The 53,087-nt window shown below is 70.2% G+C and carries 62 protein-coding genes, 2 tRNA genes and 1 riboswitch (2 of these 65 only partly in view); of the genes, 36 read left to right on the forward strand and 28 right to left on the reverse strand.

Annotation, left to right across the window (positions count from 1 at the left end):
* On the reverse strand, positions 1 to 82 hold the 5' portion of the coding sequence (locus EV141_RS02195; RefSeq protein WP_130484333.1) for a PadR family transcriptional regulator. Its footprint begins 278 nt before the window's first position; only the first 82 of its 360 coding nucleotides appear in the window; its start codon is at positions 80 to 82; the stop codon falls past the left edge of the window.
* A gap of 68 nt (positions 83 to 150) precedes the next feature.
* Between EV141_RS02195 and EV141_RS02200 the strand changes: the two genes are divergently transcribed.
* Complete coding sequence (locus tag EV141_RS02200) at positions 151 to 933, forward strand: glycoside hydrolase family 16 protein (protein WP_130484334.1); 783 nt, start codon at positions 151 to 153, stop codon at positions 931 to 933.
* Here EV141_RS02200 and EV141_RS02205 read toward each other — a convergent pair.
* From EV141_RS02205 to EV141_RS02215, 3 genes are read right to left on the reverse strand one after another with little or no spacing between them, the layout of a single operon-like run.
* Entirely contained in the window at positions 930 to 1,424 is a 495-nt protein-coding gene (locus EV141_RS02205) for an acyl-CoA thioesterase (RefSeq protein WP_130484335.1), read from the reverse strand. The genes EV141_RS02200 and EV141_RS02205 overlap by 4 nt on opposite strands.
* A 15-nt stretch (positions 1,425 to 1,439) precedes the next feature.
* Positions 1,440 to 3,122, reverse strand: coding sequence for an energy-dependent translational throttle protein EttA (ettA, locus tag EV141_RS02210; protein WP_130484336.1), 1,683 nt, complete (start codon positions 3,120 to 3,122; stop codon positions 1,440 to 1,442).
* Between the two features lie 5 nt (positions 3,123 to 3,127).
* Entirely contained in the window at positions 3,128 to 3,619 is a 492-nt protein-coding gene (locus EV141_RS02215; RefSeq protein WP_130484337.1) for a DUF6993 domain-containing protein, read from the reverse strand.
* Positions 3,620 to 3,948: 329 nt separating this feature from the next.
* Between EV141_RS02215 and EV141_RS02220 the strand changes: the two genes are divergently transcribed.
* From EV141_RS02220 to EV141_RS02235, 4 genes are all read left to right on the forward strand, one after another.
* Complete coding sequence (locus EV141_RS02220; protein WP_130484338.1) at positions 3,949 to 5,352, forward strand: hypothetical protein; 1,404 nt, start codon at positions 3,949 to 3,951, stop codon at positions 5,350 to 5,352.
* 65 nt (positions 5,353 to 5,417) lie between these two features.
* On the forward strand, positions 5,418 to 5,807 hold the full coding sequence (locus EV141_RS02225) for a response regulator (RefSeq protein WP_130484339.1): 390 nt from the start codon (positions 5,418 to 5,420) through the stop codon (positions 5,805 to 5,807).
* Positions 5,804 to 8,092 carry a PAS domain-containing hybrid sensor histidine kinase/response regulator gene (locus tag EV141_RS02230; RefSeq protein ID WP_130484340.1) on the forward strand — a complete coding sequence of 763 codons (2,289 nt, stop codon included), beginning with the start codon at positions 5,804 to 5,806 and terminating at the stop codon, positions 8,090 to 8,092. The genes EV141_RS02225 and EV141_RS02230 overlap by 4 nt, the downstream gene beginning before the upstream one ends.
* Positions 8,089 to 8,745, forward strand: coding sequence for a response regulator (locus EV141_RS02235; RefSeq protein ID WP_130484341.1), 657 nt, complete (start codon positions 8,089 to 8,091; stop codon positions 8,743 to 8,745). The genes EV141_RS02230 and EV141_RS02235 overlap by 4 nt, the downstream gene beginning before the upstream one ends.
* Before the next feature lie 73 nt (positions 8,746 to 8,818).
* Here the strand turns inward: EV141_RS02235 and ssb are convergent, their stop codons facing one another.
* From ssb to msrA, 3 genes are all read right to left on the reverse strand, one after another.
* Positions 8,819 to 9,322, reverse strand: a complete 504-nt coding sequence (gene ssb / locus EV141_RS02240) for a single-stranded DNA-binding protein (RefSeq protein WP_130484342.1) — start codon at positions 9,320 to 9,322, stop codon at positions 8,819 to 8,821.
* A 178-nt stretch (positions 9,323 to 9,500) separates the two neighbouring features.
* Positions 9,501 to 9,716, reverse strand: a complete 216-nt coding sequence (locus tag EV141_RS02245) for a methyltransferase (RefSeq protein WP_130484343.1) — start codon at positions 9,714 to 9,716, stop codon at positions 9,501 to 9,503.
* Between the two features lie 96 nt (positions 9,717 to 9,812).
* Positions 9,813 to 10,340, reverse strand: coding sequence for a peptide-methionine (S)-S-oxide reductase MsrA (gene msrA / locus EV141_RS02250; RefSeq protein ID WP_130484344.1), 528 nt, complete (start codon positions 10,338 to 10,340; stop codon positions 9,813 to 9,815).
* A 36-nt stretch (positions 10,341 to 10,376) separates the two neighbouring features.
* On the opposite strand from msrA, the gene EV141_RS02255 reads away from it, so the two are divergent.
* The 3 genes from EV141_RS02255 to EV141_RS12295 are packed head-to-tail and all read left to right on the forward strand — an operon-like array spanning position 10,377 to position 13,282.
* Positions 10,377 to 11,384: an aldo/keto reductase gene (locus EV141_RS02255; protein WP_130484345.1), complete on the forward strand. Its 1,008-nt coding sequence runs from the start codon at positions 10,377 to 10,379 to the stop codon at positions 11,382 to 11,384.
* Positions 11,385 to 12,362, forward strand: coding sequence for an EamA family transporter (locus EV141_RS02260; RefSeq protein ID WP_130484346.1), 978 nt, complete (start codon positions 11,385 to 11,387; stop codon positions 12,360 to 12,362). It begins immediately after the preceding gene.
* 26 nt (positions 12,363 to 12,388) lie between these two features.
* Positions 12,389 to 13,282, forward strand: a complete 894-nt coding sequence (locus tag EV141_RS12295) for a hypothetical protein (protein WP_130484347.1) — start codon at positions 12,389 to 12,391, stop codon at positions 13,280 to 13,282.
* A 41-nt stretch (positions 13,283 to 13,323) separates the two neighbouring features.
* On the opposite strand, the gene EV141_RS02270 is transcribed toward EV141_RS12295, so the two are convergent.
* A complete protein-coding gene (locus EV141_RS02270; protein ID WP_198675486.1) occupies positions 13,324 to 14,745 on the reverse strand; it encodes a pyridoxal phosphate-dependent decarboxylase family protein in 1,422 nt (473 codons plus the stop codon).
* Between the two features lie 114 nt (positions 14,746 to 14,859).
* A tRNA-Arg gene (locus tag EV141_RS02275) sits at positions 14,860 to 14,932 on the reverse strand.
* 77 nt (positions 14,933 to 15,009) lie between these two features.
* On the opposite strand from EV141_RS02275, the gene EV141_RS02280 reads away from it, so the two are divergent.
* Positions 15,010 to 15,678: a potassium channel family protein gene (locus EV141_RS02280; protein ID WP_130484348.1), complete on the forward strand. Its 669-nt coding sequence runs from the start codon at positions 15,010 to 15,012 to the stop codon at positions 15,676 to 15,678.
* On the opposite strand, the gene EV141_RS02285 is transcribed toward EV141_RS02280, so the two are convergent.
* Entirely contained in the window at positions 15,637 to 15,900 is a 264-nt protein-coding gene (locus EV141_RS02285; RefSeq protein ID WP_130484349.1) for a glutaredoxin family protein, read from the reverse strand. The two genes, EV141_RS02280 and EV141_RS02285, sit on opposite strands and share 42 nt — an antisense overlap.
* Positions 15,901 to 16,014: 114 nt before the next feature.
* Here EV141_RS02285 and EV141_RS02290 point away from each other — a divergent pair, with 114 nt between their 5' ends.
* From EV141_RS02290 to EV141_RS02320, 7 genes are all read left to right on the forward strand, one after another.
* Complete coding sequence (locus tag EV141_RS02290; RefSeq protein ID WP_130484350.1) at positions 16,015 to 16,698, forward strand: GDSL-type esterase/lipase family protein; 684 nt, start codon at positions 16,015 to 16,017, stop codon at positions 16,696 to 16,698.
* Positions 16,695 to 17,336: an oligoribonuclease gene (gene orn, locus EV141_RS02295; protein ID WP_130484351.1), complete on the forward strand. Its 642-nt coding sequence runs from the start codon at positions 16,695 to 16,697 to the stop codon at positions 17,334 to 17,336. The genes EV141_RS02290 and orn overlap by 4 nt, the downstream gene beginning before the upstream one ends.
* A 41-nt stretch (positions 17,337 to 17,377) precedes the next feature.
* Positions 17,378 to 17,453: transfer RNA gene (locus EV141_RS02300), tRNA-His, on the forward strand.
* 78 nt (positions 17,454 to 17,531) lie between these two features.
* Positions 17,532 to 17,825: an ATP-dependent Clp protease adapter ClpS gene (clpS, locus tag EV141_RS02305; RefSeq protein ID WP_130484352.1), complete on the forward strand. Its 294-nt coding sequence runs from the start codon at positions 17,532 to 17,534 to the stop codon at positions 17,823 to 17,825.
* Positions 17,822 to 18,316, forward strand: a complete 495-nt coding sequence (locus EV141_RS02310) for a DUF2017 family protein (protein WP_130484353.1) — start codon at positions 17,822 to 17,824, stop codon at positions 18,314 to 18,316. Before clpS ends, EV141_RS02310 begins: the two co-directional genes overlap by 4 nt.
* A 121-nt stretch (positions 18,317 to 18,437) precedes the next feature.
* Positions 18,438 to 18,722 carry a metallopeptidase family protein gene (locus tag EV141_RS02315; RefSeq protein ID WP_241969036.1) on the forward strand — a complete coding sequence of 95 codons (285 nt, stop codon included), beginning with the start codon at positions 18,438 to 18,440 and terminating at the stop codon, positions 18,720 to 18,722.
* Between the two features lie 15 nt (positions 18,723 to 18,737).
* On the forward strand, positions 18,738 to 19,949 hold the full coding sequence (locus tag EV141_RS02320; protein ID WP_130484355.1) for a D-alanyl-D-alanine carboxypeptidase family protein: 1,212 nt from the start codon (positions 18,738 to 18,740) through the stop codon (positions 19,947 to 19,949).
* Here EV141_RS02320 and EV141_RS02325 read toward each other — a convergent pair.
* From EV141_RS02325 to EV141_RS02335, 3 genes are read right to left on the reverse strand one after another with little or no spacing between them, the layout of a single operon-like run.
* Positions 19,921 to 20,430, reverse strand: a complete 510-nt coding sequence (locus tag EV141_RS02325; protein ID WP_130484356.1) for an AAA family ATPase — start codon at positions 20,428 to 20,430, stop codon at positions 19,921 to 19,923. The two genes, EV141_RS02320 and EV141_RS02325, sit on opposite strands and share 29 nt — an antisense overlap.
* Positions 20,423 to 22,765: an ATP-binding cassette domain-containing protein gene (locus tag EV141_RS02330; RefSeq protein WP_130484357.1), complete on the reverse strand. Its 2,343-nt coding sequence runs from the start codon at positions 22,763 to 22,765 to the stop codon at positions 20,423 to 20,425. The genes EV141_RS02325 and EV141_RS02330 overlap by 8 nt, the downstream gene beginning before the upstream one ends.
* Positions 22,762 to 23,448, reverse strand: coding sequence for an ECF transporter S component (locus tag EV141_RS02335; RefSeq protein WP_130484358.1), 687 nt, complete (start codon positions 23,446 to 23,448; stop codon positions 22,762 to 22,764). The genes EV141_RS02330 and EV141_RS02335 overlap by 4 nt, the downstream gene beginning before the upstream one ends.
* A 57-nt stretch (positions 23,449 to 23,505) precedes the next feature.
* Positions 23,506 to 23,612, reverse strand: a riboswitch (TPP riboswitch).
* A gap of 46 nt (positions 23,613 to 23,658) precedes the next feature.
* Here EV141_RS02335 and EV141_RS02340 point away from each other — a divergent pair.
* Entirely contained in the window at positions 23,659 to 25,119 is a 1,461-nt protein-coding gene (locus EV141_RS02340) for a GAF domain-containing sensor histidine kinase (RefSeq protein ID WP_130484359.1), read from the forward strand.
* Positions 25,116 to 25,778 (forward strand): LuxR C-terminal-related transcriptional regulator, encoded by a 663-nt coding sequence (locus tag EV141_RS02345; protein WP_277871055.1) that lies wholly within the window; start codon positions 25,116 to 25,118, stop codon positions 25,776 to 25,778. Before EV141_RS02340 ends, EV141_RS02345 begins: the two co-directional genes overlap by 4 nt.
* A gap of 28 nt (positions 25,779 to 25,806) precedes the next feature.
* Here EV141_RS02345 and EV141_RS02350 read toward each other — a convergent pair whose 3' ends face one another.
* Entirely contained in the window at positions 25,807 to 26,679 is an 873-nt protein-coding gene (locus EV141_RS02350; protein WP_130484360.1) for a glycosyltransferase family 2 protein, read from the reverse strand.
* Entirely contained in the window at positions 26,676 to 27,197 is a 522-nt protein-coding gene (locus EV141_RS02355) for a GNAT family N-acetyltransferase (protein WP_157985482.1), read from the reverse strand. The genes EV141_RS02350 and EV141_RS02355 overlap by 4 nt, the downstream gene beginning before the upstream one ends.
* A gap of 87 nt (positions 27,198 to 27,284) precedes the next feature.
* On the opposite strand from EV141_RS02355, the gene EV141_RS02360 reads away from it, so the two are divergent.
* On the forward strand, positions 27,285 to 28,739 hold the full coding sequence (locus tag EV141_RS02360) for a dihydrolipoyl dehydrogenase family protein (protein WP_130484362.1): 1,455 nt from the start codon (positions 27,285 to 27,287) through the stop codon (positions 28,737 to 28,739).
* A gap of 16 nt (positions 28,740 to 28,755) precedes the next feature.
* Here EV141_RS02360 and EV141_RS02365 read toward each other — a convergent pair whose 3' ends face one another.
* Positions 28,756 to 29,412: a CDP-alcohol phosphatidyltransferase family protein gene (locus EV141_RS02365; RefSeq protein ID WP_241968951.1), complete on the reverse strand. Its 657-nt coding sequence runs from the start codon at positions 29,410 to 29,412 to the stop codon at positions 28,756 to 28,758.
* Complete coding sequence (locus EV141_RS02370) at positions 29,382 to 30,071, reverse strand: TVP38/TMEM64 family protein (protein WP_157985483.1); 690 nt, start codon at positions 30,069 to 30,071, stop codon at positions 29,382 to 29,384. Before EV141_RS02370 ends, EV141_RS02365 begins: the two co-directional genes overlap by 31 nt.
* Positions 30,072 to 30,114: 43 nt before the next feature.
* On the opposite strand from EV141_RS02370, the gene EV141_RS02375 reads away from it, so the two are divergent.
* From EV141_RS02375 to EV141_RS02390, 4 genes are read left to right on the forward strand one after another with little or no spacing between them, the layout of a single operon-like run.
* Positions 30,115 to 31,356: an ABC transporter substrate-binding protein gene (locus EV141_RS02375; protein ID WP_198675487.1), complete on the forward strand. Its 1,242-nt coding sequence runs from the start codon at positions 30,115 to 30,117 to the stop codon at positions 31,354 to 31,356.
* A gap of 16 nt (positions 31,357 to 31,372) precedes the next feature.
* The gene (locus EV141_RS02380) at positions 31,373 to 32,266 is read left to right on the forward strand and encodes an ABC transporter permease (RefSeq protein WP_130484365.1); all 894 of its coding nucleotides are present in this window, start codon (positions 31,373 to 31,375) and stop codon (positions 32,264 to 32,266) included.
* A gap of 13 nt (positions 32,267 to 32,279) precedes the next feature.
* Positions 32,280 to 33,179, forward strand: coding sequence for an ABC transporter permease (locus EV141_RS02385; protein ID WP_241969038.1), 900 nt, complete (start codon positions 32,280 to 32,282; stop codon positions 33,177 to 33,179).
* Entirely contained in the window at positions 33,176 to 34,222 is a 1,047-nt protein-coding gene (locus tag EV141_RS02390) for an ABC transporter ATP-binding protein (RefSeq protein WP_130484366.1), read from the forward strand. Before EV141_RS02385 ends, EV141_RS02390 begins: the two co-directional genes overlap by 4 nt.
* A gap of 74 nt (positions 34,223 to 34,296) precedes the next feature.
* Here the strand turns inward: EV141_RS02390 and EV141_RS02395 are convergent, their stop codons facing one another.
* The 5 genes from EV141_RS02395 to EV141_RS02415 form a co-directional block, all read right to left on the reverse strand.
* Entirely contained in the window at positions 34,297 to 35,763 is a 1,467-nt protein-coding gene (locus EV141_RS02395) for a radical SAM domain-containing protein (RefSeq protein WP_185740157.1), read from the reverse strand.
* Positions 35,764 to 35,924: 161 nt separating this feature from the next.
* On the reverse strand, positions 35,925 to 36,605 hold the full coding sequence (locus EV141_RS02400) for a M23 family metallopeptidase (RefSeq protein WP_130484367.1): 681 nt from the start codon (positions 36,603 to 36,605) through the stop codon (positions 35,925 to 35,927).
* A gap of 256 nt (positions 36,606 to 36,861) precedes the next feature.
* Complete coding sequence (locus tag EV141_RS02405) at positions 36,862 to 37,947, reverse strand: VIT1/CCC1 transporter family protein (protein WP_130484368.1); 1,086 nt, start codon at positions 37,945 to 37,947, stop codon at positions 36,862 to 36,864.
* A 58-nt stretch (positions 37,948 to 38,005) separates the two neighbouring features.
* Entirely contained in the window at positions 38,006 to 38,500 is a 495-nt protein-coding gene (locus EV141_RS02410) for a DUF427 domain-containing protein (RefSeq protein ID WP_130484369.1), read from the reverse strand.
* A gap of 2 nt (positions 38,501 to 38,502) precedes the next feature.
* Entirely contained in the window at positions 38,503 to 39,081 is a 579-nt protein-coding gene (locus EV141_RS02415) for a hypothetical protein (RefSeq protein ID WP_241968953.1), read from the reverse strand.
* A 255-nt stretch (positions 39,082 to 39,336) separates the two neighbouring features.
* Between EV141_RS02415 and EV141_RS02420 the strand changes: the two genes are divergently transcribed.
* On the forward strand, positions 39,337 to 39,540 hold the full coding sequence (locus EV141_RS02420; RefSeq protein ID WP_130484370.1) for a cold-shock protein: 204 nt from the start codon (positions 39,337 to 39,339) through the stop codon (positions 39,538 to 39,540).
* A 145-nt stretch (positions 39,541 to 39,685) separates the two neighbouring features.
* On the opposite strand, the gene EV141_RS02425 is transcribed toward EV141_RS02420, so the two are convergent.
* Entirely contained in the window at positions 39,686 to 40,528 is an 843-nt protein-coding gene (locus tag EV141_RS02425) for a DUF3097 family protein (protein WP_185740158.1), read from the reverse strand.
* A 72-nt stretch (positions 40,529 to 40,600) separates the two neighbouring features.
* Between EV141_RS02425 and EV141_RS02430 the strand changes: the two genes are divergently transcribed.
* The 4 genes from EV141_RS02430 to EV141_RS02445 all read left to right on the forward strand — a co-directional run bounded on the left by EV141_RS02430 (position 40,601) and on the right by EV141_RS02445 (position 43,542).
* Positions 40,601 to 41,419 carry a hypothetical protein gene (locus EV141_RS02430; RefSeq protein ID WP_130484371.1) on the forward strand — a complete coding sequence of 273 codons (819 nt, stop codon included), beginning with the start codon at positions 40,601 to 40,603 and terminating at the stop codon, positions 41,417 to 41,419.
* A gap of 70 nt (positions 41,420 to 41,489) precedes the next feature.
* Positions 41,490 to 41,846, forward strand: a complete 357-nt coding sequence (locus EV141_RS02435) for a GntR family transcriptional regulator (protein ID WP_130484372.1) — start codon at positions 41,490 to 41,492, stop codon at positions 41,844 to 41,846.
* A complete protein-coding gene (locus EV141_RS02440; RefSeq protein WP_130484373.1) occupies positions 41,843 to 42,769 on the forward strand; it encodes an ABC transporter ATP-binding protein in 927 nt (308 codons plus the stop codon). Before EV141_RS02435 ends, EV141_RS02440 begins: the two co-directional genes overlap by 4 nt.
* Entirely contained in the window at positions 42,766 to 43,542 is a 777-nt protein-coding gene (locus EV141_RS02445) for an ABC transporter permease (RefSeq protein WP_130484374.1), read from the forward strand. The genes EV141_RS02440 and EV141_RS02445 overlap by 4 nt, the downstream gene beginning before the upstream one ends.
* Positions 43,543 to 43,545: 3 nt before the next feature.
* Here the strand turns inward: EV141_RS02445 and EV141_RS02450 are convergent, their stop codons facing one another.
* The gene (locus EV141_RS02450; protein ID WP_241968955.1) at positions 43,546 to 45,069 is read right to left on the reverse strand and encodes a DUF7059 domain-containing protein; all 1,524 of its coding nucleotides are present in this window, start codon (positions 45,067 to 45,069) and stop codon (positions 43,546 to 43,548) included.
* A gap of 161 nt (positions 45,070 to 45,230) precedes the next feature.
* Between EV141_RS02450 and EV141_RS02455 the strand changes: the two genes are divergently transcribed.
* Positions 45,231 to 45,797: a YceI family protein gene (locus EV141_RS02455; protein ID WP_130484376.1), complete on the forward strand. Its 567-nt coding sequence runs from the start codon at positions 45,231 to 45,233 to the stop codon at positions 45,795 to 45,797.
* 76 nt (positions 45,798 to 45,873) lie between these two features.
* Here the strand turns inward: EV141_RS02455 and EV141_RS02460 are convergent, their stop codons facing one another.
* The gene (locus EV141_RS02460) at positions 45,874 to 46,491 is read right to left on the reverse strand and encodes a hypothetical protein (protein ID WP_130484377.1); all 618 of its coding nucleotides are present in this window, start codon (positions 46,489 to 46,491) and stop codon (positions 45,874 to 45,876) included.
* Entirely contained in the window at positions 46,488 to 46,667 is a 180-nt protein-coding gene (locus EV141_RS02465; protein WP_130484378.1) for a hypothetical protein, read from the reverse strand. The genes EV141_RS02460 and EV141_RS02465 overlap by 4 nt, the downstream gene beginning before the upstream one ends.
* 54 nt (positions 46,668 to 46,721) lie before the next feature.
* Between EV141_RS02465 and EV141_RS02470 the strand changes: the two genes are divergently transcribed.
* From EV141_RS02470 to EV141_RS02475, 3 genes are read left to right on the forward strand one after another with little or no spacing between them, the layout of a single operon-like run.
* A complete protein-coding gene (locus EV141_RS02470) occupies positions 46,722 to 47,096 on the forward strand; it encodes an Asp23/Gls24 family envelope stress response protein (RefSeq protein WP_130484379.1) in 375 nt (124 codons plus the stop codon).
* Positions 47,093 to 47,434 carry a hypothetical protein gene (locus EV141_RS12230; RefSeq protein ID WP_157985484.1) on the forward strand — a complete coding sequence of 114 codons (342 nt, stop codon included), beginning with the start codon at positions 47,093 to 47,095 and terminating at the stop codon, positions 47,432 to 47,434. Before EV141_RS02470 ends, EV141_RS12230 begins: the two co-directional genes overlap by 4 nt.
* A gap of 10 nt (positions 47,435 to 47,444) precedes the next feature.
* Positions 47,445 to 47,939 (forward strand): FBP domain-containing protein, encoded by a 495-nt coding sequence (locus tag EV141_RS02475; RefSeq protein ID WP_157985485.1) that lies wholly within the window; start codon positions 47,445 to 47,447, stop codon positions 47,937 to 47,939.
* Between the two features lie 33 nt (positions 47,940 to 47,972).
* On the opposite strand, the gene EV141_RS02480 is transcribed toward EV141_RS02475, so the two are convergent.
* On the reverse strand, positions 47,973 to 48,158 hold the full coding sequence (locus EV141_RS02480; RefSeq protein WP_130484381.1) for a hypothetical protein: 186 nt from the start codon (positions 48,156 to 48,158) through the stop codon (positions 47,973 to 47,975).
* 128 nt (positions 48,159 to 48,286) lie between these two features.
* On the opposite strand from EV141_RS02480, the gene EV141_RS02485 reads away from it, so the two are divergent.
* Together EV141_RS02485 and EV141_RS02490 are read left to right on the forward strand one after the other, a co-directional pair.
* Positions 48,287 to 48,940: a hypothetical protein gene (locus EV141_RS02485; protein WP_130484382.1), complete on the forward strand. Its 654-nt coding sequence runs from the start codon at positions 48,287 to 48,289 to the stop codon at positions 48,938 to 48,940.
* Positions 48,941 to 49,019: 79 nt separating this feature from the next.
* Positions 49,020 to 49,700 carry a DUF1294 domain-containing protein gene (locus EV141_RS02490; RefSeq protein ID WP_130484383.1) on the forward strand — a complete coding sequence of 227 codons (681 nt, stop codon included), beginning with the start codon at positions 49,020 to 49,022 and terminating at the stop codon, positions 49,698 to 49,700.
* On the opposite strand, the gene EV141_RS02495 is transcribed toward EV141_RS02490, so the two are convergent.
* Positions 49,697 to 50,728, reverse strand: coding sequence for an aldo/keto reductase (locus tag EV141_RS02495; protein WP_130484384.1), 1,032 nt, complete (start codon positions 50,726 to 50,728; stop codon positions 49,697 to 49,699). The two genes, EV141_RS02490 and EV141_RS02495, sit on opposite strands and share 4 nt — an antisense overlap.
* An 81-nt stretch (positions 50,729 to 50,809) precedes the next feature.
* On the opposite strand from EV141_RS02495, the gene EV141_RS02500 reads away from it, so the two are divergent.
* Together EV141_RS02500 and EV141_RS02505 are read left to right on the forward strand one after the other, a co-directional pair.
* The gene (locus tag EV141_RS02500; RefSeq protein WP_241968958.1) at positions 50,810 to 52,201 is read left to right on the forward strand and encodes an MFS transporter; all 1,392 of its coding nucleotides are present in this window, start codon (positions 50,810 to 50,812) and stop codon (positions 52,199 to 52,201) included.
* Positions 52,202 to 52,313: 112 nt separating this feature from the next.
* Positions 52,314 to 53,087, forward strand: partial view of an NYN domain-containing protein gene (locus EV141_RS02505; RefSeq protein ID WP_130484385.1) — the 5' portion only. Its footprint extends 132 nt past the window's final position; only the first 774 of its 906 coding nucleotides appear in the window; it begins with the start codon at positions 52,314 to 52,316; its stop codon lies beyond the right edge, outside the window.

The following is a 53,087-nucleotide window of genomic DNA, read 5'->3' on the forward strand; positions in this document are numbered from 1 at the left end:
CGATGACGACCGATCCTCGGCGCACCTCCTGCCGGTGCGTCGCGGTCGCCTCGCTCACCGCTCGCAGGTCGTCGTCACCCATAATCCACACAGTACTGTGCGTCACACAGTATGGCAACAGTCGCCTGCGCGGCACTTACCCTCACCTGTGTGACAACGGCCGGCCAACGCCCCGACGTCGACGAGCGCTTCGTCGGCCCGACACTCGACCCCACCCGCTGGGTCGACCACTATCTCCCCCACTGGTCAACACCCGACCGCACGCAGGCTCGCTACGAGCTCGGGCGGCGCGGGCTCACCCTGCGCATCGACCCCGACCAGCCGGCGTTTTCGCCCGAGTACGACGGCGAGCTGCGCGTGTCGAACCTGCAGTCGGGCACCCGCTCAGGCCCCGTCGGCAGCGCCGACGGCCAGCACCGCTTCCGCGACGGGCTTCTCGTGCGCACTGCGCAGCCCACGCGCCCGCTCTGGCTCCTCGGCCCCGGCACGCTCGAGGCGCGCATCGAGCCCTGTGAGCACCGGAACGCGCTCACCGCGCTCTGGCTCATCGGCTTCGAGGACACTCCCGACCGCAGCGGCGAGCTGTGCGTCGTCGAGCTGTTTGGCGACCGCCTCGCGGGCGCGAGCGCGGCGATCGGGACGGGCGTGCATCCGTTCGGCGACCCGACGCTCGCCGACGACCACCGCATGGTGCCGCTCGCGCTCGACCTGCGCGCGCCCCTCGACTACCGCGCCGAGTGGGGCGCCTGGGGGTGGCGGGTGAGCGTCGACGGATCCGTCGTCGCGTCGGGCGAGCGCGCCCCGGCCTACCCGCTGCAGATCATGCTGAACCTGTATCTGCTGCCCGGCGCCGACGGGCGCGTCGCAATGCCGAGCGACGCACCGCTCACGGCGCGCGTCGAGTACCTGCGCTACTGGGCGGCCGACGCCTAATTGCGGAAGGCGACGGGAGCATCCGTGTACTGCTCCCAGACTTCGCGCACGGCGGACGGGATGCGCGTGGGCGCGCCGGTCGCCGCGTCAACGAGCACCAGCGTGGTCGCCGCCACCGCGTACGGCAGGCGATCGGCGGAAACCCCGTCGCCATCGACCGACGCCTCGGATTTCTCGCGCGGCGGCAGCACCTCGTAGTGCACCTCAAGGCTCGCGCCGCCCATGCGGCCAATCCAGAGCGACACCTCGAGCGGGTCGCGCAGGTGCGGAATCTCGCGCCGATACTCGACCCGCTGCGCCGCAATCACCGTGTGCTGCGGGGCGTTCGGGCCCGACTCGAGCACGGCGGTCGGATGCTCGGCACCCGGCCCCGCCCAGAACGCGCTGATGCGCGCCTCTTCGAGCAGGGTCAGCAGGGCGGCGTTGTTGACGTGCCCGTACGCATCCAGATCGCTCCAGCGCACGGGCACGTCGACGCTCACGCGCGACATACGATTGCCCGCCCGCTAGTCGCGCGTCAGCTTGCGGTAGGTGACGCGGTGCGGCTTCGCGGCGTCGGGGCCGAGTCGCTCGACCTTGTTCGCCTCATACGCCTCGAAGTTGCCCTCGAACCAGTACCAGTTCGCCGGGTCGTCGGCCGTGCCCTCGTACGCGAGGATGTGCGTCGCGATGCGGTCGAGGAACCACCGGTCGTGCGTGATCACCACGGCGCACCCGGGAAACTCGAGCAGCGCGTTTTCCAGCGACTGCAGGGTTTCGACGTCGAGGTCGTTCGTCGGCTCGTCGAGCAGCAGCAGGTTGCCGCCCTCTTTCAGCGTGAGGGCGAGGTTCAGGCGGTTGCGCTCACCGCCCGACAGCACGCCGGCCTTCTTCTGCTGGTCGGGGCCCTTGAAGCCGAACTTCGAGACGTATGCCCGCGACGGAATCTCGGTCTTTCCCACGGTGATGATGTCGAGACCGTCCGAGACGACCTCCCACAGCGTCTTGTTGGGGTCGATGTTCGATCGGCTCTGGTCGACGTAGCTGATCTTGACCGTCTCGCCGATCTTGAGATCTCCACCGTCGAGCTCTTCGAGGCCAACGATCGTCTTGAACAGCGTGGTCTTACCGACACCGTTCGGGCCGATGACGCCGACGATGCCGTTCGGCGGCAGGCTGAAGCTCAGGCCGTCGATGAGCGTGCGGTCACCGAACGACTTGTTCAGCTTCTTCGCCTCGATCACGATCGAGCCGAGGCGCGGGCCGGCCGGAATCTGGATCTCCTCGAAGTCCAATTTCCGCGTTTTTTCGGCCTCGGCCGCCATCTCCTCGTAGCGGGCGAGGCGCGCCTTCGACTTGGCCTGGCGACCCTTCGCGTTCGAGCGCACCCAGTCGAGCTCTTCGGCGAGGCGCTTGGCGAGCTTCGCGTCCTTCTTGCCCTGCACGTTCAGGCGCTCGGCCTTCTTCTCGAGGTACGTCGAGTAGTTGCCCTCGTAGGGGTAGAGACGACCGCGGTCGACCTCGGCGATCCACTCAGCGACGTGATCAAGGAAGTACCGGTCGTGCGTGATCGCGATGACGGCGCCGGGGTACTTCTGCAGGTGCTGCTCGAGCCACAGCACGCTCTCGGCGTCGAGGTGGTTCGTGGGCTCATCGAGCAGCAGCAGGTCGGGCTTCTCGAGCAGCAGCTTGCAGAGCGCGACGCGGCGCTTTTCACCGCCCGACAGGTTCGTGATCGGGGCGTCCCCCGGGGGGCAGCGCAGCGCATCCATCGCCTGCTCGAGCTGAGAGTCGAGGTCCCAGCCGTTCGCGGCGTCAATCGCCTCCTGCAGCACCCCCATCTCGGCGAGCAGGGTGTCGAAGTCAGCGTCGGGGTCGGCCATGGCCGCCGAAATCTCGTTGAAGCGGGCGATCTTGTCCGACAGTTCGCGCACGCCGTCTTGCACGTTTTCGAGGACGGTCTTCGACTCGTCGAGCTCAGGCTCCTGCATGAGGATGCCGACGGAGTAGCCCTCCGACAGGCGGGCCTCGCCGTTCGACGGGGTGTCGAGCCCCGCCATGATCTTCAGAATGGTCGACTTACCGGCGCCATTCGGGCCCACCATGCCGATCTTGGCCCCGGGGTAGAACGACATCGTGACGTCATCGAGGATCAGCTTTTCGCCCACCGTTTTGCGGGCGCGCACCATGGTGTAAATGAATTCGGCCATGGGGTTCAGCCTATCGAGACGTCAGCCCCCACGAGGCACCGGCCGGTGCCGAGCACGGGCGCGGTTTGGGTCACGGCCTCGGCTCCGCGCAGCTCGCCCAGGATGCACGCATCACCCACCAAAATCGCGAAACTGATGACGTCGGTGGCGTTCCCGAGCGGCGTGCGATCGGCCGTCACCTCGATCGCGTCAGCCGCGAAGCCGGCGTCGATCAGCGCCTGCGCGAGCTCGCTCGACCGCAGCCGGGCATCCTGCTCGGCGGCGCGCTGAGCGACGACGAATTGAGCGTACGGCGCGTTGTCGTCGGCAGTGCCGTCCTGCACCAGCACAGGGTCGGGCACGGGAGCCGCAGTTGGCTCGGCACTCACGGTCGGCTGCGGCGCAGCGTCGGTGGCCGTCGCGGACGGCGACGGCGCCACGGAATCGGGGCCCGTGCATCCGGCAATCGCGATCAGCGCCGCAAAAGCGAGGGCGCCGCAGGCGGCAGAGCGGGGCATGGCGTCCTTCCGGAAGGGCGGGCTGGACGAGTCTACGGCCCACATTCGGTTAACGAACGCCTCCGAGTGACACCGCTTGCACCCCGTCTGCACCCGGAGCATGATCATCACCAGGAACAGCGGACAGGCGATCGGGGGGTTGCCGGGGGGCCGCGAACCGTAACAGTCGGCTTCGTCCGTTCGGGTCGGACGTGGGTGACTGAGACAAGTCGGCCGTTCCTGGTCTCTTCGGGTGAGACCAGGAACGGCCGCTTCTCGTTACCCTGCCGAGAGCGCGCTAGCGTGAGCCTTCGGCGCCGCCCCCACCGCTCCGCGGAAGGACACACCCGATGTCGTCACTCAGCACTCGTGCAGCCCTCAGCAGCACGTGGGCGACGCACTGGCTGCTGTGGCTCGCCTTCTTCCCGCTCACCACGATGCTCGTGGTCTACCGCGAGATTCCGCTCGGGCCGCCGACCGTGGTGTGGAGCCTGGGCTCGGCCGTTGTGCAGCACCTCGCCGTCGGCGTGATCGTCATCGGTGGCGGCCTGCTGCTGCGGCGCAACCGCTACGTCTTGCCCCTGTGGATCATCACCACGCTCTGGATGCTCACCGCCCTCGTGCGCGCCGCTGTCGGCTTCGCCATCTCCGACAGCTTCTACGCCTCGACCTCGTCCTTCGTGATCGATTCCGTCGTGTGGATCGCCCTCAGCGTGTTCTGGGTACCCGTCACGGTGTTCGCCATCGCTCAGTTTGAGCAGCGCCGCATGCTCATCACGGCCCGGGACATCGCGGCCGACGACCTCGAACGCGAACGCGCAGCAGCCAGCGAAAGCACGCAGCAGCTTCAGGCTCGCCTGCTAGCGACGGTCACCGCGCAACTCTCGCCCGTGCTGCGTGACCTGGAGGAGAGCCTCAACACCGCGCGACGTCGCCTCGGCGGCGGCGCGGCCGCAGAAATCGGGATGCGCATCTCGCGACTGCACGACGAGACGGCCGATCTCGTGAGCGGCGTCGATGACGATGAGGGAGTCACCGACTCCCCCGAGCCCGCGACGCGGGCCACCTTCCGCCGCGCATTCGCGATCACGGCGGCACCGCCGGCGCGCAGCGCCACCTTCGTTGGCCTCGCAGCCCTCGTCGCCGTCGTACCCGACACCGCCCGCGTGCTCGGCATCGACGCCGCCTTATCGGCGGGGCTCGCGATCATTGTCGCCGGCACACTTCTCGCAATCGTGCCGTCTACCCTCTCGCGCCTCACAATCCCCGGCATGACCTACCTCAAGGCCATGATCATCGGGCAGAGCTTCGCCATTGCCGCGGCGACGGGGGTGCTGCTCGCCCTGGGGTCGGCGACGCTCGCGTCGACGAGCGGCTGGGGCCTCATCGTCATCACTGCGGTCGCCATCATCGCGGCCCACACGACGTACACGGCAGCCTTTATCGTTGCCGACGCGAACCGCATCGACGACGCCGCCCTCTCGCGGCTGGTCGCCGAGGCGAGCGAGCTCGCCGCACGGCGTGCCGAGCGCTCGCGGGCTGCCCGCGAGCAGATGGCCCAACTCATGCACGGGCCCATTCAGGGTCGGCTCGCGGCGTGCGTCATGGCGCTCAATTTTCACGCCGACATCGCGGGCAGCGACCCGGCACGCGCGGATGCCATGCTCAGCTCGGTGATGGACCACCTGCACGCCGTCGCGGTCGATCTCCAGCGCCTCGGAGAGCAGGCCGACATCGCCACAGATTCCCCCTGATCGGGGGGTCGCCGCAGGCCCCCCTGGGCAGTGCGCCGGGCGCTCGCGAGTCCTACACTGAGCGCATGGCTGCGCCCGAACGGCCCGCGACGATCGTCCTCGCCGACGACGACGATCTCGTGCGAGCCGTGCTGCGCATGGCACTGGCGTCTCCCTCGACGTCCATTCGCGAGGCGGCCGACTCTGCAGCCCTCGTGTCCGCTCTCGGCGAGGGCACCGTCGAACTCGTCATTCTCGACATCTCGATCCCGGGGCCGGGGCTTGCCGCCAACATCGCCGCGATCCACTCGCAGCAAGCGAATGCGCGCATCCTCGTGCTCAGCGGCGACGCGTCGGTGCCCGGCGAGTTCGTCGCCAGCATCGACGACTTCGCCCGCAAACCCATCGACCTGGCCGAGCTGCGCGACCGCGTCGGCCAGCTGCTGACGCACGCACCCACGACGGAATCGCCATGACGACCGCCCCCGACGGCCTCGACCTCCTGCGCATTGCGGGGTCGATGGCGCGCTTCGGGGGCTGGTCGGTTGACGCCGAAACCCACGAGCTCGCCCTGAGCCCGGAAGGGCGAGCCCTGCTCGAACTACCGCTGGAGGGCGCACTCGACTTCGACGCCGTCTTCGCACTGCACCCCGACGAGTGGAAGCCGATCGTCGCCGCACACCTCGAACGGTGCCTCGCCGATGGCACCCCGTTTGACCTCGAGACGCCGATGCACACGGCGCACGGCACGCTGCTCATGATCCGCACCATCGGTGAGGCCGCCTATGGCCCCGACGGCCGCATTGCCCGGGCGCAGGGCGCGGTCTGGGACATCACACCCATGGCTGACGAGCGGGCCAAGAACCGCGCCCTTGAGGAACGCCTTGAGCTCACGCTCAACACGATCTCCGACGGCGTGTTCTTCATCGACCACGACGGCCGCTTCACCGTCGCCAACGACAACGGCGCCGCCATGGTGCGGCACACGACGACCGAGCTCGTGGGCCGGCACGTGTTCGAGGTCTTCCCCGAAGCGCAGGCGACCCCGTTCGCCCGCAGCCTCGCCGAAGCGTTGAGCGGCGGCGAGCGCCTCGTCACCCGGGCCTACTACGCCCCGCTCGAGCTGACGCTGGAGGCCACGTTTTACCCGTCGGAGGACGGAGTCGCCGTCTACCTCAAAGACGTCTCGGACGACGAACGGCTGCAGGCCGAGCTTCGGCGCACCTCCGCGATTCTCGCCGAACAGGCCGCGCTCATCGAGGCATCGCGTGACGCCATGGTGGTGCGCGCGCTCGACGGGCGCATTCGACACTGGAATCGTGCGGCGGCCCAGTTGTACGGTTGGCCGGCTGCCGAGGCGATCGACCGATTCGAGCGCGAACTGCTGTATGACGAGGCAGCTGCCTACGACGCCGCCACCGAGGCGACGCTGCGGGACGACTACTGGAGCGGAGAGCTCGACCAGCGCACGCGGTCGGGTCGCGCGCTCGTCGCCGAGTGCCGGTGGCAATTGTTGCGGGATGCTGACGGCGCCCCCGAGGCGATCTTCGCCGTCATGAGCGACGTCACGGCCGACCGGAAGGCGCAAGAGGCGCGCCTGCGGGCCCAGCGCATGGAGAGCCTCGGCACCCTCGCCGGCGGAATCGCGCACGACCTCAACAACGTGCTGACGCCCATCCTGATGTCGGTTCAGCTGCTCGAACAGGGCGAAACCGACGCCGGGCGCCGCGAGATCCTCGCGACGATGGAGGGCGCGGTCAAACGCGGTGCCGACATGATTCGTCAGGTGCTGTCCTTCGCCCGAGGGGTCGACGGACGCCGGGAGACCGTGAGTGTGCCGCAGCTCGTGGACGACCTCGTGGGCTTCGCCCGCGACACCCTGCCGAAGTCGATCACCGTCGATCTCGCGCTCGACGACGCCGTCAGTGCCACCCGCGGCGACCCCACCCAGCTGCTGCAGATCCTCATCAACCTCGTCATGAACGCCAAAGACGCCATGCCCACCGGGGGCACGCTGCGTATTCGCACCACAGAGCTCGTTCTGGAAGACAGCTACTCGTCGATCAGTCACCTCGCCATGCCCGGGCGCTATGTCGCCATCGAGGTCGAAGACACGGGGCACGGCATGCCGCCCGACACGGTCGAGAAGATCTTCGAACCGTTCTTCACCACCAAGGAGGTGGGCAAAGGGACGGGACTCGGGCTCGCCACATCGCTCGCGATCGTGCGCAGCCACGGCGGCTTCATGCAGGTGTACAGCGAGCAGGGAAAGGGCACCCGGTTCACTGTTGGTCTTCCCGCGACCTCAGCGGGATCCGGAGCCGATGCCCGGCCGGCCGCCCCGGCGCCCGAGGTACCCCGGGGTCACGGCGAACTCGTGCTGGTCGTCGATGACGAGCCGAGCATTTTGCAGATCACCTGTCAGACTCTCGAACTGCACGGGTACCGCACTTTGCGGGCGACGAACGGGCGTGATGCCCTCGATGTGATGACGGCGACGCAGGGCGTCGTCGACCTCGTGTTGACCGACATGATGATGCCGGTGATGGACGGGGCAGCCTTGAGCGCGCACCTGGAGGAGCACCACCCCGAGCTGCCGGTGATCGCCGCGAGCGGTCTGAACTCGAACGGTGGCGCGGCGCGTGCTGTCGGCATGGGAGTGTCGCGGTTCTTGCCGAAGCCGTATACGACGAGCCTGTTGCTGACAACGATCCGAGACACCCTGCTGGATGCGCGTCGCGCCGGTATGGTGACGGAATGAGCGCACCCGACGCCCGATCCCTGCGCGTCGTCGTCGCCGACGATGACGCCTTCACCATTTCGCTCGTTGCGGGCGCGCTCGAGTCGTCGGGGTACAAGGTGACGACCGCCACCACCGTTGAAGCGGCGCTCACCGCGGTGGTGCAGACCGACCCCCACGCGCTGATCTCGGATCTCAATTTCGGCACAGCGCGCACCGGGGCCGACCTGCTCGCGAAAGTCGCGACCGAGTTTCCGTGGATCGGCCTCGTCGTGCTGACCTCCCACCGCTCGCCCGAGCTCGCGGTGCCGAACCCGCAGTTGATTCCGGAGAGCGTTGTCTACCTCGTGAAGTCACGCCTGGGCGCCATTGACGAGCTGCGCGACGCCGTCGAACGGGCAATCTCTGGAGCGCAGCAGACAGAAGACGGCGGCAATGACGCCGACGACGACGATGTCCCGGTGGTCACGGCAGCCCAGGCCGAGGTGCTGCGCATGCTCGCCGAGGGAGCGTCAACGAAGGCCCTCGCCGATCACCGCGGAACCTCCGTTCGGGCCGTCGAGACGATGTTGCACCGGCTCTTTGACGCCCTCGGCATCGATACGAGCGACGCCGCGAACCCGCGCGTTGCGGCCGTGCGCATGTGGCAGCGCGGCGAGATCCGGGTTCGCTGAGCCCATCCACCACCGTCCGCCCCGCCATCGATCGTTCGTGCGGGGCGTCCGGTTGTGCGGGGGTGTGCTGATCTCAGAAGGGCGCGACGGCCTCGTCGGTGACCGTGTCATCCGGAACGGAGACGAGCCGCGCATCCCCAGAATGAGGTGCGTCGTCTGCCGACGGAAACGCGTCGGAATCTGCGGGAGCCTCTGACGACTTCGCCGATGAGTCGCCCGACTTCACGGTTCGCGTGAACGTCGAGCGCCCAAAGGTGAGGTCGTGGCCGAGTGCGTCGGCGTCGATCTCGAAGCTGATTCCCTTGCCCTTCTCGCTCTCCCACTCGCGCTGACGGACGCGCCCGGTGACGATGATGCGGTCCCCCTTCCGCAGGCTGGTGGCCGCGTGCATGCCGAGCTGGCGGAAGGCGGTGATCGTGTACCAGTTGGTGTCGCCATCGATCCATGAGTTGGTGGCGCGGTCGTAGCGACGCTGATTCGACGCGAGCCGGAACGAGGTGATGGTCAGCTTCGTCTCGGTCTCGATGTGGCGCGGCTCGGTGGCGACGAGCCCGGTGACGGTGATGGTGTCGGTCATGGTGTCCTCCTGACGGTGAATGCGGAGGACGCCGGGCCGTTCGTGCCGGGAAGGCCCGGCGTCCGCGGCACACCATGGCAAGCGCGCACCCGCACCAGCGAGACGCGACGCAGACTGTCAACTCACGCGACGCCAGCGCTCGTGTGAGGGAGGACGGCGACTCCCCGTTGGCAGCGCGTCAGTGCTCGCGGAAGTCGGGGCGGTCTGCTCCCGGGCCAAGCAACGCGGTAAGCGCGCTCTTTGCGGCCTCGAGCGAGTCGAACGGGCCGCGCAGCGCATCCTCGTCGCGCAGTCGCACGGAGTAGTCGTCACCGTCGCGCAAGATCGAGCCGACGGCTCCCGACTCGGCAACGGCAACCCACGTCTGGTCGTAGTCCTTCGTGGTGTCGGTCATGGATGCTCTCCTCTCGTCCGCAAGGACGCTTCGGTGCACCCGCGACGGTACTCCGCTGCCCGGCCTCTCGGCCAGTGTTCTCAGGCGGGGCGCAGGCTAGCGGGAGCGCAGGTACGGCGCGTACGACTGCCGCACCTTGTTCACCTTCGGCAGCGCGACGGCGAGGCAGTAGCCCTGGCCGGGGTTCTTGGCGAAGAAGTCTTGGTGGTACTCCTCAGCGTCGTACCAGTAGCCGAGCGGCGAGAGCTCGGTCACGATTCCGCCGCCCCAGGTGTCGTCCGCCCGGTCGCGGGCAGCCTCGAACAGCGCGCGCTCTTCGTCATCGGTGTAGAACATCGCCGAGCGGTACTGCGTGCCCACGTCGGCGCCCTGGCGATTCAGCTGGCGCGGGTCGTGCAACGTGAAGAAGACGTCGAGAATCACGTCGGCGGGAATCACCTCGGGATCGAACACCACCTTGACCGCCTCCGCGTGGCCCGTGGTGCCCGTGCAGACCTGCTCGTAGCTCGGGTTCGGGAGGCTGCCGCCGGTGTAGCCCGAGATCACGTCGTGAACCCCATCGAGAACGCGGTAGACCGCGTCGAGACACCAGAAACAGCCGCCAGCGAGGTGAAAAGTGCGCATGCGGTCATGGTACGCAGGCAAAGCTAGAGTGACGCCATGAGCTACGTCGCTGCCCCCGATCGCTACGACCGTCTTGAGTACGCGCGATGTGGTGCGAGCGGCCTGAAACTGCCCCGCATCTCGCTCGGGCTTTGGAACAACTTCGGCGACGATCGGCCGATCGAGACCCAGCGGGCGATCATCCGCCGGGCGTTCGATCGGGGTGTCACCCACATCGACCTGGCGAACAACTACGGACCGCCGGCGGGTTCGGCCGAGACGAACTTCGGGCGCATCCTCGCCGACGATTTTCGGGCCCACCGCGACGAGCTCATCATTTCGACGAAGGCCGGTTACTACATGTGGGAGGGGCCGTACGGCGAGTGGGGCTCGCGCAAGTACCTGCTGTCGTCGCTCGACCAGAGCCTCAATCGCATGGGGCTCGAGTACGTCGACATCTTCTACTCGCACCGCCCCGACCCCGACACGCCTCTCGAAGAGACCATGGGCGCGCTCGCCACCGCCGTGTCGAGCGGCCGCGCGCTGTACGCCGGCATCTCGAACTACTCCGCCGAGCAGACCCGCGAGGCATACGACATCGCCCTCGACCTGGGGCTGCGCCTTGTCATTCACCAGCCGCGCTACAACATGTTCGACCGCTGGATCGAGGACGAGCTGCTCGATGCCCTCAGCGACACGGGCATGGGGTCGATCGTCTTCTCGCCGCTGGCGCAGGGGCTGCTGACAAACCGATACCTGAACGGTGTGCCCGAGGGATCGCGCGCCGCCGAAGGGCGCTGGATCACGCCAGAGCACATCGACGACGTGTACCTCGAGCGGGCGCACGCCCTGCAGTCCATCGCCGACGAGCGCGGGCAGAGCCTCGCGCAGCTGGCCCTGCAGTGGGTGCTGCGCAACGAGCAGGTCACCAGCGCCCTGATCGGCGCGTCGAGCGTCGCACAGCTGGACGACAACCTCGACGCCCTCAACGGCCCCGCACTCGACGACGAGACCCTGGCCCGCATCGAGCCCCTCGCGGTTCACGGCACCGGGTCCCGGCGCTAGGTGGGGTACGTCTACGCCCTGATCGCCGCAGTGCTGTTCGGGGCAAACGGCAGCGTCACGAAACTCACGATGGAGGCGGGGCTGAGCCCCGCGCAGGTCACGCAGTTTCGACTGGTCGGTACCGCGCTGATCGCCGGGGCGGTGCTGCTCATCATCGAGCGGCGAGCCTTCCGCGTGCCGAAGCAGCAGTGGCCGGTGCTCATCGTGCTCGGCATCGTGGGCGTGGCGCTGTTGCAGGCGACATACGCCGCCGCGGTGCAGCTTCTGCCGGTCGGCATCGCGCTGCTGCTCGAGTATCTCGCCGTGCTGTTTGTGGCGCTCGTCGCGTACTTCATCTTCCGTGAACCCGTGAAGGCGCGATTGTGGGTCGCCATTGTGCTGGTGCTCGCGGGCCTCGCCGTGGTCGCGCAGATTTGGTCGAGCACGCTCAACGTGGTCGGTGTGCTGCTGGCGCTTGCCGCGGCCGTCTGTCTGGCCACCTACTTCCTCGTGGGCGAGCGCCAGGTCGCAAAGACCTCGCCGCTCGCGGTGTCGTTCTGGACGATGCTGATCGCCGCCGTCTTTTGGGCGTTCGTCAGCGGCTGGTGGGAACTCGAGCCCGCGATCTTCGCGACCCCGGTCGATATCGGTGGCGTGCTCGGCGAGGCGACCGTGCCCATGGTTCTGCCCCTGCTGTGGAACGTGGTGCTGGGCTCGTTCGCCCCGTTCCTGCTGAGCCTCGCAGCCCTGCGGCACCTGCCCGCAACAGCGGCGGGCATCGTGGCCTCCAGCGAGGTGATCTTCGCATTCGCCGTCGCCTGGGTGTGGCTCGGCGAGGCGCTCGGCCCCGTGCAGATCATCGGCGCGGCCATCGTGCTCGTCGGAATCGTGCTGGCTCAAACCGCCCGCGTCGGCAAACGTGCCGTGGTCGATGCCGACCTCGCTCTCGATACCGGTCCCATTACGACGATCGCCGCCCGCGAGGCGTCCGCGGATTGACCCCTACACGGGGGTAGCCTTCCCGCATGAACTGGGGGAACGACATCATCGACTGGCTGGCCAGCGACGAGGGGCAGCAGGTGGTCGCCACGGCGATCGTGCCCGCCGTCGCCATCGTCGTCGCCGGCATCATTGCGGCGCTGATCGGCCGGGGGTCGACCAAGCGCGTCATCGCGCAGTATCAACGTGACGCGCTGACGGCCGCCGTGCAGGGCCTCGTGCTCGCTGGCCGAAAGGCCGCCAGCTGGAACGCGATCGGCACCGTCGAGCGCGTTCAGGTCGACCACCTGATCGGGGAAGCCGAGACGCGCATCCGTCTCTTGCCCGTGCCCGGCGCCGCGCTCGCCGCGAACTGGTCAGCTCACCAGCTCGAAGACATGAAGCGCAATTCGGCCGGGTTCTCCTTCCAGGCCCAGCAGACGCTCGCCGAGTATCGCGACCGCCTCATCGCGTGGAACGAGAAGCCGCGCCGCGCCAAGAAGCTGTTCGGTGCCGACCTCGAGCGCTGGAAGTACGAAGCCGACCCCGACGAGCAGCGACTCGTCGCTGAGCAGGTCGAGTGGGAGACCGCCCGCGTGAACTCCGACCACGAGCGCAGCGTCGGCACGCCCGCCGCGGCTCAGGATGCGCGCCCCGCGCCGTCCGCGCCGGCGCCGGCTCCGCAGTCCCCGGCCGCCGCGTCTCCGGCATCCGCCCCGGCGCCCGCCGCGGCTCCCGCCCTCGCGCCCGCCGCCTACGCTCCGCCCCCTGCGGTCGCGCCGCCCACCGTCGCGCCCGCTACGGTCGTCGCGCCGGTTGCGGCGCCGCCGTCGACGCCGGCGAGCCCCTCGACGGATGCGGAGGCGAGCAGCGAGGACGCTCCGGAACCGAAGTCGGCCTCGAGCGTGCGCGAACGCACCCAGCCCGACCCCGAGATCTGAGCCCTGACGCCCTCAGCGCTGACCCTCTCAGCACTGACCCGCTAAGCGCCGAGTGCCGCCTCCCCCGCGAGCACGCGCTCGTAGGCGCGGCGTGACCACATCGACACGTGGTGGTGCATTTCGGGGATCAAGGGCTCGTGCTCGGGCTTCATCAGCACGCTGCGCATGATGCGGGCGGTGGGCGCGTCGTCCTCGATCGCGATGCCGCGCATCCGGAGCTGTTCAGGTTTCACGACGTACGTCGCGAGATGCGTTTGCTGCGGACGCGCCGGAGCCGCCGCCATCTCGAAGATGGCGTGTGACACCTCGTCGAGCTGACGCATGGTCTGAACCCGTGGCAGGTAGGTGATGATGTCGGTCTCGGGTCGCTGGTACGGCTGCAGGATGTCGCTCTCGCTGATCAGCCCGTGCCAGGCCTGGGCTGCGCGGTAACCGGGGGCGATGATGGCGCCGAGGCCCGACATGGTGAGCGGGAAGACCTTCAGTGTCGCCCAGAGCGCCGCGGCGGAGGCTCCCCCGCGCGAACACTCGAGCTGGATCTCGCCGAAGTGGCGCTCAGTCGACGCGAAGTACGTGTACGGCGACTCGTGGTGGTAGAAGCGCAGAATCGACTGGTCGGGAAAGAGCACCGCGCCGCAGCCATAGGGCTGCAGACCGTGCTTGTGCGGGTCGACGACGACACTGTCGGACTGCGCGATTGCCGCGTAGTGCCGCGCCGTCTCGGGGGCAAGCTCGCCCTGCAGGATCGTGAAGAAACCGCCGTACGCCGCGTCGACGTGCACGCGCGCGCCGTACTGGCGGGCGAGGGGGATGATGTCGGCGAGCGGGTCGACGGCGCCAAGCCCCGTCGTTCCGAGCGTGGCGACGACGGCGCCGATCTCGCGCGTGCGCAAGACCTCCTCGAGCGCGTCGAGCGACATGCGGCCGTCGGCCTCGGTCGGGATGCTCACCGTCTCGATGCCGAGCACCTCGCCCATGCGCGAGTGCGTGTAGTGCGAGTCGGCGCTGTGCGCGATCGCCGCCCCCGGCCGAATCTCGCGGCAGATCCAGAGCGCCTCAAGGTTCGCGGTCGTGCCGCTCCAGGTGAGGTGGCCCATGTAGTCCTCGCCGAGGCCAAACATGGCGGCGAGCTGGTCGAGCACCTCGTGTTCCATCTGCGTCGTCGCGCGGCTCGCGTCAATCGAGTGGTTGTTCGGATTGATCTGCATCGTCGCGAGGTAGGCGGCCATCGCGACCGGGTGCGGAGGCTTCAGCATCTGGCCCGCATACTGCGGGTGAAAGTACGGAAAGTCGGCGTCGAGCCGCTCGATCAGCTCACCGAGCACCGACTCAACCTGCTGCGGGTCGACGTGCGTCGCCTCGTGCGACTGCCAGTCGCCGTATGTCGCCTTCAGATCGTCGATGCCAGTGATGACCTGGGGGGCGAGTTCGGCCAGAGACATGGCGCGTTTGCGTGACGACACACCGCACTCCTTCGTGTGGATGAACGGGGCGCGGTCGACGGGTCAGTCGCGGCCCCGGGTGGTTGCGATGGAGTCTAGCGAGTGTCGTTAGGGGCCGTACGAGATTCGCTGTCGCGCCCTCGGCAGGAATCGAACCTGCGACCAAGAGATTAGAAGGCTCCTGCTCTATCCGCTGAGCTACGAGGGCTAGTCGTTCGGGTCTCAAGGCTACCGGAGCGGCGCGCCCCGCCCCGGGGTGCGCGACGCTTCCGTACCGCGGCGCGTATGACCTACGAACGCTGGTCTCGCCTCGCTGAATGGCCCATCGCGGCCGCCGCTCTCGTCTTTCTCGGCGTCTACGCCTTCCTCGTCATCGCTGAGCCGACGGGCGCGACGCTCATCGCCATCGATGTCGCCCTGCTCGTGTTGTGGGCGGTGTTCGCCGTCGACTACGTGATGCGGTTGCTCCTGGCACGCCCGCGGGGGCGGTGGTTCGTGCGCAACATTCCGCTCCTGCTGATGGTCTTGCTGCCGTTCTTCCGCTCGCTGTATCTGCTGCGGCTCATCACGGTGTTGCGGGTGCTGCGCGCGGCGACCGGCGCGGCCTTCCGCGGGCGCGTGGCGATCTATGTCTCTGTGTCTGCGGTGATCATCGTGGTGATCGGAGCGCTCGGGGTGCTCGACGCCGAGCAGAATGCGCCGGGAGCACTCATCACGTCTTTCCCCGATGCGGTGTGGTGGGCGCTCGTGACCATCACAACCGTCGGTTATGGAGACCTGTACCCGGTGACGGGCCTCGGCCGGACGATCGCCACCGGCATGATGGTCGCCGGTATCGCCCTGGTGGGGTCTGTCACCGCGACATTCGCGTCGTGGTTTGTCGAGCAAGCGGGCAAGAAGCCCGCGTCGGCGTCAGTCGGCGACGCCCGCGAGGGCGGTCAGCAGGCGCGGTAGCGTCGGCACCCCCTCGGCTCGCAGGTACTCGCCGCCGTCGGCGTCATAGATCACCGTGGTCGGGGTGGAGCGGATGCCGAGCTCGGCCGCGCGCTGCTGGTGCGCCGCCACATCGCGTTCGTCGACCTCGAGGGCGGGCACGAGCCGCTGCGCTTCGGCGACCACCTCGCGGGCGCGATGGCACGGGTCACAGAAGGCGGAGGTGTAGAGCTCGAGTCGCACCCCCTCATCGTAGGGCGGCCCGTTTCGCGAACGCCGGGTGAATAGTGCGTGACGGAACCCCAGAAGCTGCGAAAAACGCACCAAGCGCTCGCCCACGCCCTCCACACTGGCCGCGTGAAGGTGTGGATGCGCGTGCGCGCTCTCGGCGACTCCGCCAGCGTCATGCGGCGCGACGACGCGGCGCTGCCGCCGCGCGACGAGCAGTTGACGTGGGTCGATCGCGTCGCGGACGCACTGGACGCTGTCTCGCCGAGCCGCGCATCCGGAGCTCATTCTGCGGAAAATCGACGCAGCGCCTGCGTGCGCTCGTTCGCCCGAGAGGGCGCGCGTGTCGCCGATGTCGTCGAGCGGCAGGTTCCCCTCGCACTGGCCGACCAGGCCGACCTCGTCTTCATCATGGCGGGCACTCACGAACTGTTGGCCGGCCGCTCGTCGCCCGAGACCCTCGCCGACCGCGTCGACGCCTCGGTTGCCGAGTTGCGCGGCGCCGGAAGCGACGTGGTGCTCATCTCGACCCTGGCCACGTCGTCGGCCCTCGTTCCCCGGCGCCGCCTCGAAGGCAGCGCCGAGTTCACCTCCGAGCTGTGGTGGATCGCCCGCGCCCGCGGCGCCACCGTCGTCGACGCGTGGAGCATTCCGGATGTCCGCGCCCGCCCGCTCGGTGCGGTCGAGCGCGTCACCCTCGACGCGGCGGGGCACAGGATGCTCGCCCGGCGCGTCATCGAGGCGCTCGGCGTGCCGTACCGCGACGGGCTGCTCCCACCCGTGTCGGAGGCCGCCAGTAGACTGCCCGGGTGAGTGCAGCCAACGACCGTCTCGTCTGGATCGATTGCGAGATGACGGGGCTCGACCTGTCTGTCGATGAACTCGTCGAAGTCGCGGTGGTAATCACCGACTACGAGCTTGAGCCCGTGCACCCCGGCTTTTCGATCGTCATCGCGCCAAGCCCCACCGCGCTGGCCAATATGGGCGACTTCGTGCGCGAGATGCACGAGACCTCCGGGCTGCTCGACGAGCTGGCGCTGGGCGCTGAGCTCGCCGACGCCGAAAAGGCGGTGCTCGACTACATCGTCGAGCACGTGCCGACGGCGGGCAGCGCCCCGCTCGCGGGCAACACGATCGGCACCGATCGGGCCTTCCTGCAGCGATTCATGCCGTCGGTCGACGCCCACCTGCACTACCGATCCGTCGACGTGTCGTCGATCAAAGAGCTGTCGCGCCGATGGTTTCCCCGGGTGTACTTCAACGCTCCGGCGAAGCACGGCGGGCACCGCGCGCTTGCCGACATCCTCGAGTCGATTCGCGAACTCGCCTACTACCGGCAGGCCGCATTCGTCGCCGACCCGGGCCCCAGCTCTGACGAGGCGCAGGCCACCGCGGCCACCGTCGTCGAGGCCTGGGCCGAGCGACTGCCCGTGGTGCGCAGCGAGCACTAGCCTGTACTACCATTGACCGGTCGCACCTGGTGCGGCACACGGTGGGTATAGCTCAGTCGGTAGAGCGCCTGGTTGTGGTCCAGGAGGTCGCGGGTTCAAGCCCCGTTACTCACCCCAAGATGAAGGCCCCGCGGGTTCCGCGGGGCCTTTACTTCTCTCCGGAGGCGCCGCACACGCGTGAGGAACAATGGAAGCATGACCACCGCTCCGACCCTCGACGCCTCGCGCGTCGAGCTTCCGCTGCACGCGGCCGAAGTGCCGTGGCGCACCGTCGTCTGGAACGACCCGGTCAACCTCATGAGCTACGTCTCGTGGGTCTTTCGCCGACACTTCGGTTTCGACCAGCCGACCGCCGAGCGCCTCATGATGCAGGTGCACACCGACGGCCGCGCCGTGCTCGCCGAGGGCAACCGCGAGCAGATGGAACGCCACGTCGAGGCGATGCACGAGTACGGCCTCTGGGCCACCGTCGAAAAGGTCGAACGATGAGGGGTTTCGTCGCCGAGGGCGAGCGGTACCGGGCGATTCTCGAACCGGCCGAAGCGCGCATCCTCATCTCGCTCGGAGAGCAGCTGTCGCAGCTGTACGCCGACGGGCTCGCCGGCGACCCTCTCGCCGAGCAGGCGCTCACCCGCGTGCTGCCTGACGCGTACCGCGACGATGAGGAGGCGGCCGCCGAGTGGCGCGAGCTGAGCCGACGAGGGCTGATCGAGCGAAAGGCCGGTTTCGCGGCCGCGTTCACCGAGCCGCTTCGGGCCGTCGCGGACTCCACGACGCCGACGGCGGTCACGCTCACCGAGGGCGGGGCGATCGACTGGATGCGCGCGATCGGCGATCTGCGCCTGATCCTCGCCGAGCGGCTCGGCATCGTCGTCGACGGCGACGAGGGCCAGGGTGGGCCCGAGGGCGCCGCCGAGTTGTATGCGTGGCTGGCGTGGATGCAGGACGACCTGGTTCGGGTGCTTGATGCTCCCCGATGACCCGGATGCGCATCCGCCCGAATCGGACGACGAACGCACCGAGAGCGGTGCGGCTTTGTCGCTGACCGAGGAGGAGTTCGAGCGTCTCGTCGTTGACGAGCTCGACGCGCTGCCCGATGAAATGGTGGAGGGCCTCGACAACGTCATCTTCGTGACCGAGGCGCGGCCGGAGGACGGATCGCTCGACCTCCTCGGCCTGTACGAGGGGGTGGCGTTGACCGACCGCGGGCAGTACGGATTCGGTGAGTTACCCGACCGCATCATCCTGTACCGCGAGCCGCTCATCGCACACGCGGGTGGCGAGCTCGACGAGTTGCGCGAGCAAATCCACATCACGCTGGTACACGAGATCGCGCATTTTTATGGAATCGATGACGAGGAGCTCCATCGCCTCGGATGGGGATGAACTAGCCTCGCTGGCATGGGGGCTGGACGACGCATTGCACGCACCATCAGCGCGCTGACCGCGCTCGCCGTCGCAGGCGGGGCCGTCTACGCAGCAGCCGCGCTGTTGAGCCCGATTCCGACGCTCGAGGTTGTCGAGCGCGAGGTCGACGGCGGGGCGAACGCGGCGGCGGTGCTTCCGCTGCCGGAGGTCGGCGCCTCGGCGGTCGTACTGCCGACCGGAAGCCCCGTTGTGGCGGGCGACGAGGCGGCGCGGCCCATCGGCGGCACGGCACGGCTGATCTTGGCGCACGTCGTGCTCGACCGAGAGCCGCTCGAACTCGGACGCACCGGCCCCGCGCTCACCATGACCGCAGCTGAGGTGACGCGCACGCGGGAGATCGCCGAGGCGGGGGTACGCAGCGTGCCCGTCTTCGTCGGCGAGCCGTGGACCCGCCGCGACCTGCTGATCGCGACGCTGCTCGGCTCGGGCAATAACCTCGCCGAGTTCCTCGCGATCGACGTGTTCGGCGACCTCGAGAGCTACCGCGCGGCGGCCACCGCCTGGCTTGACGAGAACGGTATGCCGTCGACGATCATCGCCGACGTGGGGGGCCTCGACCCCGCCACGACGTCGACCGCCGCCGACCTCGCCCAGCTCGCGCAACTGACCGCCCAGCAGCCCGTCATCGCCGACATCTACGCCACGCGCCCGTCGACGGTGTCGACCGGCGCCAGCTTCAGTGACACGACGCAGTTCGTGCCCGAAATCGGCGTGAACGGCTACGTCAACACCTACACCGACGAGGCGGGCGTCTGCATTTTGACCTCGATCGAGGTCGCCGGCACGACGGCCACAATCGCCCTATACGGGCAGCCGAGCTACCCCGCCGCCGAGGAGGCGCTGCGGGCCGTCGTCACCTCGCTGAGCGAGAACCTCGCCGAGACGACGATCGTGAGCGAGGGAACCGTCGTCGCCGAATACCGCGCCGACTGGGGTCAGAGCGCGACGATCGTCGCCACGGAGGCGGTCACGACGACCAGCCTCACCGGTAGCGACCTCGCCGTCGCGTTCGAGATCGACGACCGCCGCACCGTGCTGCGGGGCACCACCGTCGGGCGCATGGTGGTCGACACCGGCGATGGCCCCATCACGGTGATCCTCGAGGCCGCCCAGTCGATCAGCGAGCCGGGAATCGGGTGGCGTTTCGCCGACCCGTTCACCGTGTTCGACCGCTGGAACCGCTGAGAATCTCGTCGGCGAGTGCGCGCGGCCGGTGCAGGCGCGCGTGCCACTCCTCCTGACGCGCCCAGCGCTCCCACTCGCGGGCGAAGCTGTCGCCGTCGCGATCGATCGCGCGGCGGCGCCGCTCGGCGTCGTCGAGCTCGACCCAGAGGGCGCGATCGGCGAGGTGACGGGCCTCGGGGCCGATGGCACCGCATCCTTCGATCACGAGCGGGAGGGTCGCGTCGACCGTGACCCACTCCCCCGCGGATGCGGTGGTCCAGTTCCAGCGGCGGTAACCGGCGGCGCGTCCGGCGGCGCGCGGCCGCAGCAGGTGCACGAGCACGTGCTGCTCGGCGGCCTCGAGCCCATCCCACCCGGGGTAGATGTCGTCGAGGCTGACGAGCGTCGCGCCCTCGCGGGTGGCCAGCTCGCGGGCGAGCGTCGTCTTGCCGGCCCCCGAGCGACCGTCGACGAGGAAGACGGGCGCGGGTCGTTTAGGCACCGGACCACCGGAGGGCGAGGATGCTGTTCCACTGGCCGGTGAGGACGGCCGCGATCGTCGCCACCACCGCCACCGCGATGGCGACCACCACGACGGCCGTGTCGATGCCGCGCCAGTGCGCGGGGCGCGTCCAGGTGCGCCGCACCGGCGCGCCGAACCCGCGGGCCTCCATCGCGATGGCGAGCGACGAGCCGCGGCGAATCGCGAGCACAAAGAGTGCGAGCGCGAGCCGCGGCAGGCGCCGGAGGCGCGAGCCGTCGCCGAGCCCGCGGGCGCGCCTGGCCCGTTCGAGCATCCGCATGTCGTGGCCCAACAGCGTCACCATGCGCAGCGCCGCCACGGCGCCGAGCACGAAGCGCGCGGGCAGGCGCAGCGTCTGCGCGAGCGCGTCGCCGAAGCGTGTGACGTCGACCCGGGCGAAGAGCGCCACGGCGGGAATGCCGATCGCGAGCACCCGCAGCACCGTGGCGATGGCGAGCTCGATTGACCCGTCACTGATGCGCACAAACAGCCACTCGGCATAGACGCGACCGCTCTCCTGCCCGTAGAGCAGGATCGTGAGGCCTGACAGCGGGGCGGCGATCCAGACGGGGGCGGTGCGGCGAATCAGGGTGCGGGCATCGACTCCGAGGGCGGGAAGCAGCGCGAGCTGCAGGGCGAGGGCAACCGCGGCCGAGACGATGTCGATCGTCGCGACGAGGATCAGTGCAGGGAGGAGGCCAGCCGCGAGGGCCGCGACCGGGTTGAGTCGGTCGAGCAGCGGGGTGCGGCGGGCAGCGGGTGCGTGGGGCCGCGGCGACGGCACGGCAGCGGCAGCAACGGCGGCGGGAGGGTGGTGCAGCGCCGTCGGCGTCGGCGCGGCGGGCGCTGCCGACGGGGCGGTCGTGAGGGCCACCTCGCGCGCTCCGAGCGCGCGAATCAGCTCTCGGTCGTGGGTGACGATGATCGCCGCTCCCCCGCGGTCGCGGTGCTCGGCGATGAGCGCAGCAAGTTCGCCCCAGGTGGTGCGGTCTTGGCCGAAGCTCGGCTCGTCGAGAATCAGCACCTCGGGCGCGGCGGCCAGCGCTGTTGCGACCGAGAGGCGCCGCTTTTCGCCGCCGCTCAGCCGGTACGGGCTGGTGCCGCCGCGGCGGGTAAGCCCGAGGCGCTCCAAGAGCGCGTCGGGCACGCCGTCGGCGGCGCCGTGGGCGAGCTCGTCGCGCACGGTGGCGGCCACGAACTGGTGCTCGGGGTTCTGAAACACCACGCCGATGCGGCGCGACAGCTCGAGCGAGCTGAGCGCCGCCGGGTCGGCGCCGTCGGCCAGGCGCAGCTCGCCGTCGACGCGGGGCACGAGGCCCGCCAGCGTCAGGGCGAGGGTCGATTTGCCCACGCCGTTGGGCCCGGTGAGCGCGACGACGTCGCCGGCGTGCAGCTCGAGGTCGATGTCGCGCACGACCGGCTCGGCGCCGGCGGGCGCCGCCGCCACGCCGCGAGCGCTCAGCAGGGGGGCGGATGCGCGCCGCGGCTCGCCGTGACCGCCGTCTGCCGCGCGCGGCGCCGGCCACGCCGGCGGAAACCCGGGCACCCACACGCCGCGCGCCGCCAGCGCCGCGCCCTCCTGAGCGAGCACGCCGTGCGCGGGACCGTCGGCGATGACTCGCCCGCGATCGAGCACGATCACGCGCTCGATGTGCGGCAACCAGACGTCGACCCGGTGCTCGATCACGACGAGCGTGAGCTGCCGCCGCTCGACCGCCGCGATGACCGCGGTCACGATGTCGCCCACGCCCGCGGGGTCGAGCTGCGCGGTGGGCTCGTCGAGCAGCAGGGCGCCCGGTTCGAGGGCGAGCACGCCGGCAAGGGCGAGCCGCTGCTGCTGCCCGCCCGACAACTGCGTGGTCGCGTGCTCGGGAGCGATGGCGAGCCCCACGCGGCCGAGCGCGCCGTCAAGGCGCTGCTCGATGTCCGCGACCGGCACGCCGAGGTTTTCGGGGCCGAAGGCGAGGTCGTCGCCGGCGCGCTCGAGAACGAGACCCGCCTCGGGGTCTTGCAGCAGCAGAGCGACGCGACCCCGGGCATCCGGTGCATCGCGATCGTCGACGACGAAACGGCCGACAAGCTCGCCGTCGTCCTCATCGCCGAGCAGGCCCGCGAAGCCCTGCAGCAGGGTCGACTTGCCGCTGCCCGATGCGCCGAGCACGAGCACGCGCTCGCCGGGCGTGATCGCGATGTCGATGTCGGCGAGCACGGGGGCGCGGCGGCCCCGCGGGCGCCAGCTAATGCTGTGCGCCGCGAGGGCCGCCGCCCCGCCGGTGGTGAGCGTGGTGCGGCCCGCGTCGCGGGCGTCGGTCACCGCGCGGCTGCGCCGTCGGGGGCGTTGGCCGACTCTGGCTCGTCGTCGTACGCGCCGTCGCCGCGTTCACGACCCGCCGCGAAGCGATCGAGGGCCCCGGTCTTCGCGAGAGCTCGCACCGCGAGCCACGAGAAGAGCCCGGCAATGATCGCGCCGGAGGCGATGCCCGAGATCGCATAGACCGTGGCGAACAGCGCGCCCGCCCCGGCGTACCAGAGCGTCAGGTCGAGAACAACCATGGCGACGCCCGCGCCGGCACCGGCCGCCATCGCCGCGCCCACGCCCCACGAAGCGTACAAGAACAGCGCGAAGATGAGCTCAGCGCCGAGACCCTGAATGGCGCCCGACAGCAGCGTGAGCGGCCCCCACTCGTTGCCGAACAGCGCCGACACGGTCGCGGCGACCATCTCGCCGTAGATGGCGGCACCCGGCTTGCGCACGATCAGCGCCGTGATGACGCCGCCGATCAGCCATACGCCGTGCACGCTGCCCTGAACGCCGGGCAGCAGCACCTCAAGAAGGTCGCGAACAGGGCTCGACGTGAGGTTCCAGGCGAAGAAGACGAGGCCCACGGCCACGCCGACAACGCTCGCCACGACGATGTCGACCACGCGCCAACGAAGGCGCCCCGGCCGGCGACGCTGCGCGTCAGTTGCACTCGATGAAACAGATGAAGCGGTCATTTTTCGTGCCTTTCGGTGGGGGCACGCGCGTCACGCGCGCGCCGTTCTCGTAACGGCACGGGTGCGAGATGTCCTCCCTGCGCCGGCATGACCCGGATCAGGTTCGACGGTCGAAGCCCGGTGGCTTCCTCTCAGCCCCCTGCGGGGCTCCCGTGTACACCAACCAGTGTACGCCTGCCGCGGACGAACGCCCGTCAGTAGACTCGCGGAATGCCGGGCACTGTGAAGGCGAGCGCAGAGATCGAGTCGCTCGTGCAGCGCGTGCTCGACGATGCCGACGGCGCCGACGAGGGCCGGCACCGCGTCAGCCTGCTGATCTCTGCGGTGCAGGCCGTCACCCGCGACCTCGACCTCGAAATCGCCCTGCAGCGCATCGTCGAGGCCGCTCGGCAGCTCACGCGGGCGCGCTACGGCGCGCTCGGCGTGATCGGCCCCGACGGTCGGCTTGAGCGCTTTCTGCACGCGGGCTTCGACGACGAGACGGTGAGGATGCTCGGTGCACCCCCCTCGGGACGCGGCATTCTCGGGGCGGTCATCTCTGACGACGCCCCCATCCGCCTGCCGCGTCTGTCGGCCGACGCGCGCTCGGTCGGGTTCCCGGCGCACCACCCGCCGATGGACTCGTTTCTCGGCGTTCCGATTCACGTCGACGGTGCCGCCTTCGGCAACCTGTACCTCACCGAGCGTGAGGCTGGGCCCTTCGACGACCTCGACCAGAGCGTCATCGCGAGCCTCGCGGCGATGGCCGGCACCGCGATCGCGAACTCGCGCAGATACGCCCGATCGGAGCGGTCCCGCGTCTGGCTCGAAGCGGCCGAAGAGGTCTCGCGGCGGTTGCTCGCGGGCGAGCTCTCGCCCGACGACGGTGACGGCATTGTGGAGGCCGGCCGAGCGCTCAGCGGCGCCGACGCCGGGGCTCTGCTGTACGACCGCAGCACCGATCGCCTTGTCGTCGGCCCGCACGAGGCGCGCAGCGACGAGTCGGAAGACGAGTTCCTGACCCGATTCGCCGACAGCGTGACCATCGCGCGAGAACTCGCCAAAGCCCGAGCCGACGAGCAGCGCATCGCCCTCACGGACGAGCGCGACCGCATCGCCCGCGACCTGCACGACCACGTTATCCAGAGCCTGTTCGCCATCGGGCTCGGCCTGCAGAGCGTCGTAGGCGACCCCACAACCCCGACCGGCGCGAAGATCGCCTCGCAGGTCGACGCGATCGATTCGACCATTCGGCAGATCCGACAGGCGATTTACCGCCTCTCGGCTCCCCCCTCGGCTGAGAGCTACAGCCTGCGCGCGCGCATCACCACGCTGGTGCGCGAACTACTCGGCGACGAGTCGCTCGACTCGGGGCTGGAGTTCGCGGGCCCCGTTGACACGCTGGTCGATTCCGAGCTGGGCGACGATGTCGTCGCGGTCGTGCGCGAGGCGCTCGCCAACACCGTGCGGCACGCCGACGCCCGCCGCGTCGATATCGCGATCGCGGTGCGCGGGGCCGAGGTGAGCATCCGCGTCGCCGACGACGGGCGGGGGCTCGGCGACACGAGCCGCCGATCGGGCCTCGATAACCTGCGTGCGCGCGCCGCCGAGCGCGGCGGCACGTTCACGGTGCGGGATGCGGACGGCGGCGGAACCGTGCTCGACTGGCGCGTACCGTGGGGAACCTCATGACGACGCTGATACGGGTCTTCCTGCTCGACGACCACGAGATTGTGCGCCGGGGCCTCGCCGACCTGCTCGCCGCCGAAGACGGCGTCGAGGTGGTCGGCGACGCGGGGCGCGCCGAGGGCGCTGCCGAGGCGATCCTGGCGAGCGGCGCGACCGTTGCCGTGCTTGACGGCCGCCTGCCCGACGGCAGTGGCATCGACGTCTGCCGCGACGTGAAGTCGGCCGACCCCAGCGTCGGCTGCCTGATTCTCACCTCGTACGATGACGACGAAGCCGTCTTCGCCGCGGTGCTCGCGGGCGCCGACGGGTACCTGCTGAAAGAGGTGCGGGCCACGAACCTCGTCGCCGGCATTCGGGCCGTCGCCGCCGGCCAGTCGCTGCTCGACCCCGCCGTGGTCGAGCGAGTGACCGCGCGGGTGCGCGAGGCGGCGAGCGCCACCACCCCGCTCGACGGGCTCACGCCGCGGGAAACCGAGATTTTGACCCTCATCGCCGAGGGGCTGTCGAACCGTGAGATCGGGGCGCGGCTGTTCCTCGCCGAGAAGACGGTAAAGAACTACGTGAGCGGAATCCTGGCGAAGCTCGGCATGCAGCGTCGTACGCAGGCGGCGGTACTGGCCGCCGAGTGGCTACCCAAACGCGGCGACGCGAACACGCGCTGACCGCGGAGCCGCGCGGTCGCCGGCCCCGTCAGCGACGGGGGCCGAGCGCGGGCGGGCGGCGTGCATCCCACTCGCCCTGCCCCCAGCGCACGCCCTTCGCGATGGGGTACACCGCGAGAAAGACCCAGGCGGGCGCGCGCAGTCGACGGTTGCGCACGCCGTGGTGCGTGTAGGTGCGGTCGAAGCGGCCGACGTAGCTGTAGTAGTCGCGGGGGCTGTCGTCGATGCGCCTCGCCGACATGCCCGCGACCATGCTCGGCACATATCGGGCGATGAGCCCGGCGTCGTAGAGGTGCACCGAGATGTCGATGTCTTCGTGAAAGAGATCGGCCTCGTCGCGGCACACCTCGTCGCGAATGCGCCGCCACGCGGTGGCGCGAATCGCCATGTTGCTGCCGAAGACGAAGTGGTATTCACGCGCCAGGCGCAGAATGGCGCGGCGCAGGGTGTCGTCGGCCTTCAGCCCGAAGCGGCGCAGCGGCATGTCGTAGTAGAGCACCGGGCCGGTCGCCGCGGCGACGTCGGGGTCGAGGAACGCTTTTTGGACCTCTTCGACCCAGTTGGGTTCGAGCACGCTGTCGGCGTCGATGCGGCCGAGCACCTCGCCGGTGGCGGCGTCGAGGCCGACGTTGCGGGTGGGCACGAGGCCTTGCTCGTCAAACTGCGGCAGGTAGATGATGGGCGCATCAGGATGCTGTGCCTGCAGCTCGGCGACGATCTCAGCGGTGCGATCGGTCGAGCGGTTGTCGACGACGATGATCTCGTGCGCCGGTACCGTCTGCGCGATCGCGGCCTGCACGCACGGCTCGATCGTCGACTCTTCGTTGTATGCCGGGATGACGATCGAGACGCGGGGGCGACCCGCGGTGGTCGGATCGCCGTCGGGACGCGGCTCGCTCATCGCGATGCGGGCGCGGCGAGGAGTGCCACGGTGACGCTGCCGCCCTTCGTCGCCTGCGAGCCGAGGCGTTCGAAGCCGAGCCGCTCGTGAAAGGCGAGGGACCCGGGGTTCGGCGGGTCGAGGTTGACCTCGCACGTCACCTCGGGAAGCCCGAGGCGCTCGGCCTCGGCGAACACCGCGGCATACAGTGCCTGGCCGAGGCGGTTGCCGCGCTCCGACTCGGCGATCACGATGCGATCGACGTACAGGCTCGGCGTCTCGCGCGCCGAGAAGAACGCGTAGTTCTCGCTCGCGTAGTCGGCGCCGGGCGCGAGGGCGATGACGAAGCCGACGAGGACGCCGCCGCGCTCCAACCCCACGGGCAGGGCCGCAATCTCGATGAGTCGGGCAATGTCATCGGGAGGCGTCACGGGTACCGCGGGCGCTGCCGCGTCGTTCAGCGGCGCAAGCGCTGCCGCATCGGCGGCCACCAGCGTACGCAGCGTCACACCATCGGGCAGGTTCGGGGGCGTCGACACCGGCGGGTCCTCTTTCGCGTCGTGACGGGGCGAAGCGGGAGGCCCCGCCACAGGCTAACAAGCCAGCCGGGCCGCTAGCCTCAGCCCATGAGCGCGACTCCGACCCGCACCGATCCGCCCGCCCGTGTCGATCTGCTCGTCATCGGCGGGGGGACGGCCGGCCTCGTCGCCGCCAAGACCGCGGCCCGCTTCGGGGCGAGCGTCGTGCTGGCCGAGCGCGAGCGCCTGGGGGGCGACTGCCTCTGGGTGGGGTGCGTGCCCTCGAAGTCGTTGATCGCTGCCGCCCACGCCGCGGTCGCGCACCGTCACGATGGGGCCCTAGGCGTCACCTCGACACCCCCCGCCGTCGACTTTGGCGCGGTCATGGATCACGTTCACGCGGCGATCCGCACGATTGAGCCCGCCGACTCGGTCGACTCGGTCGAGGCGACGGGCGCCCGAGTCGTGCGGGGTGAGGTGCGCTTCACCTCCCCCACGACCGCGACGATTGGGGGCGCTCCCGTTCGCTTCGCGCAGGCCGTCATCGCCACCGGATCGGCCCCCGCCGTGCCCGAACTGCCCGGCCTCGCCGACGTCGACCCGCTCACCAGTGACACCGTGTGGGGGCTCCGCGCGCTGCCCGAGCGGCTGCTCGTGCTCGGCGGCGGCGCGATCGGCTGCGAGCTCGCGCAGGCGTTCTCGCGCCTCGGCAGCCGGGTCACGTTGGTGCACCGCGGCGCACGCCTGCTGCCCAAGGAGGACACCGACGCCTCGACCATCGTGACCGAGGCGCTGCGGGATGACGGCGTCGACGTCGTGCTCGGCGCATCCGCGGCGCGCGTCGACGCGACGGAGGGCGGCGCGGGCGTGCTGGTCCTCGACGACGGCGCGGAGCATCCGTTCGATCGCGTCCTCGTCGCGACGGGCCGCCGCCCCCGCACGGCCGGTCTCGAGCTGGACGCGGCCGGCGTGCGCGTCGACGAGCGCGGCTACATCACGATTGACAGCGCCCTGCGCACCAGCAACCGCCGCATTCGGGCGGCCGGTGACGTCGCGGGGCTTCCGGCGTTCACGCATCTCGCCGGAGTCGGCGGCTCGGCGGCGGCGACGAATGCCGTGCTGGGCCTGCGCCGCGGCATCGACCTCAGCGCGGTGCCACGGGTCACCTTCACCGACCCCGAGGTCGGTGCGGTGGGCGCGGGGCTTTCGGAGGCCGCCGAGCGTGGCTGGAGCACGCACGAGGTCGCCCTCGATGACACCGACCGCGCCATCGCGGAGGGACGAACGACGGGCTTCGCCCGCATCGTCGTGGATGCGCGGGGCCGGGTTCGCGGGGCGACGATCGTCGGCCCGCGTGCCGGCGAGACCCTCGGTGAGGCATCGCTGGCCGTGACGCACGGCTTGACGACGAGCCAGCTGGCGGCGGCGACGCACGCGTACCCGACGTACTCAGACGCGCTGTGGAACGCGGCGGTCGCGCACGTGCGCGAGCGACTCGAGCGCCCGCCCCTGGCCCCCGCGATCCGCGTGCTGAGAGCCCTGCGCTCGCTCGTCGTGCGCTGACCGCGGCCGGGGGCGCTCAGCGCAGCGCGCGGTAGCCCACCACCATGCGCTGCACGGCGCTGACCGCGACGATGGCGGCCCACACGACGGCAATTGGTGCGGCCCAGAACGGCACGATCAGCCACAGGGCGTGCACCGTGATGGTCTCGGTGCCCTCGGCGATGCGGCCGAGGAACGACAGCGAACGCCCGTCGTCGATCGTGCGGCCCGTGCGTTCGGCGATCGACGAGAACGCGAGGAACGCCGCGCCGTTGACGTAGTACGCGAACAGCACGAGCAGGAACGGCCACCAGGGCGCGTCGAACGCAGCACTCGCGCCGATTGCGACGCCCACGACACCGGCGCCGTACGCCACGAAGTCAGCCGTGATGTCGAGAAAGCCGCCGGCCTCGCCCGGCGCCCCGCGGCCGTCGGCCCGACGGCGTCGCGCGAGCGCGCCGTCGAGCCCGTCGATCACGCGCGACACGAGCCACAGCACGAGCGCCACGGCCCACCACTGCAGCGCGGCCGCCGTCGCCGACGCGAGCCCAAGCCCCAGCCCGGTCAGCGTGAGCCCGTCGGGCGTGATGCCCGGCCGGTCGAGGATGCGCGCCGCGCCCGCGAGGGGAACGTTCAGGATGCGCCGCACCGGCTGGTCGAGCATCAGACCGTTCCGCGCTTCTTCATCCACCACGCGCCCACGATGCCTGCGAGGCTGAGCACGCCGAGAGCCCCGAGTGCGATCCAGACGCGCCCGTCGAGCTCGAAGCCGTAGGCACCGATGGCCACGTAGGCGGCGATGCCGGGAAGCATGCCGATCGCGGTACCCAGCAGGTAGTCGCGCCGCCGCAGCCCGGTGAGGCCCGAAGCGTAATTGATGACCGTGAACGGGATGATCGGTACGAGCCGCACCGCGATGACCGCGGGGAGTCCTCGTTCGCTGAGCAGCGCATCCACCCGATCGATGCGGGCGCCGACGTACTGTTCGACGGCGTCGCGGCCGAGCGCCCGCCCTAACACGAACGCGGTCGTCGCCCCCAGCATCGCGCCGAGGATGACCAGCGGGATCGCCTGCCAAAACCCGAACAGGGCGCCGGCGGCGATCGACAGCACGGCCTTCGGCGCGGGGGTGAGCGTGATGGCCCCGTAGACGAGCGCGAAGCCGAGCGCGCCAATCACCCCGGCGTCGTCAACGGTCGCCCGCACCTCGTCGACCTCGGGAAGATCGACGAGCAACCCAACCACCACGGCGACCGCGACGAACACGATGAAGATGCCCGCGCGCACGGCAACTCCGCGGCGCGACAGCGACACCCGACCCGCCTCGGGGGGACCTTTGCCGTTTTCATCCATGCGTGCGTCATTGTATGAGCGCCAACCACGTCGAAGGAGACCCGTGAAACCCTCCCCCCGCATCGCACGCCGCCTATCGGTCGTGCTCGCCGCCGGATTGACCGTCGGTCTCGCCGCCTGTTCGGCCCCCGCCGCTGGCGACGACCAGCAGTACGACAGCTGGGAGGAGGTCGTCGCGGCCGCCCAGGGCCAGACCGTCAAGCTGTGGATGTATGGCGGTGACGAGCAGGGCAACGCGTACGTCAACGACGTGCTGGTACCCGCCGCAGCCGAGCTCGGGGTCACGCTCGAGCAGGTGCCGATCGCCGACACGCCGGATGCCCTCAACCGCATTCTCAGCGAGGTGCAGGCTGGCGAGACGAGCGGCGAGGTCGACCTCGTGTGGGTCAACGGCAACAACTTCGGCACCGGTAAAGAGGCCGGCGCGTGGGAGTGCGGCTGGACGGACCTGTTGCCGAACATGGCGCTGACCGACCCCGCCGACCCGCTGCTCGAGAACGACTTTGGCACGCCCGTCGACGGCTGCGAGGCCCCCTGGCACAAGGCGCAGTTCACGCTTGTCTACAACAGCGACACCGTCACCGACGTGCCGACGAGCTATGACGAGTTGCTCGCCTGGGCCGAGGCGAACCCTGGCCGCTTCACCTATCCCGCCCCGCCGGACTTCACGGGCTCGGTGTTCGTGCGCGAGATGCTCTACGCCGTGAACGGCGGCCCCGACGTGGTGCCGCTCGGCTACAGCGAGGACGCGTTCGCCGAGTTCACGCCGGCCCTGTTCGACGAACTTCAGCGCATTGAGCCGTTCCTGTGGCGCGAGGGCAGCACCTACCCGCAGAACTCGAACGAACTGAACGAGCTCTACGCGAACGGTGAGGTCGACTTCACGATGACCTACGGCCCGGCAACGCTCACGCAACTCGTCGCCGACGGCACGTACCCGGCCGGAACGAAAGTGCTGACGCTTGAGGACGGCACGGTCGGTAACGCCAGCTTCCTCGGCCTCGCCTCCACCTCGGGTAACAAGGCGGGCGCCATGGTGGTGGCGAACCTCGCCCTCTCGCCCGAGCAGCAGGCCGCGAAGGCCGAGCCCGACGTGTGGGGGCAGTTCACCGTGCTCGATGTCGATCTGCTCGACGCTGATCAGCGGGCGCTCTTCGACGCCCTGCCCGAGTCGCCTGTGGTGCCGAGCTACGACGTGCTGAGCGAGAACGCCAACCCCGAACTGTCGTCGGCGTGGGTCACGCCCATCGACGAGGCGTGGCGCGAGCTCGTCCTGACGCCGTAACAGCGGGCGCGATCTGATGCTGGAGACCCCGGGGCCGGGCGGCGCGCTGCCGACCCGACCCCGGGCATCCGCATCGGGGCGCCTGCGGGCGCTGCTTTTTGTCGCGCCGGCGGTGCTCATCGCCGGATTCGTCGTGATCGGCGGCATCGGCGTCGCGCTCGTGCAAAGCGTCGGTCTGATGCCGCTCGTCGGTGAGGCCGAATTCAGCCTGGATGCGTACACGGCGAATGCGGACGACCTCCTCACGGGGCTCGGGCTCTCGCTCGCGATCGCGACGGCATCGACCGTGCTGTCGTGCGTCATCGGGTTGACCGCCGCCGTCATCATCACGCAGGGCCGCATCAGCGGTCGCGTCGTCGCCGCGCTCAGCGCCCTGACGATCCCCGTGCCGCACCTCATTGGAGCCGCAGCCATCGGGCTGCTCGTCGCCGACTCCGGGCTGATCCCCCGCGCGCTGGGCCTCACACCCGCGCAGTGGCCCGACCTCGTCGGGGGGCCCTGGTGGGTTGCCGTCGTGCTCGAGTACACCTGGAAAGAGTCGGCCTTCGTCGCCCTCGTCGTCGCTGGCGTGCTCGCCACGCGCGTCGCGCAGTACGACGAGACCGCGGCGCTGCTGGGCGCCTCCCGTGCACGCCGGCTGCGCCACGTCGTCATTCCGCTGGCCCGGCCCGCCGTCATTGTCAGCGCGGTGATCATCTTCGTCTATACCTTCGGCTCATACGAGGTCGCCTGGCTGCTGGGGCGGCCCTACCCCGAGCCGCTGCCCGTGCTCGCCTTCCGGCTATTCACGTCGATCTCACTGACCTCCCGTCCTGAGGCAGCCGCGGTTGCGGTTGTCACGACCGCCGTGGCGCTGATCGTCGTCGCGATCGGCATGGCGGCCCTCAAGCGCACCCCGCTGTGGAGGTGAGAGCACCGTGGCGATGATGATTCCCTACGGCCAGCGGGTGACCCCCGACGACCGCACGACCGCGACCCGCGGGCTCATGCGGCCGCGGCCGAGCGGGCGGGCGCTGCGCGTCACCCTGGCCGGCCTTCTTGCCGTGTGGTTTGCACTGCCCCTTGTGCCGCTGCTGCTGTGGTCGGTGGCGAACCGCTGGTCGTTTCCGGCGGTCCTCCCGACCGAGTGGGGGCTCGACGGTCTCGCGACCGCGCTCGCTCAGGGGGGCCTGCCCGTGTTCGGGCGATCGTTCCTGTTGGGGCTCGCGGTCGCCGCGATCGCGACGCCGCTCGGCGCGCTCGCGGCGCGCGCCCTCACGATGGGCCGGGTTCCCGCCGCGCGACTGGTGAGCGCGATTCTGCTGGCCCCCCTCGCCCTGCCGGCATTTGTCGCGGTCATGGGGCTCACCATCGTGCTGCTGCGGGCCCAGGTGCCCGCCCCCGCCGCGGTGCTGCTGCTGCTCGTCGCCGCCGCCCTGCCGTACACCGTTTACACGATGCGCGTCGCCTACGCGGCGCACGACCTCGCTTACGAAGACGAGGCCCGCACCCTCGGTGCGAGTCCCGCGCACGTGCTGTGGCGCGTGCACCTGCCGCTCGTCGCCCCGGGACTCGCTCGCGCCGCCTTCCTCGCCTTCCTCGTGGGGTGGAGCGACTACGTCGTGACCGTGCTGGTGGGCGGCGGCACCCTCGTCACCCTGCCCCTGCTTGTGGGCTCGTACGCCGCGGGGGTGGGCAACGATGCCGTGGTCGCCGTGCTGTCGCTCACCGCCATCGTGCCGCCGCTGCTGCTCTTGCTCGCCCTCGGCCGCTTCGGCCGCCGCTACCCCACCGCCCGCTTCGCCGGGCCGACCGCCAGCCGCTCCCCGAAAGGTTCGCCGTGAGCGCCACCCTGACCCTCGATGCCCTCACGAAGACGTTCGACGGGGCCGCCCACCCCGCCGTCGACGCCGTCTCGTTCACGGTTGCCGCCGGCGAGTGCCTCGCCATTCTCGGCCCGTCGGGATCGGGCAAGTCGACCGTGCTGCGCTCGATCGCGGGGCTCGATGTGCCCAGCAGCGGGCGCATCCTCGTTGACGGCACCGAGGTCGCGGGCCTTGCCCCCGAGCGTCGCGGCATGGCCATGGTGTTTCAGCGGCCGCTGCTCTTCCCGCACCTCAGCGTGCTCGACAACGTGGCCTTCGCCGGCACCGTCGCCGGCCAACCGAGGCGCGAGGCGCGCGCCGACGCCGCCCAGTTTCTCGACCTCGTGCAGCTCGGCGGCTTCGGCTCACGCGCCGTCACGGCCCTCTCGGGCGGCCAAGAGCAACGCGTCGCCCTAGCCCGCGCCCTCGCCGCCCGCCCCCGCGTGCTGCTGCTCGACGAGCCGTTCAGTGCTCTCGACCCGGCGCTGCGCACCGACATGCACGAGCTGCTCGCGCAGATTCGGGCGCAGCTGAACCCCACCGTCGTCATGGTCACGCACGACCGCGACGAGGCGGCCGTGGTTGCCGACACGGTCGCCCTGCTCACGGCGGGCCGCCTGCTGCAGCACGACAGCGTGCCGCGGCTGTACTCGCGGCCCGCGAGCCTCGCCGTGTCGCGCCTGATGGGCGGGCGCAACGAGGTCGAGGGCACGGTGAGCGAGGGCGTGCACTACTCGGCGCTCGGCGCGATCGCCGCGCCCGAGGGCGAGCAGTGGCCCGACGGCGTGGGCGTGCTGGTCGTGCGTCAGGAGGCGCTGCGGCTCGGCGAACCCCTGCCCGGCGAGGCGGGAGTGCGCGGGGTCGTCGCGGCCTCGGCGCTCCGCGGACCCCGCGCCCACGTCGTGGTCGACGTGAACGGCGCAGCACTCGAGTGCGAGACCGCGGCCATCAGCGCGCCGGAGGTGGGCACGGAGGTGACCGTCAGCATCCCGCTCGCCGGATGCGCGGTGCTCGCCGCGTAAGCGGCCGCGCGATCACCGCGAGCTGCGGACGGCGCGCGCGAACGCGCCCAGCGTCGCGCGCGCCGTGAGCGCTACTACCAGCGCGATCCGTTCGCGTCGGCGAGCTCGTCGGCGCGACCGTTCGTGATGCCCGCGGGCCGCTCGCCCTTCGGCTCAAGCGGCAAGAGCTTGCGCAGCCCGATGTTTTCGATCGGGTCGAGCACCGAGTGCTGCGTGCACGCCGGCACGAGCTCGCCCGTCTCGGGGTGCGACATGGCATACATGCACGCGCCGAGCCGCTCTTGCGTCTCGCGAATCTTTGGGTCGTCGGCGACCTTGCCCTCCTTGATGAGGGCCCAGGCCGGCTTCACCTGCTCGGCGTCCATGAAGTTGTGCACGACGAAGGTCTTGAACGAGACCTTGCCGGCGCGCGCGGCCCGCAGCACGCGGCGCAGGCCCCCGGCCCGCTTCAGGATGCGCGTCATCAGCCCCACGAGCGGCGGCAGGTCGCCGGGGTGGCGCAGGATCGCGCGGATCACCTTGATCGTGAGCGCCCAACGCGGAATGTCACCAAAGATCATGCCGCCGTGGTGGGCAAGGAAGCGGTCGCGGGCCGCGATGTCTTTGGGCTCGTCAGCGTCGAGCACCGTGCCGAAAACGCCGTCGACCATGACGCCGACAGTGTGGCGATTGCAGCGCGGGTCGCCGAACTGTACGGCCTTGTGAGGCAGCTTCTGGCCGGCGCCGGCCTCGATGCGCTCCCACACCTTGTCGATCGTGACCTCTTGGAAGTCTTCCTTCCAGCGCCGGTCGTCGCCGATGAAGGCCGCGGGCTGAAACGACATCATGTCGTAGCGCATGGCGAGCACATCGCGGGTGACCTGCTCGACCTCGTCGAGGTTCGTCGGGGTGACCGTCATGTTGTGCGCGAGGTATGACTTGACGCCGGTCTGCTTCTTCAGGTCGAGGAACATGTCGGCAAACTTCTCGCGGAACGGGTTCAGCTCGGCCTCGCTGCGCGGGCGCACCGCGCCGCGGCGGCCCCGCATGAGCGAGTCGAAGTGGGCGGCGAACGACACCTTGTCGAAGGCGGGCGTGCCGTCGTCGTCGGTCACGACGTCGAGCAGGTACTCATAGTCAAAGTCGCCGTGGGTCATCGACATGGGCTCGCGGCCGACGGCGCGCATGGCCTTCAGCGTCTCGCGGTGCGCGGCGGCGGGCAGGAGGCTCACCTCACCGCCGATCAGCTGCGCGTGGGCGCGCGGCCCGCGGATTTGGCGCAGCAACCCCATCTGCTTCGTCACCTCGGTGACCGTGTGGTCGCCATCGATGCGCACCTTGTTGGCGTCGGCCGAGTGGTAGCAGGGCGAGCAGGTCAGGTTGCACTTGGGGAACACGCCGTGGGTGCCTTCGCAGCCCACCGCACAGCGGCCGAGCAACTGCTCGGGGGTCTTAGCGTGCTCAGGTAGTTCGGCCCACCGCTTGTCGAGAGCGGCCCGCGTTTCGGGGTGAATCGGGCGCGTAGCGAGTTCGATCTGGCGGATGGCGTTGGACAGCGACATTCAAGTCCCCTGCTTTGGGCCACCGCCGTCATTGGGGTGGCCTGCGGTCAGTGTATGCAGGGGATGTTCGGAGCGGTACGTCGACACGTTTGGTCACGGCGGCTCATCAGCGCGTCGTGCTGTGCAAAGCGCGCGTCGGGCGCGCGCGCGGGCGTTCGGCCTTAATCGGGCGGCGGCAGGATGTTCGCCCGCAACCACGCCAGCGGGTCGACGTGCGAGCCGCCGACCAGCACCTCGAAGTGCAGGTGGGGCGCGGTCGAGGTGCCACTGTTGCCCGTCTGCGCGATGATCTGGCCCACCTCAACGGTCTGCCCCGGCACGACCGACACACCACCGGGCACGAGGTGCGCGTACACCGTGGTGATCGCGCGGCCATCGATGACGTGCTCGAGGATGACGTGCTGACCCCAGCCGCTGCCGTGGTTGGCGACCGTACGCACGACGCCGTCGGCGACGGCGAAGGCCGGCTCGCCGTAACCGGGGAAGAGGTCGGCGCCGAGGTGATTCGTCGAGCATCCGGCGCACACGTTGCCGCGGTAGCCGAAGCCGTCCCCAATGGGGGAACTCTCGGCAACCGGCCACTGCACGGGTGATTTCCAGGTCACGACGAGGTCTTCGCGTACCGCGCTGACGGCGGCCGTCGCAATGCTCGCGGCCGGCGGCGTGTAGCTCTGCACGGGCGGGGCCACGACCGTCTCACGTTCGACGCTGACCTCAGCCGCCTCGGCGGTCATCGGGTGCCCGGCCCAGAAGCTGACGGCGAGGGCGGAGGCCAAGACGGCGGTGGCGGGCTTGCGCGACGCGTGGGTGCGCGGCGGCGCGAAGGATGAGGAGTGCAGCATGAAGTAACGAGGCTTTCCGGTGGGCGGCGATCAGCGCCAAGGACACGGGCAGACGCGACATCGCGACGAGGCCGCCGCTCTCGATCTGGCGGCGGGCGACGAGGTCATGGCGCTCACCGGGCGGGTAGTAACCCGGGGCACTCGCTCGCGTCGGCAACGGAACCGACACGCCCAGCGTACCAAACAGCATCCAAGAAGTTACAAACCGGTAACGAGAACGGATGCGCGGGGCACAGAATCGGCCCCCGCGGGCGTCTTAGACAACGGTCGCGCCGAACGCCAGGCCGAGCAGATACGTGGCCGCAGCCGCCCCGAAACCGATGGCCAACTGCCGCAGGGCACGCCTAACGGGCGACGCCCCCGAGAGCACGCCGACGATCGCGCCCGTGACGATGAGCGCGACGCCGACCAGCATCGCGGCAATCGCGACGGCGAGGAAGCCGGTCGCGCCGAGCGCATAGGGCAGCACAGGGATCGCGGCGCCCGAGGCGAAGAATGCGAAGCTCGACAGGGCGGCCCGCCAGGCCGAGCCGACCTCCTCGTAGTCGTCGGCCGCTGGCGTCGCGGCGCGTGACGCCTCATCGGGCCGCTCGCTCGCCAGCACGCGGCGCGCCCGCTCGTCGGCAGCCGCAGCATCGAGACCGCGCGCTCGGTAGACGAGCGCGAGCTCGTTGGCATCGAGATCGAGGGCGGGGAGGGCGCGGTGCGAGGCGGGGTCGGGGGTCGACGCGTCGAGCAGTTCGCGTTGCGAGCGCACCGACACGTATTCGCCCGCCGCCATCGACAGGGCGCCCGCGAGCAGGCCCGCGAGGCCCGTGAAAAGCACGATCTGGGGCGCCACGCCGGTCGCCCCGATGCCAAGCACGAGGGCGAGGTTCGAGACGAGTCCGTCGTTGGCGCCGAACACCGCCGCGCGGAAGGTGCCGGCGAGGCGCTGCCGCCCGCGCGACGCGAGACCCCGCACGACTTCGGCGTGCACACGCTCGTCGGCCGCCATCGCGTCGGTCGCGTGCACGTCGTCGTCGTAGGGAGAACGCCCCTCGGCGCGCTGGGCGAGCGCGAGGAAGAAGATCGACCCGAAGCGCCGCGCACAGAATCCGAGGATGCGCGTGCGCAGCGACACCGCGGGCACGGTTCGCGCGTGGTCGCCCAGCAGCTCGAGCCAGTGCTGCTCGTGACGCCGCTCGGCCTCGGCGAGCGCCAACAGAATCTCGCGCTCCTCGCCGGTGCGGCGCGACGCGAGGTCGCGGTAGACGGCAGCCTCCGCGCGCTCGTCGGCGAGGTACCGCCGCCAGCGCCGCACATCGGCGGGAGCCGGTTGGGCCGTCTGTTCGGGCGTCATGCCGACATCCTGGCAAAGCGGCGACGCCGCCGCTGTTCGGCCAGCCGAAAGCGGGCGGCTACCAGCCCCAGGTGCCGGGCGCGCCCTTGAAGGGGCCGACGACGCGCGAGGTGATCCAGCCGCCGTAGAAGTCGCCTTCTTGCGCCGTGACGAGCTCGCCGTCGAGCGTGCACTCATCCATGCGGCCGGGATAGATCGCCACGTGGTCGACAAGCTGCTCGTATCCGCGGCTGGGGTTCGGGTAGTACCACGCGGCCTTCGCGGCGACGCGGTCGCCCGCGACGACGTCGAGGTAGCCGGCGCGACCCTTGAACTCGCAGAACGACGTGCCGTCGGCGTCACGCAGCGCCCCGTCGACGATGTCGGCGCGCGGCACGTACACGGTCGGCGGGTGACTCGTCTCCAGTACGCGCAGGGCACGCGTCGTGTCGACGATCCGCTGCCCATTCAGCTCAATCGTGACGCGCCCCGAGACGGGTTCGACGCGCGGCGGGCGCGGGTAGTCCCAGACGGATTCCTGCCCGGGGCCGGGCTTATCAGGGCGGATGCGCATGATCAGAACCCGAAGTCGCCAAAGCCGCCGAAGTCGCCGCCCATGTCGCCGCCGACGTCACCGCCCGCGTCGGTCATGCCGGCATCGGCGCCCGGATCGCCCGCAGCGGGATCGTCGGCGAACGAGCCGCCATCGACGGGGGGCAGGAAGGCCGACACCAGGGCCGAGCCGACGACGTAGCCGGCGACGGTGCCGAGGAGCGACGCGCCGAGCATCTGGCCGAAGCCGGGTGCCTGCATCGTGCGCTCCATGGAGCCCGGCTCGCGCATCTCGGCGCGCGTGGCCGCGCGGGCAAGGGTCTCGGGGCGGTCGTCGCCCGGGGCCTCGCCCTCTGGCGCATCGGCGCGCAGCTGCTCGAGCAGCAGGCGTCGCTGCTCGGGGGTGAGGCGCTCGAAGGCTTCGGCGTGAACGCGCTCGATTGCCTCCGGCGGTGCCGTCTGGAGGAGGTAGCGGTACCGCTCAACGGCGCGCGCGTCATCGCTGCGGGGAGCGGGGCTGGATGCCGGTGTCGGGCGGGACGCGCCGAACAAGCGGTCGAAGAAGCTCATGACGGCCTTTCGCGAGAATGCGGTGTCGGGCAACCGTATGAGCGAATCCTCGCCGCGGGCTGTGCGTGGCATGAGTGGATACCGGGGTAACAAAAGCGTCTCGGGGTTCAGCGAAACACCACTTGGCAGTAGTGTGGGGCAGAGAAAGTTGATTCGCCTCGTCCGATCCGGGCGACTTGCCTCATCGCACGTCGTTGCACTCCCCATGGAATTCACGGTTCACGAGTAGTTCGACTGGTGGTTTCGACAGTCGAAACTCCGTGTAACAAGAAGGAAAGGGAGTTCATCATGACTTCTGGCACCGTTAAGTGGTTCAACGCCGAAAAGGGCTTCGGATTCATCACCCCCGATGACGGAAGCGCCGACGTGTTCGCGCACTTCTCCGCCATCCAGTCGAGCGGCTACCGCTCGCTCGAGGAGAACCAGAAGGTCGAATTCGACGTCGCGCAGGGCCCCAAGGGTCTGCAGGCCGAGAACATTCGCCCGCTCTAAGGAGCGCCCGCTCACTCTGAGCATCCCTGACGCGTGCGATCACTGATCACACGCTGACCGAAAACCGCCCGTCAATGACGCCGGGCGGTTTTCGTCGTTAACGCACGCATTTTCGGCCGCGCGCCGTCCCTGCCGCGTGCGCCGGTCATCCTGTCGGTTCGGTCACGAAGTCGATGAGCTGCTCGACCGGTCCGAGCAGGGCCGGCTCGAGGTCATGGAAGGTGCGCACCCGCGACAGGATGCGCTGCCAGGCGGTCGCCACGTCTGTCTGATCATCGTGCGGCATGCCGAGCGCCGCGAGCGCGCCCTTCTTCCACTCGAGGTGGCGCGGCACTTCGGGCCAGCGCTCGATGCCGAGCCGCGACGGCTTCACCGCCTGCCAGATGTCGATGAAGGGGTGGCCGACGACGAGCACACTCCCCCGCGGCACGCGGGCGGTCGCCTCGGCCGCGATGCGGGCCTCTTTCGAGCCGGTCACGAGGTGGTCGACGAGTACGCCGACGCGCGCGGTCGCGGTCGGACCGAACGCGGCAAGCTTCTCGGCCAGGTGGTCGACGCCCTCGAGGTACTCGACGACGACACCCTCGACGCGCAGGTCGTGCCCCCACACTTTTTCGACGAGCTCGGCGTCGTGGCGACCCTCGACCCAGATGCGACTGGCGCGCGCCGTGCGGGCGCGCTGCTCAGCGACGTGAAACGACCCGCTCGCCGACCGCGCTCGCCCCGCGGGAGCCGCGACGGGCGCGGCGCCGCTCAAGACGACGGGGGCGCCCTCGACGAGGAAGCCGGGGCCGAGCGGGAACGCGCGCACCCGCCCCTGCCGATCCTCGAGGTGCACGTTGCCGACCTCGACGCCGACGACGGCTCCGACGAAGCCGCTGTCGGGCAGTTCGACCACGAGCCCGACGGTTGCGGGCACCGTGCGCGGGGCCACACGCCCCGCCCTCCGCCAGTCGCCGGCCAGCACGTCGTCTCCGTAGCGTTCCACGCCGCGACGGTACGCGAGCGGCGCCCGCTAGGGTGGCCGCACACGCCGACCCGCACTCGCGAAGGAGCCCTCATGCGTCTGACCGCCGACCTCGTGCGCTGGGGTGTTGCCGTGCTACTGATGGCGCCGTTCCTGGCGATCGGCGGCTGGGCCCTCGGGGTCACGCCCCTGCTGTGGCTCGCCCTCGTCGCCGTCGTCGTGGGCGGAGCCCTCAACGCCGTCGGCGTGATTCGCGGGGTGCGGCGGGTGGCCGACGGCCGCGTCGTCGACGAGCTGTTTGGGCAGACGGATGCGCGTCTCGCCTCGTCGACGTCGCCACCGGTCGAGCCGCGTCAGCGCCTCATCTTTCCCGACGAGCCGGCAGGCGTCACGCCCGAGCAGCTCGCCGCCGGGTCGCCCCTCGCCACCGCGCGCCGCCGGGCTGCGCTGGGGGCGGCGCTCGGTCTCTCCGCGCTCACACTGAGCGGACTCCTGCTCGTGACGGCGGTGATGCCGTGGGCGGCGTCCGGAGGCGCGCTCTCGCCCGGAGAGGTCTACACGCTGTGGGGTGGCCTCGCGGTGCTGACCGTTGTCGGCATCGCGATCTGGACGCTCGTGGGGTTCGCCGCCGCCGCCGTGATCTGGGTCACGGGGCGCGTCGAGGGTCCGTTCGTGCGCCGGCTCGCCTCGCCGCGCCGCATCGTGGCGCTCGCGTGCATCCTGGGCGCCGCGCTCGTCGTCGGGTGGCTCGCGCCGGCTGCCCTGCCGGGGCTCACCGACGCCCTCGACGGCGCCGCTGCCGCACCGGGCGCCGCGCCGTGGCGGGCAGGCTTTGGCTCGGTGGGCGTACTACTGAGTTGCGCTGCGATCGCCGCGACGATTCCGCGCTGGGGGCGACGCCCGCGCAGCTGACGCTTGACGCGCATCCGGTTCTCTGGTTAGTTAGTCATGTAGCTAACCACTGAACCGCGAGGAGGTGCGCGTGGACGACGATCGCCCGCTCTTTCGCCAACTGGCCGAGCGCATCGAGAAGCAGATCATCGAGGGCAGCCTGCCCGAAGGTGGTCAGGTTCCGTCGATCAACGAGTTCGCCGCGTTTCACCGCATCAACCCGGCGACCGCCCTCAAGGGCGTGAGCCTGCTCGTCGACGCCGGCGTGCTCTACAAGCGCCGCGGCATCGGCATGTTCGTCTCCGACGGGGCGCGGGAAGCGTTGCTCAGTGCCCGCCGCGCGACCTTCCGCGACGAGTTCGTTCGGCCACTGGTCGCCGAGGCCCGCGCGCTCGGCATCACCCCCGACGAGCTCGCCACCATGATTCGAGAGGACCCCACCGCATGACCACCGCTGTCGAGGTCACCGGCCTCACCAAGCGCTACCGATCGCTCACCGCGGTTGGTGACGTCACCTTCCGCATCCGCGAGCACGCCATCACCGGGCTACTAGGCCGTAACGGCGCGGGTAAGACCACGCTCATGCGTCTCATCACCGGCCAAGAGTTCGCGACGCGCGGCGAGATTCGACTGTTCGGCGAGCCGCCCGTCGAAAACGCCCGGGTGCTCAGCCGCACCTGCTTCATCTCCGAAAGCCAGCGGTACCCCGACGATTTTCGGGTCAAGCACGTGCTCGCGAGCGCCCCGCGCTTCTTCGCACAGTGGGACGCCGATTTCGCCGACGAGCTCGTGACCGCCTTCCGGCTGAACCGCCGCCAGCTGGTGAAGAAACTCTCACGCGGCCAGCGCAGCGCCGTGGGCGTCATCGTCGGCCTCGCGTCGCGCGCGCCGCTCACGATCTTCGACGAGCCATATCTCGGGCTGGATGCCGTGGCACGGCAGATCTTCTACGACCGCCTTCTTGCCGACTACAGCGAGCATCCGCGTACCGTGATCATCTCCACGCACCTCATCGATGAGATCGCCCACCTGCTTGAGTACGCCGTCGTCATCGACGACGGACGCATCGCCATCGACTCCCCCGTGGAGTCGCTGACCGCCGCGGCGGCGACCATCGCCGGGACAGCCGAGAGCGTTGAACGCTTTGTCGCCGGGCGCACCGTCGTGCACCGCGCCCGACTCGGCGGCCTGCTGAGCGCGACCCTCGACGGGGTCACCGACGCCGACCGGGCGGCAGCCCGGGACGCCGGTCTCGAGGTGGGACCGGTGTCCCTGCAAGAACTGATCGTGCGCCGCACGAGCGGCGATGCGAACACACCCGACAGCGCGGCGGCGGGCGCCGCCCCCGAGACCACGGAGGTCACCCGATGACTGCCACGCCCTCCCCCACGACGGCCTCAGCCGAAGGCACTGGTGACCGGCAGGCGGCCACCACGCTCGGCCGCCGTGTTGGCTCGATCATGCTGTTGCAGCTCGCCAACCCCATGACGCTGCTGGGCTGGCCGCTGATCATCCTCGCGGTGATCTTCCTCGGAAATCTCGCCATCGTGACCGCGGTCACTCAGGCGAGCGGGGGAGGCGCGGAGTTCACCGTCAATGGCGGAGTGGGCTTCCTCTGGGTGTACACGCTCGTCATGGTCGTGTTGAGCGTGAATCAAAGCTTCCCCCTCGCGCTCGGCTACGGCGCGACGCGTCGCGACTACCTACTCGGCGCGGGTGCGACGTACGCGGCGCTCTCGGTCGTCTACGCCCTTCTGCTCGCCACGCTCGCCGAGATTGAACGTGCGAACAACGGGTGGGGCGTTGGGCTCGGCTTCTTTGCGGCGCTGCCCGAGTGGCCCTGGCACCAAGTCTTTCTCGCGCACCTGCTGATCCTCGTGCTGTTCGCCTCGATCGGCGCCGCGACAGCGGCCATCTACGTGCGGTGGCGAGCGCCCGGGATGTACGTGTTCTGGCTCGGACTGGCGATCGTCGTTGTGGTTGCCGTGATCCTGCTCTCGACGTTCGACGGGTGGTTCGCCGTTCGCGACTTCTTCCACGGCGCGGGCGTCATGGGAAGTCTGCTGTGGAGTCTCGTCATCACGGTGCTCTCGTCGATTGCCGCGTACGGCATCCTGCGCCGGGCGACACCGACGAATACCTAGGGCTCATGAGGCGCCGGGGTCGCCGAACTCGCCGGGGTCGAGCGTGATCATGCCGACCACGGCGAGTTCGCGCAGGCGCGGCAGCACCTCGGCGGCGAGGGCTGCCGCATCGACTTCCAGCAGGCCGGCCACCGCGTCGACGATCACGCCGATCGGCAGCTCGCCGTCCGAGGCGCCGACGACCGCGCCGAGACCCGTGTCGAGCTCCACCACGCGACCCAGGCCCGTGCCCTGCACGAGACGCATGACGCTCGGATGCTCGGACCCCGGCCAGAAGTGGCGCTCCTCCGTGACGTCGGCGGCGACGGCCGCGTGCATCCGAGCGAATGCGGCGTCGTCGAGCCCCGCAATCGCGTCGTGCGCGGCGAAGCCGGCAGCAATCGCGTCGCCGAGGCCGGAGGCACCGGCGGACGCGGCGGTGAGCACGCGCTCGAAACGCGCCATGCGGGGCGCGGCCGCGTCGGCGGGGCGGCGCAGGGTGAGGTAACCAAAGCCCACGTGAGTCACGCCGCGAGCGGCGAAGTCGTCGAGCCAGAGGCCCACCAGCCGCTCAAACTCGTCGCTCGCGCGGTGAACGCCGCCGTCGCGCAGCCAGGTCTCGGCGTACTCGGCGACGTCTTGCCGCTCACGCTCGATCACCCACGCGTCGAGACCGGCCGCGTCGACCCACGCGCGCACGCGGTCGAGGCCGTCGCCGCCGGCGGGGTACTCCCAATTGCCGAGCAGGTGCGCGGTGCCACCCGGCTCGAGGTGCTCGGGCAGAGCCGTGATGAGCTCGCGCAGCAGGCCGTCACCGACCCGCCCGCCGTCGCGGTACTCGAGCACGTCGACGCCCGCGTCGCGCGGCGTGATGACGAATGGCGGGTTCGACACGATGCGGTCGAAGCGCTCGCCCGCGACCGGGGCAAGCATGTCGCCGTGCCGCAGTTCGACCGTGGTGACGCCGCTCAGCTCGAAGGTCAGGGCCGCGAGCTCGAGGGCCCGCGTGCTGAGGTCGGTGGCGACTAGGCGCTCGGCAGTGCGACTGGCGTGCAGCGCCTGCACTCCGCTGCCCGTGCCGAGATCGAGCACCCGGCGGGCGGGGCTGGTGGGCACGAGCCCCGCGAGGGTCAGCGAGGCGCCGCCCACGCCGAGCACGTGGTCGGGGCTGAGGGGCCCGCGTCGCACCATCTCGCCGTGGTCAGACACGACCCACCAGTTCACGACTCCGGTGTGGTCGACCGCCGAGTAGGGGCGCACCTCGACGCGTGCGCGACCCGCGGCGTCGAGAAGGCCGCGCGCGCGGAGGCCGCGGGCGCCCGTTGCCGGAAGCGCCGCATCCAGCTCGTCGTCGGTGAGCGCCTCGCCAAGCAGAAACAGGCGCGCCATCACTGCGGCAGGATGCGCGGTGCCGGTGAGCGCGCGCTTCGCCGGAACCGGATTGTCGCGCGCGAGCGCCTGATCGGCGAGCGGCCCCCAGAGGCCCTGCAGCCGATCGACGGTGTAGTCGACGGCCAGGAGGTCGGCCCGCAGCTCGGAGGTGGTCACCCGCCTAGTCAAACGCATGAGCAGTCTCGGGATGCAATTCGCGTGATGCGGGAATATCGACGCGCGCGCCGACGCTATGACACCGTGTGCTTGATGCGTACGCATCTATTTTGTGCCGCTCTCGCACGCGCCTCCCCGACCACCTCTTGAAGGAGAACCCCATGACCCTCACCGCCGACATGATCCCCGGTTACCGCTCCGGCACCTGGAAGGTCGACCTCGCCCACGCCGAGATCGCCTTCTCGGTGCGCCACCTCGCGATCAGCAAGGTGCGCGGCAAGTTCGAGCGCTTCGACGCCACCGTCGTCGCCGCCGAGAACCCCGCCGACTCGACCGCGCACGTGACGATCGAGGTCGCCAGCATCAACACCGGCAACGAAACCCGCGACAACCACCTGCGCACCAACGACTTCTTCTCGGCCAGCGAGTTTCCGACGATCGAGTTCCGCTCGACGGGCCTGCGCCACGAGGGCGGCGACTTCCTGCTCGACGGCGAGCTGACGATGAAGGGCGTCACGAAGCCCGTGACCATTCGCGGCCAGTTCGGTGGCATCGTGACCGACCACTCGGGTGCCGTCAAGGCCGCCGCCGAGGGCACCGCGGTCATCAACCGCACCGAGTTCGGCGTCACCTGGAACGCCCCGCTCGAGACCGGCGGCATGCTGCTCGGCGAAGACGTGACCCTGTCGATCGAGGCGCAGTTCGAGCTGCAGCAGGACGCCGCCTAAGCGACGTCTCTCTCACGCGAACGGGGGTGTCGGCATCAGGCCGGCACCCCCGTTTCGTCGCGGTGGGGCGATTGCTCTAGCTCGCGCGCGCCACCCGGTGGCGCGTCGCGCGCAAATGCACCACGACCGGCGGCTCTCGTTCGAGCGCCCCGTCGAGCACCGCGATGGCGGCGGAAACGTCGCGGCGGGCGATGATCGGGCTCGCCCCCGATCGCACCGTTGCCGTGATCAGCAGGGCTGCCCCTCCGCTGCGCGGCGCGTCGAAGCCGCTCGCGCGCAGTCGTCGCCGCGACACCCGGTACGCGGCCGCCTCGAGCGATTCGACCGCGGTGGATGCGCCGAGCCCGTGACGCAGGACGTCACCGACCGCGTCGGCCGACACCGTCACGCGGTCGTCGTCGCTGCCGATGACGAGCGCACTCGGGGTGCGCCCGCGCCCCCGCGTCGCGGCGGACTGCACGAGGAGGCCCGCGAGGACAAGAGCGGCGGCTCCGCTTCCGACGGCCCACAGCGGCTCGGCCTCGACGGTGGCGGCGGCACCGGCCAGCGCGTCACTCAACGCCTGGCCGGCGACGCTGTCGCTGAGCTGCGGCACCACGCCCGACAGCGTGACCACCACGGCGGCGAGCGCGAGAAGCACGGCCCCGGCGAGTACCAGCAGCAGCAGGGCGATGACACGATTCGACGCGGTCATGCGCCCCCCACCGCCCCGCGATCGCTGACCCGCACGCGGGCGCGCGGGCGAGGGCGAGGAGCCAGCTCGTCGAGAGAGGTGTCGCTCGCCGCCTGCAGGGCAGTCTGGTCAGGCAGGTAGCCGCTGGCCGGGGTCACGGTGAGGTCGACCCGGCGGCGCGAGATCCACGCGTTCACCGCGCGCTGCTCGACGCCGGCGCCCGCACGCAGCCGCCCCTGCCGGCCGAGTGGGTGCGCGGGCTCATCGCGAACCTCGAGCTCGATGTGCGCAGCGGCCGCGACATACCGTTCGGCGGCGACGACCCCTTGGCGCGGCTCAGCATCACCGAGGGCGCCGTGCGCGAGGTGGTGCGCGGGGCGGGCGATCAGGTGCCCGGCGTGCTCGTCGGCAGTGTTCGTCTGCTGGGCGACGTGACGACCGCAGGCGAAGTGATCGACGTGGATGTGCGCATCAGCGTCGCGCTCATCGAACCGATTCCCGACATCGCCCAGCAGGTGCGCAACCGTGTCGCGACGGCCCTGCTCACCCACACCGAACTGCGCGTCGGCCGCATCGACGTCACGGTCGACGATGTGCACCAGCTGATTCGAGAGGACCGGTCATGAGCGCCTCCCCCGACCTCGCGTCGCTCGCCCGCGCGATCGACGACGCTCTCAGCGCGCTGGATGGCGTGCTCGCCGTCTACTCTCCCGATGTCGCGGTTGCCCGCGCTGCCCGTGAGCTCGGGGCGCGCGGCGAGGCCCCGGCGCGCACCCGAGTCAGCACCGACGACGAGCTGATCGTGGTCGACGCCGCCATCGGGGTGGATGCGCGCAGCGCGGCCCCGGGGATCGCTCGCGCCGCCGCCGCCGCGATCCGCGCGGTCGCGGGCGCCGATTGCCGCGTTTCCGTCTCGGTACGCCGCGTATCCGCCGCCCCGGATTCGCTCATCCCGCTGTCGTAACCTGAGAGCGATGCGCCCCCTCACCGAAGACCAGATCCGCGCCAGTTTTGTGAACGCGCCGAAGGCCGAACTCGACCGTCTCGAAATTCCGGGCCTGCACGAGACCGTGTGGGACGAGCGCGAGTTTCTCGGCTGGCGCGACCCCCAGGGCTCGCTGCGCGGCTACATCGTGACGTGGGTTGACGACGAGCCGGTTGGTGTCTTGGTGCGCGCCTCGTCGAGCGGGCTTCGGCCCGGCATAGGGGCCATGTGCTCGCTGTGCCACACGCCGCAACCGGCCACCCAGGTGGTCATGTTCAGCGCGGCGCGCGGCGGTGCGGCTGGCCGAGACGGCAACTCGATCGGCACCTACATCTGCATGGACCTGGCGTGCCCGATCATGATTCGCATCTTCCCCGGTCAGAGCGAGATGCTGCTGCGGCGCGACGAGCTGGTGGCGCGACGAAGCGCCGGGCTCAGCGAGCGCGTGCAGGCATTCACCTCGCGCATCCTCGAGACCGTCTAGCGGCTCAGCCGGCGGCGATCGCCGCGCCGGGCGCTAGTCGCGGCGGCCGAGGAAGGTGACGGGGATCATGAGCGAGCCCGTCACGGCAAGAATGCCGGCGAAGAAGAGGTAGGGCGCTACCGCCTCCGGCACCGCGAACGAGTACGCGAACATCGGGAACGAGGCGAGGAACAGCGCGATGGCGGCGATGGCGGGCAGCTTCTTCATGGTGATCTCCATTCTGCCAGTTCTCCGCTGAGAACGCCGCACGAGCAGCGCGGTGGGGGCAGCACAATCCCCCAGCGATCACCGAGCACCCCGGCCTAGACTCGTCATCACCTTCAGAATCGCGGCGAGGCGGTGAGCGCATGAGCATGGACCACCCGTCGGTGAATGCACCGAGCTGGTCGTTTTGGCGCCTGTTCAGTACCATCAGCCTGCTTGGCTCGGCGTTTTGGACTCTCGGTCGGCCACTGCTCGCCGCCTCTGACCCCGAGCAGCGGCGCCAGCTGGCAGAGTTCACGGGCCTCACCATCGGCGTGGTCGCGATCGCCGTCATCGGCGTGCTGCTCGCGGGCGGCGTGCGCATGGGGCTCGCCGAGGCGACCCGACTCGCCGCCGCGCCCGACGCGGTGCGCTGCGCGACCGCATCCTTTACCCCCACTCGCATGGGGATGCGCGCCCTCGCTACGCGCTACGGCCTGCCGCCGAAACGCGGCTTTGCGCTGTCGTGGGGCCTCGTGGAGGTCGATGAAACGGGGATCGCGATCCGACGCGCGCATGAAGATGCCGACGTCGTGCTGCACGTGCCGGCGCACCGCATCCGCTCCATCCGGTTGGGCGCGATGACCGACGGCATGCTGCGTGTGCCGACGATGAACGTCGAAGTCGGGCCGGACGACGATTCGGTCGTGCTGCCGATCGGCCTGCTGGCTGGGCCCACCAAGGCTTTGCCACTCATCGAGCGCGAACTGTTCATCGCCTCCGCGCGCCGACTCCTGCGGCTCGACGTCGCGCGGTGACCCCTCGGTCTTCCCCCGTTCACGTCGCAAAGGCGGAAAGTCCCTGGCCCAATACAGCGCGGCCCGACAGACTGGGGCCGTGCAGACGGGGGGTGACGAGGTGACGACGCGAGCCGGCGAGGTTGTTCGGTGGGACAACGACCGCGGTTTTGGCTTCATCTCGCCCGACAACGGCAGCTCGAACGTCTTCGTGCACATCTCTGACCTCGCCCCCGGCTCGACCCGGCCCCGCGTCGGTGACCGCGTCGATTTCTCGCTCGAACGCGATGAGCGCGGGCGGATGCACGCCACGCGGGTCATGGTCGCGGCCGCCCCCGATGCCGACGACCTGGCGGCAGGCTCCCCGAGTGTCCGGCGCCGGCCCCAGCGATGGAGCGTCATCGAGCTCACCTCGGTCGTGGGGCTCGCCGTGCTGCTCACCACCGGCGTCGTCAGCTACGAGATGAGCATCGCCATCCCCATCGTCACGGTGCTGATTTCACTCGTCGCGGCCTTCGCCTTCGCCGACGACAAGCGGCGGGCCGAGGAGGGTCGCTGGCGCACCTCAGAAAGCTCGCTTCTGCTCTTGTGTCTGCTCGGCGGCTGGCCGGGCGCGATCGCGGCCATGCGCTGGTACCGCCACAAGACGACGAAGGCGAGCTTCCTCGGCGCCTTCTGGCTCACCGTCTTCGTGCACCTGATCGTCGTCGTACTGCTGGCGTTGCCCGCCGCGCGCGACGCGGTGATTCAGGCGCTCGAGATCTTCGCCTCGACGCCCTAGCGACCGCCGTCGAGCAGGCGGGAGCGCTGCTCAATGCCGAGCTCGCCGTACGGGTAGTCGGGTGCCTGGACGGCGCTAGCCTCGTCGAGCGCCGCGCGCTGCTCCGGCGTAAACGTCAGCTCTGCCGCGGCCATGTTCGCCTCGAGCTGCTCGACCGTGCGCGCCCCGAGAATCACCGAGGTGACCGCCGGGCGCTCGACGAGCCAGGCGAGAGCGACCTGCGCGGGCGACGCGCCGGTTTCCTGCGCGACGGATGCGACAGCATCCAGAACTCGCCAGGTGCGGTCGCTTGTCGCCTTGCGGTCGTAGGCCTCCATGCCGCGGTTCGGGTTCTCGCCGAGGCGCGTGGCGCCCGTCGGGCGCTCATCGCGCGAATACTTGCCCGTCAGCCAGCCGCCCGCGAGCGGGCCCCACGGCAACAGACCCACGGTGTAGCGCTCGGCCGCGGGCACGACCTCGAACTCGAGCTCACGCGCGAGCAGGTTGTACTGCGGCTGCAGCGTGACCGGCTGCGGCACGCCCATGGCGCGGGCCGTGTGCACGATCTCGGCGAGCTGCCAGCCGGTGAGGTTCGACCAGCCGTAGTACGCAATGTGGCCGGCGCGAATCGCGTCGTCGGCAAAGCGCAGCGTCTCGTCGACCGGGGTCAGCGGGTCCCACGCATGAAACTGATACAGGTCGATGTGCTCGGTGCCGAGGCGCTCGAGCGAATCGGCGAGCGCCCGGCGCAGGTGGCGGCGGCTGAGACCCACGTCGTTCGGGCCCTTCCCCATCGGGAAGCGCCCCTTCGTGGTGACGACCATGCGCTCGGCCATGTCGGGGTTCGCGGCGAGCCATCGGCCGACGATGCGCTCGCTCTCACCGGCCGAGTACACGTCGGCCGTGTCGATGAGGGTGCCACCCGCCGCGGCGTAGGCGTCGAGCATGGCGTGGCTCACCGCCTCGTCGCTTTCGGCCCCGAAGGTCATCGTGCCGAGGGCGTACTCGCTGACGGCGGTTCCACTGTGTCCGAGAAGTCGTTGGCGCATGGTCGAATCGTATCGACTCGGCCTGCGGACTAGGCTGTCCGGTCGGCGCGCGTGCGCCCATCACAGCGTCGAAAGGTCACGGTGAGCGAGTCGAATCCGGCCACGGGGCCCATCGATGAGGTGCGACCGTCGACCTCTCTGCCGCCCGCCGACGACAGCCGGCTGGATGCGCGGCGCGGCGCCCGCGCCCACCTGGTCGACCTGCGCCCCCTCACCGAGAGCCCCGCGTTTGCCCGCATGTGGATCGGGGGCTCGATCACGGGCGTCGGCAGCCAGATGACGATCGTCGCGGTCGGCCTCGACATCTACGACCGCACGCAGTCGACGTTCGCCGTCTCGCTGGTCGCCGCGTTCGCCCTCGTGCCGATGGTGCTGTTCGGGCTGTACGGCGGGGTGCTCGCCGACAGCTTCGACCGACGCATCGTCGCGCTCGTCTCGGCATCCGTCGCGTGGGTCACCACCGCGGGGCTCGCAGCCTATGCCTGGTCGGAGGCGGAGCCCACGGCCCCGCTGTACCTGCTGATCACCCTCAACACGGTCGCCGCCACGATGGTGGGAGTTGCCCGGCAGGCGATGGTGCCGCGCCTGATCCGTCGCGAACTGTTGCCCGCTGCCGGTGCCCTCGGTGGTATCAGCGGCGGCCTTATGGCGACGGTCGGGCCGGCGCTTGCCGGCGTGCTCGTCGCCACGGTCGGCTTTGCCTGGACCTACACGATCGACGTCGTGCTTTTCGTCGCCGCCTTCTACGGATTGTGGACCCTGCCGTCGCTGCGGCCCGAGGGCGAAAAAACCCGGCCGGGGATGCGATCGGTGATCGACGGGGCGCGGTTTCTGAAGCGCGCCCCGAACATCCGTGCCTCGTTTTTGCTCGACATCTTCGCGATGACGTTCGGCAACCCCCGGGTGCTGTTTCCCGCGATCGGCGCCGTACTGATCGGGGGCGGGGCGATCACGGTCGGGGTGCTGACCTCGGCGGTGGCCGTCGGCGCGCTACTGCTGAGCGTGTTCTCGGGCCAGCTCGGCGCCGTTCGCCGTCAGGGCCTCGCCGTCGGCATCGGGGTCGGCGTGTACGGGGCGACGATCGTGCTGTTCGGCGTTGTGCTGCTCGTGGCCGCCCTCAGCCCTGGCGTGGTTGACGCGAGCCTCGAGAGCGTGAACTGGCCGGCGCTGATCGCCGCGTGCCTCCTGCTCGCTGCGTCCGGTGCCGCCGACTCGATCAGTATGATCTACCGCAACACGATGCTGCAGGCGAGCGTGCCCGACCACATGCGCGGCCGCCTGCAGGGGCTGTTCACCGTCGTGGTGACGGGCGGGCCCCGCATCGGTGATCTCTACGTCGGCGTGCTGAGCGTGACGGCGCTGCTGTGGTTCCCTCCCCTGCTTGGCGGCCTCGTCATCGTCGTCGCCGCGGCAGTGATTGTGCGGGTGCAGCGCACGCTGCGCTTCTACGACGCCGCCGACCCCCAGCCCTGACGTGAGCGATTCCTGACCGCAGGCTGAGCGTGCCTCGAACCCGGGCCGACACCGCGTGCCAGGATGGACGCGACCGGCGCCCGATCACCGACCGATCACGGCAAGGAGCACCATGCCCGAGCACCACGAGAGTCGCGTCGCGGTCTACATCGACTTCGACAACATCGTCATCTCCCGCTACGACCAGGTGCACGGCCGCGGCGCCTGGCGCAAAGACAACGTCTACCGACTGGGCCCGGGCCTCGACGGGGCGAGCGCCGAACTGCGCGCCAAGATTGAGGCGGCGACCGTCGATATCGGCGCGATCATCGACTACGCGACGAGCTTCGGCACCACCGTGCTGTCACGGGCCTACGCCGACTGGTCGATCGGCGTGAACGCCGGATACCAGGGGCAACTCATGGAGCGCGCGGTCGACCTCACGCAGCTGTTTCCCGCGACGGCGCAGATGAAGAACGGTGCCGACATTCGTCTCGCGGTCGACGTCGTCGAAGACCTCTTCCGCCTGCCCGACGTCACCCACGTGGTGATCGCCGCCGGAGACAGCGACTACATCGCGGTCGCCCAGCGCGCCAAGCGCCTTGGCCGCCACGTCGTCGGCGTCGGCGTCGCCGGGGGCACGAGCCGGGCGCTGGCCGCCGCCTGCGACGAGTTCGCCGACTACGACTCGATGCCGGGCGTGCGCCAGCCCGCCCAGGCCGAGCCGAGAAACGCCAAGAAATCGGATGCTCGCGCGGCGTCCCCGCGGAAGTCCGCCGAGAGCGCCACCGGCAAGAAGGCGTCGAGCCAGCTGCTCATTCGGGCGCTCGAGCTGATGCACGAGCGCGACGACGCCGACTGGCTACACACCTCGGAAGTGAAGCGCCAGATGGTGCGCCTCGACCCC

The organism is Microcella putealis (assembly GCF_004216575.1).
Taxonomy (GTDB): Bacteria; Actinomycetota; Actinomycetes; order Actinomycetales; family Microbacteriaceae; genus Microcella; species Microcella putealis.

Excerpts from the sequence above, each read along its gene's own strand:
- EV141_RS02385 (WP_241969038.1), top strand. The coding sequence starts at position 32,280 with ATGATGATTCCCTACGGCCAGCGGGTGACCCCCGACGACCGCACGACC.
- EV141_RS02480 (WP_130484381.1), bottom strand. The coding sequence starts at position 48,158 with ATGGAGATCACCATGAAGAAGCTGCCCGCCATCGCCGCCATCGCGCTG.
- EV141_RS02345 (WP_277871055.1), top strand. The coding sequence starts at position 25,116 with ATGACGACGCTGATACGGGTCTTCCTGCTCGACGACCACGAGATTGTG.
- EV141_RS02335 (WP_130484358.1), bottom strand. The coding sequence starts at position 23,448 with ATGACCGCTTCATCTGTTTCATCGAGTGCAACTGACGCGCAGCGTCGC.
- clpS (WP_130484352.1), top strand. The coding sequence starts at position 17,532 with ATGACCACCGCTCCGACCCTCGACGCCTCGCGCGTCGAGCTTCCGCTG.
- EV141_RS02205 (WP_130484335.1), bottom strand. The coding sequence starts at position 1,424 with ATGTCGCGCGTGAGCGTCGACGTGCCCGTGCGCTGGAGCGATCTGGAT.
- EV141_RS02310 (WP_130484353.1), top strand. The coding sequence starts at position 17,822 with ATGAGGGGTTTCGTCGCCGAGGGCGAGCGGTACCGGGCGATTCTCGAA.
- EV141_RS02340 (WP_130484359.1), top strand. The coding sequence starts at position 23,659 with ATGCCGGGCACTGTGAAGGCGAGCGCAGAGATCGAGTCGCTCGTGCAG.
- ettA (WP_130484336.1), bottom strand. The coding sequence starts at position 3,122 with ATGGCCGAATTCATTTACACCATGGTGCGCGCCCGCAAAACGGTGGGC.
- EV141_RS12230 (WP_157985484.1), top strand. The coding sequence starts at position 47,093 with ATGAGCGCCTCCCCCGACCTCGCGTCGCTCGCCCGCGCGATCGACGAC.
- EV141_RS02225 (WP_130484339.1), top strand. The coding sequence starts at position 5,418 with ATGGCTGCGCCCGAACGGCCCGCGACGATCGTCCTCGCCGACGACGAC.
- EV141_RS02420 (WP_130484370.1), top strand. The coding sequence starts at position 39,337 with ATGACTTCTGGCACCGTTAAGTGGTTCAACGCCGAAAAGGGCTTCGGA.
- EV141_RS12295 (WP_130484347.1), top strand. The coding sequence starts at position 12,389 with ATGAACTGGGGGAACGACATCATCGACTGGCTGGCCAGCGACGAGGGG.
- ssb (WP_130484342.1), bottom strand. The coding sequence starts at position 9,322 with ATGACCGACACCATCACCGTCACCGGGCTCGTCGCCACCGAGCCGCGC.
- EV141_RS02220 (WP_130484338.1), top strand. The coding sequence starts at position 3,949 with ATGTCGTCACTCAGCACTCGTGCAGCCCTCAGCAGCACGTGGGCGACG.
- EV141_RS02215 (WP_130484337.1), bottom strand. The coding sequence starts at position 3,619 with ATGCCCCGCTCTGCCGCCTGCGGCGCCCTCGCTTTTGCGGCGCTGATC.
- EV141_RS02230 (WP_130484340.1), top strand. The coding sequence starts at position 5,804 with ATGACGACCGCCCCCGACGGCCTCGACCTCCTGCGCATTGCGGGGTCG.
- EV141_RS02280 (WP_130484348.1), top strand. The coding sequence starts at position 15,010 with ATGACCTACGAACGCTGGTCTCGCCTCGCTGAATGGCCCATCGCGGCC.
- EV141_RS02320 (WP_130484355.1), top strand. The coding sequence starts at position 18,738 with ATGGGGGCTGGACGACGCATTGCACGCACCATCAGCGCGCTGACCGCG.
- EV141_RS02455 (WP_130484376.1), top strand. The coding sequence starts at position 45,231 with ATGACCCTCACCGCCGACATGATCCCCGGTTACCGCTCCGGCACCTGG.
- EV141_RS02350 (WP_130484360.1), bottom strand. The coding sequence starts at position 26,679 with ATGAGCGAGCCGCGTCCCGACGGCGATCCGACCACCGCGGGTCGCCCC.
- EV141_RS02370 (WP_157985483.1), bottom strand. The coding sequence starts at position 30,071 with ATGGATGAAAACGGCAAAGGTCCCCCCGAGGCGGGTCGGGTGTCGCTG.
- EV141_RS02360 (WP_130484362.1), top strand. The coding sequence starts at position 27,285 with ATGAGCGCGACTCCGACCCGCACCGATCCGCCCGCCCGTGTCGATCTG.
- EV141_RS02255 (WP_130484345.1), top strand. The coding sequence starts at position 10,377 with ATGAGCTACGTCGCTGCCCCCGATCGCTACGACCGTCTTGAGTACGCG.
- EV141_RS02245 (WP_130484343.1), bottom strand. The coding sequence starts at position 9,716 with ATGACCGACACCACGAAGGACTACGACCAGACGTGGGTTGCCGTTGCC.
- EV141_RS02235 (WP_130484341.1), top strand. The coding sequence starts at position 8,089 with ATGAGCGCACCCGACGCCCGATCCCTGCGCGTCGTCGTCGCCGACGAT.
- EV141_RS02495 (WP_130484384.1), bottom strand. The coding sequence starts at position 50,728 with ATGCGCCAACGACTTCTCGGACACAGTGGAACCGCCGTCAGCGAGTAC.
- EV141_RS02460 (WP_130484377.1), bottom strand. The coding sequence starts at position 46,491 with ATGACCGCGTCGAATCGTGTCATCGCCCTGCTGCTGCTGGTACTCGCC.
- EV141_RS02400 (WP_130484367.1), bottom strand. The coding sequence starts at position 36,605 with ATGCTGCACTCCTCATCCTTCGCGCCGCCGCGCACCCACGCGTCGCGC.
- EV141_RS02445 (WP_130484374.1), top strand. The coding sequence starts at position 42,766 with ATGACTGCCACGCCCTCCCCCACGACGGCCTCAGCCGAAGGCACTGGT.
- EV141_RS02395 (WP_185740157.1), bottom strand. The coding sequence starts at position 35,763 with ATGTCGCTGTCCAACGCCATCCGCCAGATCGAACTCGCTACGCGCCCG.
- EV141_RS02380 (WP_130484365.1), top strand. The coding sequence starts at position 31,373 with ATGCTGGAGACCCCGGGGCCGGGCGGCGCGCTGCCGACCCGACCCCGG.
- msrA (WP_130484344.1), bottom strand. The coding sequence starts at position 10,340 with ATGCGCACTTTTCACCTCGCTGGCGGCTGTTTCTGGTGTCTCGACGCG.
- EV141_RS02430 (WP_130484371.1), top strand. The coding sequence starts at position 40,601 with ATGCGTCTGACCGCCGACCTCGTGCGCTGGGGTGTTGCCGTGCTACTG.
- EV141_RS02410 (WP_130484369.1), bottom strand. The coding sequence starts at position 38,500 with ATGCGCATCCGCCCTGATAAGCCCGGCCCCGGGCAGGAATCCGTCTGG.
- EV141_RS02475 (WP_157985485.1), top strand. The coding sequence starts at position 47,445 with ATGCGCCCCCTCACCGAAGACCAGATCCGCGCCAGTTTTGTGAACGCG.
- EV141_RS02315 (WP_241969036.1), top strand. The coding sequence starts at position 18,438 with ATGGTGGAGGGCCTCGACAACGTCATCTTCGTGACCGAGGCGCGGCCG.
- EV141_RS02405 (WP_130484368.1), bottom strand. The coding sequence starts at position 37,947 with ATGACGCCCGAACAGACGGCCCAACCGGCTCCCGCCGATGTGCGGCGC.
- EV141_RS02440 (WP_130484373.1), top strand. The coding sequence starts at position 41,843 with ATGACCACCGCTGTCGAGGTCACCGGCCTCACCAAGCGCTACCGATCG.
- EV141_RS02485 (WP_130484382.1), top strand. The coding sequence starts at position 48,287 with ATGAGCATGGACCACCCGTCGGTGAATGCACCGAGCTGGTCGTTTTGG.